At 67.0% G+C, this 46531-nt stretch carries 44 protein-coding genes, 1 tRNA gene and 1 pseudogene (1 of these 46 running past the window's edge); 10 read left to right on the top strand and 36 right to left on the bottom strand.

Annotated elements, in window-relative coordinates; all coding sequences use genetic code 11:
- Positions 1–208 precede the first annotated feature (208 nt).
- Entirely contained in the window at positions 209–1102 is an 894-nt protein-coding gene (locus AC50YM_RS13015) for a Bax inhibitor-1/YccA family protein (RefSeq protein WP_494957364.1), read from the bottom strand.
- 508 nt (positions 1103–1610) lie between these two features.
- On the opposite strand from AC50YM_RS13015, the gene AC50YM_RS13010 reads away from it, so the two are divergent.
- The 4 genes from AC50YM_RS13010 to AC50YM_RS12995 are packed head-to-tail and all read left to right on the top strand — an operon-like array spanning position 1611 to position 5733.
- A complete protein-coding gene (locus AC50YM_RS13010) occupies positions 1611–2894 on the top strand; it encodes a branched-chain amino acid ABC transporter permease (protein WP_494957363.1) in 1284 nt (427 codons plus the stop codon).
- 9 nt (positions 2895–2903) lie between these two features.
- Entirely contained in the window at positions 2904–3872 is a 969-nt protein-coding gene (locus AC50YM_RS13005; RefSeq protein WP_494957362.1) for a branched-chain amino acid ABC transporter permease, read from the top strand.
- Entirely contained in the window at positions 3869–4963 is a 1095-nt protein-coding gene (locus tag AC50YM_RS13000; protein WP_494957361.1) for an ABC transporter ATP-binding protein, read from the top strand. Before AC50YM_RS13005 ends, AC50YM_RS13000 begins: the two co-directional genes overlap by 4 nt.
- On the top strand, positions 4960–5733 hold the full coding sequence (locus AC50YM_RS12995) for an ABC transporter ATP-binding protein (protein ID WP_494957360.1): 774 nt from the start codon (positions 4960–4962) through the stop codon (positions 5731–5733). The genes AC50YM_RS13000 and AC50YM_RS12995 overlap by 4 nt, the downstream gene beginning before the upstream one ends.
- Positions 5734–5850: 117 nt before the next feature.
- Here the strand turns inward: AC50YM_RS12995 and AC50YM_RS12990 are convergent, their stop codons facing one another.
- The 4 genes from AC50YM_RS12990 to AC50YM_RS12975 are packed head-to-tail and all read right to left on the bottom strand — an operon-like array spanning position 5851 to position 9094.
- A complete protein-coding gene (locus tag AC50YM_RS12990; RefSeq protein ID WP_494957359.1) occupies positions 5851–6846 on the bottom strand; it encodes a sensor histidine kinase in 996 nt (331 codons plus the stop codon).
- Positions 6847–6860: 14 nt separating this feature from the next.
- The gene (locus AC50YM_RS12985) at positions 6861–7535 is read right to left on the bottom strand and encodes a response regulator transcription factor (RefSeq protein WP_494957358.1); all 675 of its coding nucleotides are present in this window, start codon (positions 7533–7535) and stop codon (positions 6861–6863) included.
- Position 7536: 1 nt separating this feature from the next.
- Positions 7537–8277, bottom strand: a complete 741-nt coding sequence (locus AC50YM_RS12980) for a DedA family protein (protein WP_494957357.1) — start codon at positions 8275–8277, stop codon at positions 7537–7539.
- A gap of 10 nt (positions 8278–8287) precedes the next feature.
- Complete coding sequence (locus AC50YM_RS12975; RefSeq protein WP_494957356.1) at positions 8288–9094, bottom strand: phosphatase PAP2 family protein; 807 nt, start codon at positions 9092–9094, stop codon at positions 8288–8290.
- Between the two features lie 118 nt (positions 9095–9212).
- Here AC50YM_RS12975 and AC50YM_RS12970 point away from each other — a divergent pair, with 118 nt between their 5' ends.
- A complete protein-coding gene (locus AC50YM_RS12970) occupies positions 9213–9614 on the top strand; it encodes a VOC family protein (RefSeq protein ID WP_494957355.1) in 402 nt (133 codons plus the stop codon).
- Positions 9615–9780: 166 nt separating this feature from the next.
- Here AC50YM_RS12970 and AC50YM_RS12965 read toward each other — a convergent pair whose 3' ends face one another.
- The 24 genes and pseudogenes from AC50YM_RS12965 to AC50YM_RS12850 all read right to left on the bottom strand — a co-directional run bounded on the left by AC50YM_RS12965 (position 9781) and on the right by AC50YM_RS12850 (position 36195).
- Complete coding sequence (locus AC50YM_RS12965; protein WP_494957354.1) at positions 9781–11136, bottom strand: ABC transporter substrate-binding protein; 1356 nt, start codon at positions 11134–11136, stop codon at positions 9781–9783.
- 178 nt (positions 11137–11314) lie between these two features.
- A tRNA-Leu gene (locus AC50YM_RS12960) sits at positions 11315–11388 on the bottom strand.
- Between the two features lie 32 nt (positions 11389–11420).
- Complete coding sequence (locus AC50YM_RS12955) at positions 11421–12368, bottom strand: N-acetyltransferase (RefSeq protein WP_494957353.1); 948 nt, start codon at positions 12366–12368, stop codon at positions 11421–11423.
- Between the two features lie 103 nt (positions 12369–12471).
- Positions 12472–13959: an NAD(P)/FAD-dependent oxidoreductase gene (locus AC50YM_RS12950; RefSeq protein WP_494957352.1), complete on the bottom strand. Its 1488-nt coding sequence runs from the start codon at positions 13957–13959 to the stop codon at positions 12472–12474.
- 38 nt (positions 13960–13997) lie between these two features.
- Complete coding sequence (locus AC50YM_RS12945; RefSeq protein WP_494957351.1) at positions 13998–15404, bottom strand: S8 family serine peptidase; 1407 nt, start codon at positions 15402–15404, stop codon at positions 13998–14000.
- Positions 15405–15540: 136 nt separating this feature from the next.
- A complete protein-coding gene (locus AC50YM_RS12940) occupies positions 15541–16488 on the bottom strand; it encodes a Ppx/GppA phosphatase family protein (protein WP_494957350.1) in 948 nt (315 codons plus the stop codon).
- A complete protein-coding gene (locus AC50YM_RS12935; protein ID WP_494957372.1) occupies positions 16485–17258 on the bottom strand; it encodes a DUF501 domain-containing protein in 774 nt (257 codons plus the stop codon). Before AC50YM_RS12935 ends, AC50YM_RS12940 begins: the two co-directional genes overlap by 4 nt.
- Before the next feature lie 161 nt (positions 17259–17419).
- Positions 17420–18169, bottom strand: a complete 750-nt coding sequence (locus tag AC50YM_RS12930; RefSeq protein WP_494957349.1) for an FtsB family cell division protein — start codon at positions 18167–18169, stop codon at positions 17420–17422.
- 178 nt (positions 18170–18347) lie between these two features.
- Positions 18348–19628: a phosphopyruvate hydratase gene (eno, locus tag AC50YM_RS12925; protein ID WP_494890697.1), complete on the bottom strand. Its 1281-nt coding sequence runs from the start codon at positions 19626–19628 to the stop codon at positions 18348–18350.
- A gap of 157 nt (positions 19629–19785) precedes the next feature.
- On the bottom strand, positions 19786–20433 hold the full coding sequence (locus AC50YM_RS12920; RefSeq protein WP_494957371.1) for a MazG nucleotide pyrophosphohydrolase domain-containing protein: 648 nt from the start codon (positions 20431–20433) through the stop codon (positions 19786–19788).
- Positions 20434–20509: 76 nt separating this feature from the next.
- A complete protein-coding gene (locus AC50YM_RS12915; RefSeq protein WP_494957348.1) occupies positions 20510–21661 on the bottom strand; it encodes an adenosine deaminase in 1152 nt (383 codons plus the stop codon).
- 438 nt (positions 21662–22099) lie between these two features.
- Positions 22100–22687: pseudogene (locus AC50YM_RS12910) on the bottom strand (DedA family protein); the annotation flags it as partial.
- Positions 22688–22753: 66 nt separating this feature from the next.
- Positions 22754–23425 (bottom strand): DedA family protein, encoded by a 672-nt coding sequence (locus tag AC50YM_RS12905; RefSeq protein WP_494957347.1) that lies wholly within the window; start codon positions 23423–23425, stop codon positions 22754–22756.
- Positions 23426–23543: 118 nt separating this feature from the next.
- A complete protein-coding gene (locus AC50YM_RS12900; RefSeq protein ID WP_494957346.1) occupies positions 23544–24875 on the bottom strand; it encodes a thymidine phosphorylase in 1332 nt (443 codons plus the stop codon).
- Positions 24872–25276, bottom strand: a complete 405-nt coding sequence (locus AC50YM_RS12895; RefSeq protein ID WP_494957345.1) for a cytidine deaminase — start codon at positions 25274–25276, stop codon at positions 24872–24874. Before AC50YM_RS12895 ends, AC50YM_RS12900 begins: the two co-directional genes overlap by 4 nt.
- A 2-nt stretch (positions 25277–25278) precedes the next feature.
- Positions 25279–26619 (bottom strand): ABC transporter permease, encoded by a 1341-nt coding sequence (locus AC50YM_RS12890; protein WP_494957344.1) that lies wholly within the window; start codon positions 26617–26619, stop codon positions 25279–25281.
- A complete protein-coding gene (locus tag AC50YM_RS12885) occupies positions 26616–28034 on the bottom strand; it encodes an ABC transporter permease (protein ID WP_494957343.1) in 1419 nt (472 codons plus the stop codon). Before AC50YM_RS12885 ends, AC50YM_RS12890 begins: the two co-directional genes overlap by 4 nt.
- Positions 28027–29721, bottom strand: coding sequence for an ABC transporter ATP-binding protein (locus AC50YM_RS12880; protein WP_494957342.1), 1695 nt, complete (start codon positions 29719–29721; stop codon positions 28027–28029). Before AC50YM_RS12880 ends, AC50YM_RS12885 begins: the two co-directional genes overlap by 8 nt.
- Positions 29722–29892: 171 nt before the next feature.
- Positions 29893–31002 carry a BMP family lipoprotein gene (locus AC50YM_RS12875; RefSeq protein WP_494957341.1) on the bottom strand — a complete coding sequence of 370 codons (1110 nt, stop codon included), beginning with the start codon at positions 31000–31002 and terminating at the stop codon, positions 29893–29895.
- 281 nt (positions 31003–31283) lie between these two features.
- The gene (locus AC50YM_RS12870) at positions 31284–32315 is read right to left on the bottom strand and encodes an NADP-dependent oxidoreductase (protein WP_494957340.1); all 1032 of its coding nucleotides are present in this window, start codon (positions 32313–32315) and stop codon (positions 31284–31286) included.
- Positions 32312–32743, bottom strand: coding sequence for an organic hydroperoxide resistance protein (locus AC50YM_RS12865; protein WP_494957370.1), 432 nt, complete (start codon positions 32741–32743; stop codon positions 32312–32314). The genes AC50YM_RS12870 and AC50YM_RS12865 overlap by 4 nt, the downstream gene beginning before the upstream one ends.
- Positions 32744–32893: 150 nt before the next feature.
- Entirely contained in the window at positions 32894–33328 is a 435-nt protein-coding gene (locus tag AC50YM_RS12860; protein ID WP_494957339.1) for a MarR family winged helix-turn-helix transcriptional regulator, read from the bottom strand.
- A 376-nt stretch (positions 33329–33704) separates the two neighbouring features.
- On the bottom strand, positions 33705–34904 hold the full coding sequence (locus tag AC50YM_RS12855) for an amidohydrolase (RefSeq protein ID WP_494957338.1): 1200 nt from the start codon (positions 34902–34904) through the stop codon (positions 33705–33707).
- Between the two features lie 145 nt (positions 34905–35049).
- Complete coding sequence (locus AC50YM_RS12850) at positions 35050–36195, bottom strand: mannose-1-phosphate guanylyltransferase (protein ID WP_494957337.1); 1146 nt, start codon at positions 36193–36195, stop codon at positions 35050–35052.
- 346 nt (positions 36196–36541) lie between these two features.
- On the opposite strand from AC50YM_RS12850, the gene sdhC reads away from it, so the two are divergent.
- From sdhC to AC50YM_RS12825, 5 genes are all read left to right on the top strand, one after another.
- Positions 36542–36922, top strand: coding sequence for a succinate dehydrogenase, cytochrome b556 subunit (gene sdhC / locus AC50YM_RS12845; protein ID WP_214840006.1), 381 nt, complete (start codon positions 36542–36544; stop codon positions 36920–36922).
- A 2-nt stretch (positions 36923–36924) separates the two neighbouring features.
- Positions 36925–37413: a succinate dehydrogenase hydrophobic membrane anchor subunit gene (locus tag AC50YM_RS12840; RefSeq protein ID WP_494957336.1), complete on the top strand. Its 489-nt coding sequence runs from the start codon at positions 36925–36927 to the stop codon at positions 37411–37413.
- 125 nt (positions 37414–37538) lie between these two features.
- A complete protein-coding gene (sdhA, locus tag AC50YM_RS12835; RefSeq protein WP_494957335.1) occupies positions 37539–39338 on the top strand; it encodes a succinate dehydrogenase flavoprotein subunit in 1800 nt (599 codons plus the stop codon).
- A gap of 1 nt (position 39339) precedes the next feature.
- Positions 39340–40122 carry a succinate dehydrogenase iron-sulfur subunit gene (locus tag AC50YM_RS12830; protein WP_494957334.1) on the top strand — a complete coding sequence of 261 codons (783 nt, stop codon included), beginning with the start codon at positions 39340–39342 and terminating at the stop codon, positions 40120–40122.
- Positions 40123–40250: 128 nt separating this feature from the next.
- The gene (locus tag AC50YM_RS12825) at positions 40251–41021 is read left to right on the top strand and encodes an alpha/beta hydrolase family protein (RefSeq protein ID WP_494957333.1); all 771 of its coding nucleotides are present in this window, start codon (positions 40251–40253) and stop codon (positions 41019–41021) included.
- On the opposite strand, the gene AC50YM_RS12820 is transcribed toward AC50YM_RS12825, so the two are convergent.
- The 7 genes from AC50YM_RS12820 to AC50YM_RS12790 all read right to left on the bottom strand — a co-directional run.
- Entirely contained in the window at positions 40978–41976 is a 999-nt protein-coding gene (locus AC50YM_RS12820; protein WP_494957369.1) for a YihY/virulence factor BrkB family protein, read from the bottom strand. The two genes, AC50YM_RS12825 and AC50YM_RS12820, sit on opposite strands and share 44 nt — an antisense overlap.
- A 109-nt stretch (positions 41977–42085) precedes the next feature.
- Complete coding sequence (locus AC50YM_RS12815; RefSeq protein ID WP_494957332.1) at positions 42086–42745, bottom strand: 2'-5' RNA ligase family protein; 660 nt, start codon at positions 42743–42745, stop codon at positions 42086–42088.
- Between the two features lie 4 nt (positions 42746–42749).
- Positions 42750–43877: a tryptophan--tRNA ligase gene (gene trpS / locus AC50YM_RS12810; RefSeq protein WP_494957331.1), complete on the bottom strand. Its 1128-nt coding sequence runs from the start codon at positions 43875–43877 to the stop codon at positions 42750–42752.
- Positions 43878–43894: 17 nt separating this feature from the next.
- Complete coding sequence (locus AC50YM_RS12805) at positions 43895–44728, bottom strand: exodeoxyribonuclease III (RefSeq protein WP_494957330.1); 834 nt, start codon at positions 44726–44728, stop codon at positions 43895–43897.
- 10 nt (positions 44729–44738) lie between these two features.
- Entirely contained in the window at positions 44739–45314 is a 576-nt protein-coding gene (locus AC50YM_RS12800) for a hypothetical protein (RefSeq protein WP_494957329.1), read from the bottom strand.
- Between the two features lie 95 nt (positions 45315–45409).
- Positions 45410–46243, bottom strand: coding sequence for an ABC transporter permease (locus AC50YM_RS12795; protein WP_494957328.1), 834 nt, complete (start codon positions 46241–46243; stop codon positions 45410–45412).
- Positions 46240–46531, bottom strand: the end of a protein-coding gene (locus AC50YM_RS12790) for an ABC transporter permease (RefSeq protein WP_494957327.1). It continues 611 nt past the right edge of the window; only the last 292 of its 903 coding nucleotides appear in the window; the start codon falls outside the window, past its right edge — the gene reads right to left on this strand; it ends in the stop codon at positions 46240–46242. The genes AC50YM_RS12795 and AC50YM_RS12790 overlap by 4 nt, the downstream gene beginning before the upstream one ends.

Here is a 46531-nt window from a genome sequence, read left to right as displayed (position 1 = left end):
GAGGATTTGTTGGGTGGGGGGGGGAGGGGGGGGGGGGGGGTGTGGGGGGTACCTGGGCGACCCCCCCCCAGCACCCAGACAGAGTTCCGGCCGCGCCGCCGGGCGTCCACAAGAGTTGCGGCTGCGCCGCAGGGCTAGACAAAAGGAGCCCCGCCTTTCGGCGGGGCTCCTGCTGTTTTGTTCCAGCTACCGGCGGTTAACCGTGGTGCTAGTCGTTGCCGCGGAGGATGGACAGCAGCCGGATGATCTCGACGTAGAGCCACACCAGTGTCACGGTGAGGCCGAACGCCGCGGTCCAGGAGAAGCGCTGCGGGGCGCCCGCCCGGACACCGGCTTCGATGCTGGTGAAGTCCATGATCAGGGAAAAGGCGGCGAGGCCGATCGCGAGCAGGCCGATGAAGACGCCCAGCGGGATGCCGAAGATCTCCACGCTCGTGCGCAGGCCGAACGGGGAGTCAACAGCGCCGGTCCACATCATGACCATGTTGATCAGCGCGAACACGGCGTAGCCGATGATCGCGATCATAAAGAAGCGCATGGCCTTGGGCGTTGCCCGGACCTTGCCGCTCTTGAAGAGCACGAGGGTCACGGCGAAGACGGAGAGCGTGCCGATCACGGCCTGCAGGCCAACGCCCGGGTACATGCCGTCAAGGATCCGCGTCAGTCCGCCGAGGAAAAGGCCCTCGAGCGCTGCGTAGGCAAGGATCAGCGCCGGGGAGGGCTGCTTTTTGAAAGTGTTGACCAGGGCGAGGACAAATCCGCCCAGGGCGCCGACGAGCATCAGCAGGTTGGACAGGCCAGGTGCCACCAGGAGGGTGACGGCGGCACCGGCGACGACGGCGGCCAGGCAGGCCGCGGTCTTCATGATGACATCGTCAAAGGTCATACGTCCCGTGTCAGCGGGTCCGGCGGCGGGCCGGTTGTACATGTCCTGCAGCTGGTCCTGGGTCATTCCCTGCTGGGCAGGGTTCCAGCCGGTCTGCGTCTGGCCGTACTGGGGCTGGCCGTAGGTGTTCTGGCCGTACGCCTGCGGGGCAGGCGGTGCCTTGGTTGCTCCACGGAAATTCTTTCCGTTGAAGACGGGGTTTCCGCCAAGTGCCATTGCTGGTGTCCTCCAAATTAAAGGGCGTGAGTGATGAACTGTCCGTGTCTGTGACAACACGCTACCAATTTCAACACCGGACGGGCAGGGTTAGTTCCCGGCCGGCGCCCGCCGCAACCCAACCGTGACCTCCTCAGCGTGTTCGTGCGGCCCGTCCGACGCGGGCGGGACCGACTGTTTAGGCATACTCCGAAACAACAAAAGTTTTCTTTAGCGCAGGTAAAGAACCGCGCCATCCGGGCTTCACGGTCGTTATCCGATCGCGACGTTCTCCCTGCTCGCGACGGCATTCATTGACCCTGACGGGCTGTAACATGGGCCAAACAGGGTGACGGATATCACAAGCACTACTGCTCCACCGCACCGCACGAGGCACCAGTTTTCGTCACCCTGACCGTTCGCAGTGGTTGCAAGGGCGCACCCACACCACCCCCATGTGGAGGTTTTCATTTTGAGAAGCACACCGAGAGGCCTGTCGCAGAGACGGCGCGGCAGACTGCTGAAAGCTGTGGGGGCCGTTTTCGCCGCCGTGGCCGCGCTCCTGCTCATCGTCGCGCCGGCATCACAGGCCACGAGCCCCTCGCCGACACCATCCCCGTCGGCAACCACCTTCCAGAACAGCATCAGCGGCTTCCTGCGCGGCGACGACCGCGCGCCAATCGTTGACGTCACCATCACGGCCAAGGGCGGCGACTTCACCGGAACCGCCAAGTCCGGCGCCAATGGCGCCTGGACCATCGGGGTCCCTACCCAGGGCACCTACGAGGTCGAGCTGGATGAATCCACGCTTCCGGAGGGCATCAAGCTCGCCGACGGCCAGGAAAATCCCCGCAAGGTCACGTTCAGCCAGACCTCCAACCTTTCAGTAATCTTCGCCTTCGGTAAAGGCATCGTCGTCCAGCAACAGGATTTCGGCCAGAACCTGATCAACCGGCTCGTCGCCGGCCTCAGCTTCGGCCTCCTGCTTGCCCTCGCCTCCGTCGGCCTGTCGCTGATCTTCGGAACCACCGGCCTGACCAACTTCGCCCACGGCGAGATGGTCACCCTCGGCGCCGTCCTGGTTTTTGCCTTCAACGCCATGCACCTCCCGTTCTGGCTGGCCATCGTGCTCGCCCTGCTCGGCGGAGGATTATTCGGCTACGTCCAGGACGCCGGCCTGTGGAAGCCGCTGCGGCGCCGCGGAACCGGCCTGGTGCCGATGATGATCGTCAGCATCGGCCTCGCACTGGCCGTCCGCTACGTCATCCAGTTCTTCTTCGGCGGCGCCACCCAGCAACTGCCGTTCGCACAAAGCGCGGAAATCCAGCTCGGCCCGATCTCGATCTCCCCCAACAACCTGTGGTCCCTGGTGATCAGCGCCGTCGTCATCGCAATCCTCGGTGTGGTCCTGCTCAAGACCCGGCTCGGAAAAGCCACCCGCGCGGTCGCCGACAACCCGGCACTGGCCGCGGCCTCGGGCATCGACGTCGACGGCGTCATCCGGATTGTCTGGGTGACCGGCGGCATGCTCGCCTCCCTCGGCGGCATCCTCTGGGCGTACTACCGGCCCGGCGTCACGTTCGACATGGGTTCGCAGATCCTGCTGCTCATCTTCGCGGGCGTCACCCTGGGTGGCCTCGGCACGGTCTGGGGTGCCCTGATCGGATCCATCATCGTCGGCATCTTCGTGGAGCTGACCACCGTGTTCGGCCTCGCCGCCGACCTTAAGTACGTGGGAGCACTGTTCATCATGATTATTGTCCTTCTGATCCGGCCCCAGGGCATCCTGGGCCGTCGCGAGCGCGTGGGTTAGGAGACAGCCATGGACTTCGGATTCATATTTTCCAGCGCTGCCGGCGAACTGTTCAGCCCGACGACGGCGGCTTACGCCCTCGCCGCGCTCGGCCTGGCGGTTCACTTCGGCTACTCGGGCCTGCTCAACTTCGGCCAGGCCGGCTTCATGGCGGTGGGAGCCTACGGCTTCGCCATCTCCACCCTCACCTTCGGCGTGCCGTTCTTTGTCGGCCTGCTGATCGCCGTGATTGCCTCGGCCATCTTCGCCCTGCTGCTCGGCATACCCACCCTCCGGCTGCGGGCCGACTATCTGGCCATCGTGACCATTGCCGCGGCGGAAATCGTCCGCTACATCGTCACGACGAACCAGCTCACCGCGGTCACCGGCTCGGCCAACGGCCTGGCCGCTTTCGAGGGCGGGTTCTACTCGATGAACCCGTTCCCTGAGGGTTCCTACCTGGGCATGAACAACCGCGACTTCTTCATCCGCGTGGTCGGCTGGAGCCTGGTCGCCGTCTGCTGCCTCCTGGTGTGGCTGCTGATGCGCAGCCCGTGGGGCCGCGTGCTGAAGGGCATCCGCGAGGACGAAAACGCTGTCCGCTCGCTGGGCAAGAATGTGTACGCCTACAAGATGCAGGCGCTCGTCATCGGCGGTGTGCTCGGCGCCCTCGCGGGCATGATCTTCACCCTCCCCCGCGGCGCGGTGCAGCCGGCCAACTACGGCACGGAACTGACGTTCTTCCTCTACACCTGCCTGCTGCTCGGCGGTTTGGGCACCGTGCTGGGACCCGTCGTCGGCGCCATGATCTTCTGGGTCGTGCTGTCCCTCACGCAGGGAATCCTGTACGGACTCATTGAATCCGGCACCATCACCTGGCTGAACACGGTCCAGGCCGGTCAGTTGCGTTACATCCTGGTGGGCGTCGCACTGATGCTGCTGATGATCTTCAGGCCCCAGGGCGTCTTCGGAAACAAGAAGGAGCTGGCGTTCGCATGAGCACGCAGAGCGAAGAACCCCGCACGTCGGAAGAAATTGACTACATGACGGACGCGCGTCCGATCGCCGTCGGTGAGGCCGTTCCCGGCTGCAAGAAGCGCGATCCAATCGTGGTGGCGGAGAACGTCACCCGCAGCTTCGGCGGCATCAACGCCGTCGACGTCGAGTACCTCGAAATCCCGCGGCACAAGATCACGGCGCTGATCGGCCCCAACGGCGCCGGCAAGACGACCCTGTTCAATCTGCTCACCGGCTTCGATACCCCGAACTCGGGCAAATGGCAGTTTGAAGGCAACAGCCTGGCCGGGGTCTCCTCGTACAAAGTCGCCCGGATGGGCATGGTCCGCACCTTCCAGCTGACCAAGGTCATGGGCAAGCTCACCGTGATGGAGAACATGCGCCTCGGCGCCTCCCAGCAGTCCGGGGAGCGGTTGTCCAAGGCCCTGTTCAAGGGCATCTGGGGCGGCCAGGAAAAGAAGATCACGGCGGAAGCGGACGTGCTGCTGGCGAAGTTCAAGCTGGACGCCAAGAAGGACGACTATGCGGCGTCCCTGTCCGGTGGCCAGCGCAAGCTGCTGGAGATGGCCCGCTCCCTGATGGTCCGGCCCAAGCTGGTCATGCTCGACGAGCCGATGGCCGGCGTGAACCCGGCCCTGACGCAATCCCTCCTGGACCACATCAAGAACCTCAAGGCCGAGGGCATGACCGTGCTGTTCGTCGAACACGACATGCACATGGTCCGGCACATCGCCGATTGGGTCGTGGTGATGGCCGAGGGCAAGATCGTGGCCGAAGGCCCGCCTGCCGAGGTCATGAAGAACCCGGCCGTGATTGACGCCTACCTGGGCGCCCACCACGACGTGGACCTGGGTGACTCGGAAGGCATCAAGGAGCTCGCCGCCGAACTGGTCGCCGACGAGGAATCGATTGTCGGGACCGAAAACGCCGGCATCATCTCGCTCGACGTCGTCGCCGCGGAAGCGCAGGAGCCCACGGGCCCGGACAGCACCGGTCCCGCGCGCGGCCGGCGCAGCGCCGAGGAGCCGACCCGCGGCGAGCAGCCGCACAGCCCAGAGAAGGACACAGAATGAGCGCCACCAGCGCGGCCGCAGCCGCAAAGCCCGTCCACGACGAGGATTCGGTCGTCAAGGTCACTGATCTGGTGGCCGGCTATATCCCGGGCGTCAACATCCTCAACGGCTGCAGCATCGAGGCCCGCAAGGGTGAGCTCATCGGCATCATCGGTCCCAACGGCGCCGGCAAATCCACGCTGCTGAAGGCGATGTTCGGGCTGGTCAAGGTCCACTCCGGCTCGGTCGTGGTCCGCGGCCAGGACATCACCGGGCTCAAGGCCAACAAGCTGGTCAGCAAGGGTGTGGGCTTCGTCCCGCAGAACAACAATGTGTTCGCGGCGCTGACCATCGAGGAAAACCTCCAGATGGGCATGTTCCAGCGGCCGAAGGACTTCGCCGAACGGTTCGACTTCGTGACGGGCCTGTTCCCCGAGCTCGGCAAGCGGCGCGCCCAGCGGGCGGGGTCGCTCTCCGGCGGCGAACGCCAGATGGTCGCGATGGGACGGGCCCTGATGATGGATCCGGCCGTGCTGCTGCTCGATGAGCCCTCCGCGGGCCTCTCCCCTGTCAAGCAGGACGAGACCTTCCTCCGGGTTCACGAGATCAACCGCGCCGGTGTCTCGGTCATCATGGTCGAGCAGAACGCCCGCCGCTGCCTGCAGATCTGTGACCGCGGCTATGTCCTGGACCAGGGCAAGGACGCGTACACCGGCACGGGCCGGGAGCTCATGAAGGACCCCAAGGTCATCCAGCTCTACCTGGGCACCCTCGCCGACACTGTCGACTAGTCCCCCGGCGGGCCAGCTGCGGCAGAAGGGCCGTCACCAGCCGGTGGCGGCCCTTTTGCGTGTCCCGGGCCCGTCTGCGTGCCCCGCTCTCAGTGCCGGGCCAGTGGCAGCGTGCTCTCAGTGCCGGGCCAGTGGCAGCGTGAGCTTTATGGTCGTGCCTTCCGGCCCGGTCCGGGCCACCTCGACGGTGCCGCCGGCTGCCGTGGCGATTTCGCGGACCAGCGCCAGGCCGATGCCGAAGCTTCGCCGGCTCCGGGTTCCATCCGGACTGGGGGTCCGGACGAAGCGGTCAAAGATCCGTGCCTCGTCGACGCCGGTGATTCCCGACCCGGTGTCTGCCACGCGGAGCACCGCCTGGTTGCCTTCGGCCGCCGTACTGATAGTGATGCTCCCGCCGGGCGGCGTATGGGCCAGTGCGTTATCCGCCAGGGCGAGAACGGCCCGCCGCAGCGGGCTCCGGTCGATGCGCGCCAGCGGACTGCCGGCGTCGGACCGTCCGCCGTCGGAAAAGACGAGGCGGATGCCCCGCCGCGCCGCAAGTTCCTGCAGGCTCTCGGTGACGGACCCGGCGACGTCGGCCAGCCCGACGGGTTCCGCCGAGGGATCCGGCGCGGCGCCGGTTGCCGCCAAAAGCAGTTCGTTGACGATTCCGGTCAGAGTGGCCGCATCGTCCCGGATCCTGGCGAGGGCCAGGCCGGGTTTGGAATCTGCGACGGCGTCGCGCTGGGCGAGTTGGATCCTCGCATCGAGGATGGCCAGCGGCGTACGCAGTTCATGGCTGGCATCCTGGACGAACCGCCGCTGCAGGGCCAGCGCTTCCCCAAGCGGCCGGATGGCGCTGCGCGCGCTGAGCCACCCGACGACGCCGGCCAGCACGATGCCCAGCACCCCGGCAAGGATCATCGCCTCGATCAGGTCCTTGGAATCGAGGTACGTGTACGCCTTCCCGGCCGCCGCGGAGGCGGGCAGATCCGGGTGCGCCAGCTTGTTCATCAGGTAAGCGGTCGCGGCGGCGAGGAGGCAAAGGACCAACACTGCGCAGGCGGCGCTGATCCGCAGGGCCACCTTAAGCGAGGCCCTGCGGAGGGTGTCCCGGTCCGGTTCACCCGCCACGGGTCCCGTCCCGGTCACGGGGCATCGCCGATCTGGTAGCCGACGCCGTGGACCGTGCGGACCACGGCCTTGGAAATCTTCCGTCTAAGGTGGTGGACATACGTGTCGATCAGGCCGGGCTGGTCGGTGGCCTGGAAATGTTCGCTGAGCAGTTCTTCCCGGGTGAAGACCCTACCGGGTTCGGCGGCCAGGGCGGCCAGCAGTTCGGACTCCTTTGCCGTGAGGTACACCCTTGGCCCGTAAACCGAGCGCATGGAACGCGACGCCGGATCGAGTTCCCAGTCGCCGATGCTCACGGGCACGGGGGCCGGCGTGAAGGTGCGCGTCAGGGCGCGCAGGCGGGCCGCGAGTTCACCGGCGTCGAACGGTTTAGTCATGTAGTCATTGGCGCCCGCATCGAGTCCCCTGACCTTCTCATCCGTGGCCCCGAGGGCAGTCAGGATCAGGATCGGCGTCGAATCCCCCTTGGACCTCAACGCGTGGATCAGGGCGATGCCGTCCATCAGGGGCAGGCCGCGGTCGATCACCATAACGTCCCAGGCCTGGGACAGCGCCAGGTGCAGGCCGGCCTGGCCGTTGGTGGCCAGCCTGATCCGGTAGTCGGGTTCCAGCAGTTCGGCGATCAGCGGTCCCAGGACGACAGCGTCCTCCACCAGCAGCAGGGACGGCCGGCCGTCAGCGGTTGTCATGTCAGCTATTCTCCCGCGCCATGCCTTCTGCCGGCAGATTGCCTGCTGTGTCGTCGTTGAGGTCGGCTGCGGGTTCGGCAGCCGCGCCGCGGTTCTGGCGGCGGCGTTTGAGGAGTTGTATGCCCCAGGGCAGGACGGAGACGAGGACCATGACGACGGCGATGACGTCGATGTTCTTGGCCACGATCTCGTAGTGGCCCAGCCACGTCCCCAGCAGTGTCACGGACGAGCCCCAGGCCAGGGCCCCGGCGATGTTCCAGAGCGTGAAGGACTTGTACTCATAGCGGGCGATGCCGGCACTCAGGGGTGCGAAAGTCCGGACCATGGGCACGAAACGGGCCAGCACGACGGCGGCACCGCCGTGGCGGCGGAAGAAATCCTCCGTGGTGGTCAGGTGCGCTGTCTTGAGGATCCGTGCGTCGTCCTTGAACCATCGGCGGCCGAACTTGCGTCCGATCATGTAGCCGACCTGGTCGCCGGCCACCGCAGCGGCGGTGACGACGCCGATCAGCACCGGCAGCGTCAGCTGGAGTTGCTCATGCAGGAGACCCGCGGTGAAGAGCAGCGAATCCCCGGGCAGGAAGGGGAACAGCACGCCGGATTCAATGAACACCATCAGGGAGATAACGCCAAGCGCCGCCGGGCCGAGGCCCTCGAGCAGGCTCGCCGGGTCAAGGAGCGACGGGGCTCCGGCCGCGGCGGACAGTGCCGGAACGATTCCTGCAGCGTAAATGCCGTGCATGGTCACTTCCTTAGGGTCGGGTGGAACGGATTGAACCGGTTGAACCGGTTGAACCGGTTGAACCGGTGGTTCGGGGCGAGGCTGCGGCTGGCAGACGGTCCAGGATGCGCGGCGCGAAACGGTTCCACAGCCCGGAAAGCAGCAAGACCGCGGCACCCGCCGCGAGGAAGGAGGCTGCCACATCGGTGGGGTAATGGACCCCGATATACAGCCGCGACCACGCCACCACCGAGGCCAGCACGACGGCGGCGACGGCTGTGAGTTTTGCCCAGCGGGTTCCGCGGGCCAGGAAGTAGAGCGCAAATCCCAGCGCGACGGCAAAGCAGACGTGCCCGCTTGGGAAGCTGTTCGAGCCCGTCTCGGGCATGAGCGGATCGAAGAGCATAGCCGGGCTGGGCCGCTGGCGGGCGATGATGAGCTTGAAGAACTCACTGGCCACCCAGCCGGAGCAGGCGACCAGGCCGAACGCGACAGCCTTCACCAAGGAGCGGCGGACCATCCAGAGGTAGAGCGCCACGGCGGCAACGAGGACCACGCCGGCCACCGGGCCGAACACCACGTTCAGGACCATCGCCACCCCGGTCAGGAGCGCGGCATGGTGCTGGCTGAGATCCTGGTCCACGACGAGTTCGGCCGTGCCCCCGCCGGGCACCAGCTGTGCTGTCAGGCCGAGCGCCAGGATGGCCGCGGACAGCAGTGCGCCCCACCGCAGCCAGTGGCGGACCTGCGGGAGGGCCCAGAACCGCTGGCCGGCGGCTGGGTGTGCGCCGGCGGGGTTCGGGGGCGCTGTAACGCGGTCAGGGGCGGGTCCAGGCATGGAGTCCTCCGGTTCGGGGCAGGGGCGCTGCCCGGCGCATGCTTCAACTCTCCCGCGCGGTCTTTAAGAAGTGCTTAAGAACTGCCCGTCCCGTTCCTCGGGCTGTACTGTAAACCGCATGGAGATGCGCCTTGAAGTTGTGCAAGTACCGGTAGCGGATGTCGACCGGTCGAAGTCCTTCTATACAGACAAGCTGGGATTTGTCCTTGACCACGATGTGGAGCACATCCCGGGCATGAGGGTCGTGCAGCTCACGCCGCCCGGATCGGCTGCTTCGATCGTCATAGGTACCGGAATGACGCGCATGACGCCGGGCAGCCTCGAAGGGCTGCAGCTCGTCGTCCCTGATATCGGCGAAGCGCGCGCCGAGCTCCTGGGCCGGGGCGCCGAGATCAGCGAGGTCCAGGACATGGGTGGCGTGCAGTTTGCCTTCTTCGCTGACCCGGATGGCAACCGCTGGGTCCTCCAGGGCGCCACGCCTGCTGACGTCAGGGACGCGCTGCTGGACGGTTCCGCCTAGCCACGCTGGCAGCCAGGGGCACGGCGCAACAGCGTTCTGGCGTCCTGGCGTCCTGCTGGCACCCAAGGGCACGGCGCCTGCCGCACAGAGCACCCCAGTCGCCACCACACAGAAGACCCCCGTCCGGAGCGGACGGGGGTCTTCGGCTGGCTAGGGAAGGGCGGGCTTAGAGCTTGCCGAACTCTTCCTTGGATGCCTTGTAGGTGTTGTCATCCTGGAACTCGTAGATGCCGATGTAGGCCTCGGTCGGGTCCCCGGCGTCGGAGAACGTTACGGGGCCGGACTGGCCGTCGTAGTCGATGTCCTTGCCGTTGCGGAGCAGGGTGACGCAGGACGGGAAGTCGCTGCACTTTTCGCCGGCCTCGGAGACTGCCTTGAGCTGCGCCGCGATGTCGGTACCCTTGGTGCTCTTGGCTGCTTCGGACGCCAGGGCGATAAGGTTCACGGCGTCATAGGACTCGCCTGCGTAGGAGTAGTCCTTCAGCGCGGGATCGATGGCCAGCAGCTTCTTCTTGAAGTCATCCTTGGCGAAGGTGCCCGGGATGGTGCCCTGGGCACCCTTCAGGGTGCCTGCCTGGAAGTCCTTGCTGTAGTCGGACATGTTGCCGTCCACGAGGAACATCTGGGTGGCCTTGACGCCCTTACCCGTCATCAGCGGAACGATGCTCTTGGCCTGGTCGAAGGTGATCAGGGCGATGGCATCCGGCTTCGCTGCGATGACCTTGTCAACCTGGCTGCTGAACTGCGAATCGCCCTCGTTGAAGAGCTCCTCCGCCACGACCTTGCCGCCTGCTGCCTCAAACGCAGCCTTCACGTTCTTCGCAAGGCCGGTTCCGTAGGCGTCGTTCAGTACGATCATGCCAACAGTCTGGGCGCCACAGGTGGCCATGTAGTTGCCGAGGACCTTACCCTGGAGAACGTCCGAGGGGGCGGTCCGCCAGTAGAGGCCCTTGTCATCCCAGGCGGTGAAGTCCGGCGAGGTGTTGGCCGGGGAGAACTGGATAACGCCCGCACCGGTGATCTGGTTGATCACGGTCTTGGAAACACCGGAGGAAGCTGCGCCAATAACGGCGCTGACGCCCTGGCCCAGCAGTGCGGTGGTGGACTGCGTGGCGATGTCGGTCTTGGTGTCGCCGGAGTCGCGGTGGATGACCTCGACCGGCTTGCCGAGCACGCCGCCGGCGTCGTTGATTTCCTTGATGCCAAGGTTGACACCGGCGATTTCGGGCGGGCCGAGGAAGGCCAGCGACCCGGTGGTCGGCAGCAGCGAGCCGATCTTCAGCGCGGCGTCGGTGGTGGTGGCGGACGCCGGGATCGGACCCTTGTTCGTTGCGGCCGATGTGCCAGCGCCAGCTCCGGCGCTCGGTGCCGGGCAGGCGATGCCTGCGGCGTTGGCTGTGGCGGATCCGGATGTCGCCGTCGGTGTGGACGAGCCACCACAAGCCGTAGCCAGAAGGGCGACGCCGATGCTAAGCGCGGTTAGCTTAGCGATGCGGGGTGCCACCTGGGGGAGTGAAGTCATTTACAATCTCCTCGATCTAAAGGTGCGAACGGCCTTTGATGCGAAAGATCAGGTGTTCCTGATTTACCCTTCAAGCTAGTGCACTTCCAGCCCGATCCAAAGTGACTACGGTCACATCCTTATAACACTCGTTGCATAGAGGAAATCTGCCCGCCTGACCGGCGGACGCCAAAAAGTGTGCCCCAGGTGGGACTCGAACCCACAACACGCGGATTTTAAGTCCGCTGCCTCTGCCAATTGGGCTACTGGGGCGCCCGGTCCATGGTATCCCGCCGGGCGCCGGGCTACGCGCCGCCGAACGGCCCGGCGTAGCGGAAGGTTCCGCTCACGCCGCCGGGCCAGACGGCCAGTGGAAGCAGCTGGAAGTGCGCGCCCCAGGCCGGGTCGGGGGCCTCCACGCCCAGGGACGTCGATGCCACGAAGCCGAAGCGTGAGTAGTACTCCGGGTCGCCCAGCAGCGCGATGCCGCGCTCCCCCTCGGCGTTGGCCCGGGCGATCGTTTCCTTCATCAGCGCACTGCCGATGCCGTGGCGCTGCAGGCGTGGCACGACTCCGATCGGGCCCAGGCCCAGGAGCTCCAGCTCCCCCGCCCGTCCGCGGGTGCTGATCACGTGCCCGACGATCTCCCCGCCGAGTTCCGCGACGATGCTGAACTCCGGCAGGTATTCCTCACAGTCGAAGAGCGCAGCCAGCAGCGGCACCTCTTCGGACTCGCCTTCGACGGGTTGGCCGGTGACCGGGGAGACGGCGAAGGCCGCGGCGGTGAGGGCGAGGATGGCGGGCCGGTCCGCGGGATGTTCGCTGCGCAGCACCAGCTCCGGGGCGGGCTTGTGTTCCCCGTGTGCGGCGACCAGTTCGTGCAGCACCTCGAGGGCCCGGTCAGCGTCCGCGACCGGGACGAGCAGGTGGTCATGATGGAAGCCGGCGAGGACGTTGCAGCTGATCTTGGCTTCGGCCAGGGCGGCGCTGACGGCCGCGGTCAGGCCGACGGCTTCAAGCGGGGACTGTACCTGGAGGGTGATCCAGGCGCCGACAAAGTCGTAGCCCAGTCCCAGGGTGTCGGCTTCCGCCCGGGGCAGCACGACGGTCAGCCCTTCGGCTTCGCGGACGGCGGCGGCGATGGCACCGGGGAGGGGCCGGCCGTCCGGCCAGGGCACGTAAACGAACTCGCCGGCGCGGATTTCCGGGTGCATGGTGGCCAGCAGGGTGTGGAGGTCCTTTTCAGCGGTCATCCTGCCAGTCTAGGTCCGGACCCAGCCGGGCCGGGGACGCCGGCTTAACGCGGACGGCGGCCGCTCCCCCCGCAGGGGAACGGCCGCCGTCTGCTACTGCAGGCTACTTGGCGTCAGCCGGCACGGCTTGCTTGCCGGCCGCCGGGCTGGGCTCCGCTGCCGGTTTCCCGGCCGCGGGGGCGTCGGGAGCCGCGGGCGCAGCGGGTGCCGCCGCCGGCTTCGGGGCCGGCGTCGCGGCGGCCACGAAGGCACCGCGGGGGTCGTCCAGGTCGATCAGCTGCGTGGTGTCGCGGCCCATAAAGAAGGACAGGATCCAGCCGAAGATGACCCGGATCTTGCGCTCTACGGTCGGCATGGCCAGACCGTGGTAGCCGCGGTGCGCCAGCCAGGCCAGTGGGCCCTTGAGGCCGATGCGGCCCACAAGGCTGATGTTGGCAACACCCTTCCACTCGCCGAAACCGGCGACGGCACCCAGGTTCTTGTGCTTGTAATCCTTCAGCGGCTTCTCCCAGCGGGAGGCCCAGAGGTTCTTGGCGAGCCGCTTGGCCTGGCGCAGCGCATGCTGGGCGTTCGGGACACAGGTTCCGTCCGGCAGGCCGCTGCCTGTGAGGTCAGGCACGGCCGCAACGTCGCCGGCAGCCCAGGCGTTCTCGATGATGCCTTCGTCGCCGGCGATGCGCAGGTCGGCATGGACCCGGACGCGGCCGCGCGGTTCGATCGGGAAATCAGTGGAACGGACCATCGGGTTGGCCTGCACACCGGCAGTCCAGACCAGGGTGTCGGCCTCGAATTCCTGGGCCGGGGTCTTGTCCGGGAGGTTGATGAGCTTCAGGGAGCCCTCGGCGCTGTCCAGTGAGGTGTTGAGCAGAACCTCGATACCGCGGCTGCGCAGGTGCTCGACGACCCACTCGGCCTGGCTGGCGGTGACCTCGGGCATGATGCGGCCCATCGCCTCGACCAGGACGAAGCGGACTTCCTCCTGCTGGACGCGGGGGTTGTTCCTGACCGCGGCGCGGGCGAGGTCTTCCATTTCGGTGATGCACTCGATGCCGGCGAAGCCGCCGCCGACGACCACGAAGGTCAGGGCGCGGGCGCGTTCTGCCGGATCCGTCATCAGCGAGCCGAGTTCGATCCGGTCGAGGACCTTGTTGCGCAGGGCAACGGCTTCCTCGATGGTCTTGAGTCCGATGCCCTTGTCCGCGAGTCCCTTGATCGGGAAGGTCCGGGTGATCGCGCCTGCGGCCACCACGACGTCGAAGTAGGGAACCTCGAAGTTGGCTCCGCCGTCGGCGGGGGCAACCACGGCGGTGCGGTTTTCGTGGTCGATCGAGGTGACGCGGCCCTGGATCAGTTCGGTCTGCTTGAGGTGCTGGCGGTGCGAGACGACGGCGTGGCGTGCCTCGATGTTGCCGCCGGCAACTTCGGGAAGGAAGGGCTGGTAGGTCATGTAGGGCAGGGGATCAACGACCGTGACGATGCCGCCGGCCTTCGCGATCTTCTTCTGCAGTTTGAGGGCTACGTACAGGCCGACGTAGCCGCCGCCGACGACGAGTACCCTGGGACGGTCCTGGAGCTGAGGGGAGGATGCCATTCCCCAAGAATACCGTAGTTTGTGAAAAACTTCACTAACTATGGTTTCCAGGTGGAAGCCACCGAATCCAGCACTCCGGAGTCCGGGTTTGCGGGTCCGTCGGGGCCGTCCGGCGAAGTCGTCCGCGCGGCGCGGCGGAGCTGGAAAAGAGCGGCGCCCAGAATGCAGAGGAACAGCCCGCCGAAGCCCAGCACCACCAAGGCCGGAACGGCGCCGTCGAGCTCGGAGGGCGCCACCGCAACCGGAACGGTGGCTTCCGGAAGAGTCGGCACCGCGCTGGAAGGCGTTGCGGCGACGGCGGCGGGAGACGTGGCCAGGCTGCCTCGCCGGTGGACCCTGATCCAGTCGGAAATGGAGCCCAGCGGATTGATCCGGGTTTCGGCCACGTCGGCCTTAAGGGCGGCTTCGGCGTCGAGCATCCCGAAACCGTAGAGCGGGTCCTTCCCGGGTGCGCCGGCGTCCTTTGCGGTACTGACGATTCTGTTGATGACCTGGCTGGCAGTCATTTCGGGCCATTTGGAGCGGATCAGTGCCGCCACGCCGGCGACGATCGGAGTGGCGCCCGAGGTGCCGGCCCAGTCGGCGTAGCCGCCGCCGGGCAACCCGCCGATCAGGTTCTCTGCCGGGGCCGCGACCCCGATGCTGATGCCCTGGGAGGAGGAGTCGATGCTGGCGGTTCCCTTGCGGTCCAGCCCGGCGACTGTCAGCACGCCGGGGATGGTCGCCGGAGCCCCGACCTGGACGTTGCCTCCCCCGCGGTTGCCCGCGGCGGCGACGATCACAACGTCCTTCTGTTCGGCGTAAAGGAAGGCAGCGTCCCAGCTCTGCGGCCATTCCGGCGAGGTGCTGCCCAGCGAGATGTTGATGACGCGGGCTCCATTGTCGACGGCCCAGCGGACGGCCTGCGGTATCTGGTCCTGGTCGGTTTTGCCGCCGGGGTTTGCCGATCCGAGCCAGGTGGAGACGGACAGCAGTTGCGCTTCGGGTGCCACCCCGATGATCCCGTCCGGCGCAACAGACGGCACCGCGGACGGACCGGCGCTTGGGGTGGGCGTGGGCGGCGCCGTCGCATCGGCCGGCTGGTGGCCGCGCCCTGCCAGCATGGTGGCAACGAGGGTACCGTGCTCGGGCTTCGCCCCGATGCTCTTCTGGCCGTCCGGGGTCCCGGCGCCGGAGACGTCGACTCCGCCGGCCAGCACTCCGGCCAGGTCGGGGTGCTTGCCGTCCACACCGCTGTCGATGACCGCGACCTTGACGTTGGCGCCCTTCGATACCTCCCAGGCCTTGGTGATGCCGGATTCGGCAAGCCAGTATTGCTTGTCCCGCCATTCGTCGGCGTGCGCTGCCGGGGCGACGGTCAGGCCGGCCGCCAGGGTGCCGCCTGCCAGGGCCAAGGCCATCAACGCGGAGGCGGTCCGGCGGTGCCGGGCTGTTGCTCTGGTCATTCGGGTCCTATCGGCGGGGCACCAGGGTGCTGCGGAAACGGGGCGCTGCGGAACGCGGAGGGATCCGGACGGGGATTTCCGGGAACGCGTGCCGTCCGGCGGGTCTGACGGACACCCGGTCCAGGCGGCCTGCGGCCTAGCTGATACTCAGGGCTATTCCGTCAAGAATATCGTGTTCGCTGGTGACTGCCGTCGTGATCCTGCCGCCGGTGGCCCCGGCGAGCCGCTCCAGGACCCGCCGCCAGACGAGGGCGCCCGCCCCGATCACATCCACCCGGCCGGGGTGCATGTACGGAAGGGCGGCGCGTTCCGCGTGGGACATCGCAAGCAGCTCGGAGCAGGCACGGCGCACGGTCTCAAGCGACAATTCGGTGCCGTGGATCGCTGCGGCGGAATACTCGGGCAAGCGAAGCGCGTGGGCTGTGATGGTGGTGATGGAACCGGCCACCCCGACGACGGCGGCGCTGCGGTCCAGCGGGACGGTGGCGGCCGCCGTGTCGATGGCCGCATCGACGTCGGCTTCCGCGGCGGCGATTTGTTCGGCCGTCGGCGGGTCGCTGACGAGGTGGCGTTCGGTCATCCGGACGCAGCCAATGTCGACGGATCTGGCCGCGATGACGCCGTCGGCGTTGCCCAGCACGAACTCGGTGCTGCCACCGCCGAGGTCGACCACCAAAACCGGGTCCTCGCCGCGGGAGGGCAGCACGCTACTGGCGCCGGCGAAGGACAGTGCGGCTTCTTCGTCCCCGCTGATGACTTCGGGTTCGACGCCGAGGAGCTCGCGGATGCCGTCGACAAAGACCTGCCGGTTGCGGGCGTCGCGGGTGGCGGAGGTCGCGACGAAGCGAACCTTGGTGGCGCCGTGCTGGCGGATCTGGCCGGCATAGTCCGCGGCGGCTGCGAAGGTCCGGTCCAGCGCCTCCCGGGAGAGTTCGCCGGTGGCGTCCACACCCTGGCCGAGCCGGACCACCCGCATTTCGCGCACGACGTCGCTCAGCCGGGGGGCATCGCCGTCCACGTCCGCATCGGCGATGAGCAGGCGGATCGAGTTGGTGCCGCAGTCGACGGCGGCCACGCGGGTCACTGGCCGGCCCCGCTGGTGGGGCCGGTTCCGCCGGGTTCAACGGTGCCGCCGGATGCGGTGGTGCTGCCGGCCTCAACTGTGCCGCCGGGTTCAACCGAGGTTACGGTGCCTTCGGTGCGTGTCTTCCGGACCGGGGCCGGCCGGCCCACGATCTCGGGTAGTCCCTGCGGGCCGTGCCGGCTGAGGTCCTGTGACGGGGTTTCCCCGCCGGTGTCCCAGGCGCCGTCGCAGTAGCAGCGGTCGGTGGTCCACCATTCGCCGATGGCCGTGATGGCCTCGTCGCCGAGCGGGTTCACGCCGGGGCCGGCGGCGAGCGAGTGGCCTACCAGGACGTGTAGGCATTTGACGCGGGTGGGCATGCCGCCGGCGGAGATGCCGTCGATTTCGGGCACCGCGCCGATCCCGGACCGGGCCCCAATTTCCGCACGGGAGGCCAGGTACGCCTCGTGGGCGCCGCGGTAGGCGGCCGCCAGCGCCGGGTCTGCTCCGAGCCGCTCGTTCATCTCGTTCATCAGGCCGGCGGCTTCAAGCCGCGACACGGCCGAGGTGATGACCGGGTGCGTCAGGTAAAAGGTCGTGGGGAACGGCGTGCCGTTGCTCAGCCGCGGGGACGTGGCCGCCACCAGCGGGTTGCCGCAGACGCAGCGGGCGGGGATTTCGACGACGTCGCGCACCGGGCGTCCCAGTTGACGGCTCAGCACATCGAGGTCGCGGGGTGAGGGCCGGCGGGAGATCTCGGCGGCGGCCGTCTCCGGTGTTCCCGGGTTCAGTGCGGCCGGGTCCGCTGCCGGGGCGTTCACTGCGGTCGCGTCAACGACGCTCGCCTTCACTGCCGTGGGCGTCTTGTCCACTCGGTTCTCGTCCACGGGGGCGGCACCTTCCTGCCCTGTCTGGTTTGTCCGGCGGACAATCCTGCGGCGGGCGCCGCGTCCTAGTCTGTTGCCGAGCGCCGGATGGAGTCCCAGAGGGAGTCCACCCAGGGCAGGTCGGCGGGGTCTTGTGGTGATCCTGCACCGGCCGCGCCACTGGATGTTCCGGCCGGCAGATCGCTGCCGAAGACCCAGTAGCCCGTCTCTCCGGGCATAACCATGTTAATGCGGTCGCGGGCCTGCTGCTTCACGTAGTTGGGATCCTGCCAGCGCGAGACCTGGCGCCTCAGCTCGTTTTGCTGGTCCTGTTTGGCCGAGATGTCCGCCTCAAGCGCGGCAATTTCGGCGCGCTTTTCGAAGAAGATTTTGACCGTGGGCGCCAGCATGATGGTGATGGCAATCATGACGACGAACAGCGCCAGTGTGCGGCCGGAGAACGCCTTGGCGGGAACCGGGTCGAGGTTTTCGTCCCCCGCTGGGGTGCTGGCGCCGCCCGGTGTGGCGGTGCCTGACTTCGCGGTGCCCGACTTGGCTGTGCCTGGCTTCAGTGAACCTGTTTTGGCCGGGCTGGGCTTCGAAGTGCCCGGATTCGCAGTGCCTGGCTTCGCGGACCCGGGATTCACCGACCCGGGCTTCGAAGCGCCCGGCCGCGCGCCCGGCCGGGATGCGCCGGCGTGGGAAAGGTCCGCAGCGTGCGGGGCCTGGCGGGATCCGCCGAAATCAGCCTGGATGACATCGCCGCCGTCGCCGGTTTCCGGAGACTTCGGGGCCGCAGGCGTGGCCCGGGGAACCTTGGGTCGGCGGGTGGCCATCTCACTCCTGTAATGCCAGGTTCTTACCCGGCTGGCTTGCTGCGTTCAGTGCTGATTCCCGTGGCCAGGGCCGGGCACCGGCACGGAGCCGGCTGTGCGGCGCCGCAGGGGGTGCCAAAAAGGAACCGGTGGCCATGGTCTTTCAACCATAGCCACCGGTTCGCGGTTCCTGCGGTTACTAGCCCTTGAAACGCGGGAAAGCGCTCCGGCCGGCGTAGCGTGCGGCGTCGTCGAGTTCCTCTTCGATGCGCAGCAGCTGGTTGTACTTGGCAACGCGTTCGGAGCGGGCCGGGGCGCCGGTCTTAATCTGGCCGGCGTTGGTGGCCACGGCGATGTCAGCGATCGTGGTGTCCTCGGTCTCGCCGGAGCGGTGCGAGGTGATGGTGGTGTAACCCGCGCGCTGGGCGAGGGAGACGGCATCCAGGGTTTCGGTCAGCGAACCGATCTGGTTGACCTTTACGAGCAGCGAGTTGGCGGTCTTCGAATCGATGCCGGTCTGCAGGCGCTCCGGGTTCGTGACGAAGAGATCGTCACCGACGATCTGGACCTTGTCGCCGATGGCGTCGGTGAGGGTCTTCCAGCCTTCCCAGTCGTTTTCGTCCAGCGGGTCCTCGATGGACACCAGCGGGTAGTCGGCGACGAGCTCGGCGTAGTAGGCGCTCATCTCGGCGGAGCTGAGCGACTTGCCTTCGAACTGGTAGCCGCCGTCCTTGAAGAACTCGGAGGAGGCGACGTCCAGGGCGAGGGCGATGTCCTTGCCCGGGGTGTAGCCGGCGTTCCGGATGGCTTCCTGGATGAGGTCCAGGGCCGCGCGGTTGGAGGGCAGGTTCGGCGCGAAGCCGCCTTCGTCGCCGAGGCCGGTGGAGAGGCCCTTGGCCTGCAGCACTGCCTTGAGTGCGTGGTAGACCTCGACGCCCCAGCGCAGGCCTTCGGAGAACGTCTCTGCTCCCAGCGGGACAACCATGAATTCCTGGATGTCGACGTCGGAGTCGGCGTGCGAGCCGCCGTTGAGGATGTTCATCAGCGGCACGGGCAGGACGTGGGCGTTCGGTCCGCCCAGGTACTTGTACAGCGGCAGGTCCGCGGAGGCAGCGGCCGCGTTGGCGACGGCCAGGGACACGCCCAGGATCGCGTTGGCGCCGAGCTTGCTCTTGTTGGCGGTGCCGTCCAGGTCGATCATCGCCTGGTCGATACTGCGCTGGTCCGTGGCGTCGAAACCGATCAGGGCCGGGGCGATCTGGTCGATGACCGCGTCGACGGCCTTCTGGACGCCTTTGCCCAGGTAACGGCCCTTGTCGCCGTCGCGGAGTTCCACGGCTTCGTGCTCGCCGGTGGAGGCGCCGGAGGGAACTGCTGCGCGGCCGATCTGGCCGTCCGAGAGCAGGACTTCAACTTCTACGGTGGGGTTGCCACGGGAATCGAGGATCTCGCGGGCGTGGATGGCATCGATGAGCGCCATGGGTAGGCTCCTTTGGGTGAAGCGATTTGCTGGGAATCTGATGGGAAATCAGGCTGGGATCATGCTGACAAACCGACGTCCCCGTCGCGACCCAGCCTAGTCCAGAGTGGGATAAGTTACAGAAATCCATCCAATACCCGGACGTCATTTTGGCGGATCACGGGGACGACGTCGGCTGCTGGCCCGTCTGGAAGCGGCGGTTGGCGCCGCGCAGGGCCCGTTCGGCGTCGAGCCCCCGGGCCCTTGCGGCGGCGGCGACAGCGAAGAGCAAGTCGCCGAGGTCCTGTTCCGAGGCCGGGATGTCGACCGGCTCCACGGACGCCGGAAGACCAGCGCGTTCCGCGCGGTCCAGGAGCTTTTGGGCCCGGGCCAACGCGGGAAGGGCTGCGGGGACACCGCCGAGGGCTCCCAGCCGGGAAGGATCAGCGCGGGAGGGTTCAGCGCCGGCGCTGATCCTTCCCGGCTGGGAGCCGGAATGCAGGACCTGCTCCGAGCGCTTGACCGCGTCCCATTTCTGCACGATTTCCTCCACCGTCGCCGGAAAGGACTCCTGCAGGGACCCGTCGGGGCGGAACACGTGCGGGTTGCGCCGGATCATCTTGGCGTTGAGGCCGCGGGCCACGTCGTCGAGGTCGAAGGCGCTGCGCTCCTGGGCGAGCTGGGCGTGCAGGACCACCTGCAGCAGGACATCGCCCAGTTCGGCCTTCAGCTCGGCGTCGCCGCCGTCCGTCTCGATGGTCTCCGCGACTTCAAAGGCCTCCTCAAGGAGGTACTCCACGAGGGATTCGTGCGTGAGGGCAGCCATCCAGGGGCAGTGGGCGCGCAGGTCGGCAATGGTACCGACCAGCGCGCCCAGCGCGCCCGCCGGATTGGAGTCCTCGTTAGCCAAGGTCGGCGTAAGCCTCGTTGATGTATTCGACGAGGGCTTCCTTCTCCTCGAGCGGGAGGAAGGCGGCTTCCGCGGCGTTCAGCGTCAGCTCCAGCAGGTCGTCGAGGTCGTAGTCGAAGGTCTCGACCAGCAGTTCGAACTCGTCTGTGAGGGTCACGCCGCTCATCAGCCGGTTGTCCGTGTTGATGGTGACGTTGAAGCCGAGCTGGTAGAGCATGTCCAGCGGGTGGTCTTCGATTCCCTCGCCGAAGCCTGCGACGGCGCCGGTCTGCAGGTTGGAGGAGGGGCAGATTTCCAGGGCGATGCCGCGGTCGCGGACCCAGCTGGCGAGCTCGCCGAGCGTGACCATGCCGATGTTGTCGTTGTCCTCGCCGCCGTCGGCGTCGTCGTCATCCTCGAATTCGACGGTGACGTCCTCGGCGATCCGGACGCCGTGGCCCAGCCGCAGGGCGCGGCCGTCGACCAGGGCCGACTGGATGCTTTCGAGGCCGGCGGCTTCCCCGGCGTGGACCGTGGCCGGGAAGTTGTGCTGGGCCAGGTAGGTGAAGGCGTCCTTGAAACGGGACGGCAGGAAGCCGTCCTCGGCGCCGGCGATGTCGAAGCCGACGGCGCCGTTGTTGCGGTGCCGGACTGCCAGCTCGGCGATCTCCTGGCCGCGGTCGGCGTGGCGCATGGCGGTGATCAGCTGGCCGACCTGGATCTCGCGGCCGGTCTCGGCGACGGCGTCGACGCCGGCTTCGAGGCCCGCCTGGACTGCCTCGACGGTTTCGTCCAGGCTCAGGCCCTGCTGGAGGTGCTGTTCGGGGGCCCAGCGGACTTCGCCGTAGACCACGCCGTCGTCGGCAAGGTCTTCGACGAATTCCTTGGCGACGCGGAAGAGGCTTTCCTTGGTCTGCATCACGGCGATGGTGTGGTCGAAGGTTTCGAGGTAGCGGACCAGCGAGCCGGAGTCGGCGGATTCGCGGAACCACTCCCCCAGCGCGACGGGGTCCGTGGAGGGCAGGGTGTGTCCGGCGGCCTCCGCGAGTTCAATGATGGTGGCCGGACGGAGTCCGCCGTCCAGGTGGTCGTGAAGGGAAACCTTGGGGAGGCCCTTCAGGTCGAATTCGAGGTCAGGGGCAGCGTCAAGAATTATCTCAGTCACGTTCCCACCTTAGGGTCGGGGGCCCTGCAATGCCAGCCGGTCAGCCGGCGGACGCGGCGGGCGGCGCAGGGTGTGGAACCTGGCGTGGAATGCTGCGGTCCGGGCGGTGCAATCCCGCCGGCGGGATCAGGCTTCGGCGTCGGCCGGCGCGACCAAAGGTCCCTGCAGCGCTGCCGCGCCGGAGACCTGAAAATGCGTGGTACCGCCCCCGGTTGGAGCGGCTTTGGTGGGCGCCGCGGTGGCGGGCGGGGTCTTGGTGAACGAGAGCCTGCCGGAGCCGGCTGTGGCGGCAAAGGACGTGGTGGGCCCGGTTTCGGTCGGTTCGGTTGTGGTGGGCGCCCCCTTGGCCTCGGCGGCCATCGTTGCAGCCCGGCTCGCCGCGGCGGCCATCGTTTCGGCCCGGGTGGCCGCAGCGGCGGCACCCCTGGTGTCGCGCCAGCGGTGCAGCCAGGTCAGCAGGTGGTCGATCACAATGCCCAGCACGATGGCGAAGGCGATCGCGATGCCGACCCCGAGCAGCGGGTGTTCGTGCACCCAGTTGCCGGCGATGATGCCGACTCCGGCCGAATAGGCGACCCAGGTGACGGAGGCGAAGATGTCCAGGATGATGAAGCGGCGGCGCGGGTAGGCGGTGGTCCCGGCGATCCAGTTGACAGCCACGCGTCCCACCGGGATGTAGCGCGCCGTGAAGATCAGCATGGCGCCGCGCTTGTCGAGTTCATAGCGCGCCCAGTTCAGGGCACGCTGGACCTTGGGTTTGCGCATCCAGCGGAAGCGTTCGACGCCGACATGACGTCCCAGCAGATAGGCCATGTTGTCACCGGCGATAGCACCGACAGCGGCCGCAGCCATCACGAACCACATGTTCGGCTGGCCGGAAGTGACGGACAGCGCACCGAGGGCAACGATCAGGGTTTCGCTGGGCAGAATCGGCACAAACCCGTCGATGAAGCAGAAGATCGTGAGGATCGGATAAATCCACCACTGACCCGCGGCATGGAGTATAGCCTCATTGATAAATTCCACGCGGGGGATGCTCCTAGGAGAAGTGACGAAAGCGCTCTTCAGTGTCCCACGGCCGGTGGGGTTGCGCTATGTCCCATCGGGATAATTCTCTCGTTTACGGTCCGCGTCGTTCCGGGGCTCCACAGGAGGTCCGGCGTCCTCGGGAAGCGGCCCGCGCAGCCTGCTGATGATCAGGTCCACCAGGATGCCCAGGCCGATCGCACAGATGACAGCGACGATCACACCCACGAGGTGGTTCTCTTCAAACCATTGTCCGAAGAACAGGCCGATCGCGACGGAATAGGCCCCCCACAGCACTGCCGAGAGCACCGTCAGCCCGACGAAACGTGACCGCGGGAAGTGCGTGGCGCCGGCCGTCAGGTTAACCGCCACCCGGCCGATCGGCACGAACCGCGCCACGAGGATCAGCGAGGCCGGACGTTTCCGGAGCTCCGTGCCGGCCCAGCGGAAAGCCCGCTGCATCCGCGCGCCGCGCATCCAGGCCCAGCGCTGCGTTCCGGCGCCGCGGCCGATGAGGAAGGCGATGTTGTCGCCGAGAAATGCGCCCGCTGCGGCTACTGCGGCCAGGAGCGCCGGGTTGGGGACGTCAGCGGTGGCGGCCACCGCCGCGAGTCCCACGACGACCGATTCGCTTGGAATCGGCGGGAAGAATCCATCGATCACGCAGCACGCGAACACGAGGATAAGCACCCAGGGTTGCCCCGCGGCGGCCAGGATGAAGTCGTTGATTGCCTGCACGGTTTCCTAACAAACAACGGGAGTTCGGCTGTCGTGCCAGTGTACTGTGGGGCCGCCTGCTCCGGGACCGCGTTCTATTGTGGGGCCGCCCTCACTCTGGGGCCGCCCCACTCTGGGGCTAGGCGATCCGGTCGATGATGAGCTGCTGCGCCGGGCGGGAGCCTTCCGGGGCAATCAGCACGGCGTGTTCGAGGGCTTCCTTCGCCCGTTCGAACTTCTCCGGGGTGTCCGTCAGGAGCGTCATGAGGGGCTCGCCGGCCCTGACCAGGGCACCGGGCTTGGCGTGCATACGCACCCCGGCGCCGGCCTGGACCTGGTCCTCCTTGCGCGCGCGTCCGGCGCCGAGGCGCCAGGCCGCGACGCCAACGGCCATCGCGTCGAGTTCCACCAGCACACCGTCAGCCGGGGCGTAGATCACTTCGGATTCCCGGGCGACCGGCAGCTTGGCGCGCGGGTCGCCGCCCTGAGCCTCGATCATCCGGTTCCAGACGTCCATGGCCCGCCCGTCGCGGAGCGCGGCCCGGGGGTCGGCGTCGTGGACGCCCGCGCAGGCGAGCATTTCCTCCGCGAGCCGGACGGTGAGTTCGACGACGTCGTCCGGGCCGCCGCCGGCGAGCACCTCCACCGATTCCTCGACCTCGATCGCGTTGCCGGCAGTGAGGCCCAGCGGCGTGTTCATGTTGGTCAGCAGGGCCACCGTGTTGACGCCCGCGTCCTTGCCGAGGGCGACCATGGTCTCGGCCAGTTCGCGGGCGCGTGCCTCGTCCTTCATAAACGCGCCGCTGCCGACCTTGACGTCCAGCACCAGCGAACCGGTGCCTTCGGCGATCTTTTTGCTCATGATCGAGGAGGCGATCAGCGGGATGGCCTCGACCGTGCCGGTGACATCCCGCAGGGCGTAGAGCTTCTTGTCGGCCGGAGCCAGTCCGGCGCCGGCGGCGCAGATGACCGCGCCGACGTCCTGGAGCTGGGCCAGCATTTCCTCGTTGCTCAGCGCGGCGCGCCAGCCCGGGATCGATTCGAGTTTGTCCAGGGTGCCGCCGGTGTGGCCGAGGCCGCGGCCGGAGAGCTGCGGCACGGCGACGCCGAAGACCGCCACCAGCGGTGCCAGCGGCAGCGTGATCTTGTCCCCGACGCCGCCGGTGGAGTGCTTGTCGGACGTGGGCTTCACGCTGCCGTCGGGCCTGCGCAGGCTGGAGAAGTCCATCCGCTCGCCGGAGGCGATCATCGCCGCAGTCCAGCGTGAGATTTCGGCCCGGTCCATGCCGTTGAGCAGGATCGCCATGTTCAGGGCGGCCATTTGCTCGTCGGCGATCGCGCCGCGGGTGTAAGCGTCGATGGTCCAGTCGATCTGGGCGGGGCTGAGCACGCCTTTGTCCCGTTTGATGCGGATGATGTCGACGGCGTCGAACGCTTCGGTTTTGCTGGTGTTCTGTGTCGGCTGTGTCACCGGGTTTCCTCCAGGTTTTGGGGGCCAAAGGCATCGGGAAGGACCTGGTCCATGGTCCTGATTCCCTGGGTGGTCATGAGCTCCATGTCGGGAGCCCGGAATTCGTAGAGCAGTTGCCGGCAGCGGCCGCAGGGCATCGCGACGTTGCCGCCGGCGTCAACGCAGTAGAAGGCGCGGAGCTGGCCGCCGCCGGTCATGTGCAGGTTGCCGATCAGGGCGCATTCGGCGCACAGGGTCAGCCCGTAGCTGGCGTTCTCGACGTTGCAGCCGCTGACGATCCGGCCGTCCGCGGTGAGGGCTGCCGCCCCCACCGCGAACTTCGAATACGGCGCGTAGGCGTGGGCCAGGGCGGCGACCGCGGCGGCCTCGAGGGCGGACCAGTCGACGTCGGTGCTGCCCACGGTCAACCCTTCACATACGGTATGCCGCTGGCGGCCGGCGGCCGGGAACGGCCGACGAGGCCGGCGACGGCGAGCACGGTGACGAGGTAGGGCAGCATGGCCATGAACTGGCTCGGCACCGGGGTGCCGATGATGGTGACGATGCTCTGCAGGTTGTCGGCGAAACCAAACAGCAGCGCCGCGAAGAAGGCGCCGATCGGGTTCCACCGGCCGAAGATCAGCGCGGCCAGGGCGATGAAGCCGCGTCCGCCCGAGATCTCCTTGGTGAAGCTGTCGATCGCGACGAGGGTGAAGAAGGAGCCGCCGATCCCGGCGATGGCTCCGCCGAGCGTGACGTTCCAGAAGCGGGTGGCATTGACCTTGATGCCCATGGTGTCGGCTGCCTGCGGGTGCTCGCCGACGGCCCGGACCCGGAGGCCCCACTTGGTTTTGAACAGCCCTACCCAGACCACGATCACGGCGATGTACATCAGGTAGCCGATCAGCGACTGCTTGAACAGGATCGGTCCGATCAGCGGGATGTCGCCCAGGATCGGGATCGTGATCGGGTCCAGGTGGGCCGGGGAGTTGAACTTTGCCTTGTCCGCCTGCATGACGGTGCTGAACAGGAAGCCGGTGAGGCCGGAGACCAGGACATTGAGCACGACGCCGACGATGATCTGGTTGACCACGTACTTGATGCTGAACAGGGCCAGGACCATGGACACCAGCGCTCCGGCGACTGCCGCGGCGAGCAGCCCCAGGAAGGGGTTGTGTGTCAGCGTGGCGATGATGGCGGCGGTGAAGGCGCCGCCGAGGAGCTGGCCTTCGATGGCGATGTTCACGACGCCGACCCGTTCGCAGAGAACACCGGAAAGGGAGCCGAACACCAGGGGCACGGCCAGCGTCACCGACCCTGCAATCAGCCCGGCCAGGGAGATGTTGGTGGTGCGGGCCCCGCCGACCACCCAGATCAGGAACGCGGCGACGAACAGCACGATGAAGACGATCGGAACCCAGCCCGGAGCCTTGCGGTCCCGGGTCTTCAGGAACACGGCATAGCCGGCCAGCGCCAGCATGAGCACCGACAGGACGATTCCGCCGAGGAACGCCGGAACCTCCAGTGCCGGCAGCTGGAAGAAGTCACTGCTGGTGGAAATCCCGAACTCGGCGGTCTGGTGGGGGCCCAGGAGCCCGAAGAAGATGAACGCCACAACGGCGAGGACCAGCAGGGTGGCCGGGATCTTCCAGGTCACGGGCTTGGCGGTCACCGTCCTTTTGTGGTTCCCGGACGACGGCGGTTTCTCCGCGCCCGCGTCGGGCTGCGGATTTCCCGGCTGGGGCGACGTTGCCGTTGTGCTCATGCTGCTGCTCCGGTGGTTGCTGCCGTCTTGGACTTGGCGGCCTTCGCGGCCTTTTTCTTGCGCGGGTTCAGGCCGAAGACCGCCCGGACCAACGGAGGCGCGGCGATGAACAGCACGATCAGCGACTGGACCACCAGCACGATGTCGATCGGGGTTCCAGTCTGGATCTGCATCTGCACGGCGCCGGCCCGGAAAGCGCCGAACAGCAGGCCCGCGGCGAAGGTGCCCCACGGCGTCGAGCGCCCAAGCAGCGCCACCGTGATGGCGTCAAACCCGTAGGTGGCGGCGACGCCGTCGGTGAGGACTTTTTCGGTGCCGGCCACCTGGGCCACGCCCGAGAGTCCGGCGAGGCCGCCGGCGATTGCCATCACCAGGATGGTGGCGCGTGAAACGTTGATGCCGGCAGTCATCGCGGCCTTGGGGTTGGCGCCGACGGCCCGGAATTCGAAGCCGATGGTTGAGCGGTTCAGTATCCACCAGACGAACACGGTGGCGCCGATCGCCAGGAGGAAGCCCAGGTGCAGCCGGTACTGGGTGCCCAGGATCTGGGGATAGATCGCGCTGGGGTCCAGGATTGGGGAAATCGGGTTGGTCTCCCCCGGCCGCTGGAAGGCGGGGGTGTTGAGCAGGTACCTCAGGAAGTACAGCGCGATGTAGTTGAACATGATGGTCAGGATCACCTCGTGGGCGCCGGTGCGCGCCTTGAGGAGCCCGACCAGGCCGGCCCAGAGAGCGCCTCCGACGATGCCGGCCACGAGGACCAGCAACAGGTGCAGCCCCATCGGCAGGTGCAGGGCGAAGCCGACCCATGAAGCGAGGATGCCGGCCACGATGATCTGGCCCTGGGCGCCGATGTTGAACAGGCCCGCACGGAACGCCAGGGCTACGCCCAGGCCCGCGGTGATCAGCGGGGTGGCGATGGTGAGGGTTTCCATCAGCGGGGCGAATTGTCCGGCCACGCCGCTGCCGCGCGGGTTGAAGACCGAGCCTTGGAAGAGTGCAACGTAGGAGCGGGTGGCGGCGGACCAGACGGCGGCAAGGAAGTCAGTCGGGCGGGCAAACAGGTAGCTCGAGGTGGCTGCGACTGCCTTGTCCGTGCTGGCAATGAGCAGGCCGCCCAGGATCAAGGCGAGCAGCACAGCCAGCACCGAGACCATGCCGCTGCCGGTGAAGATCTTGCGCAGCACCGAATCCGAGTCACCCGGGAGGGAGCCGCTCTGGGCCGAAACGGGAACAGCTGACGGCCGCATGGCCCCGCCGGCAGTGTCCAGAGCGGTGACCAGGCCGGGGTCGTTCACGTGGGCCTCGGGCCCCACGTCGGGCTCCTGCGTTGGCTGCGGCCGGGGGCGCAGCGTTTCCGGAGTCCGCTCCGGATCCGGTCCAGCCGAGGGTCGCGGCTCGTTGTGCTCACTCATGGTCGTCTCCTACTGCGGCGGAGCTGCGCTCCGGCGCGGGCGGGGCGGCGGGCGCCTGGTTTGTTGCCAGCGTTGTTGCCGGGTTAGTTGCCGGGTTCGTTGCCTGGGGTGGTGCGGGATTCTCCGCAGGGTCGTTGGCCGAGGGGCTGTGGGCCGCGTGCTTGCCCGTGGTGTCGGCGTGGGCGTCCTCCGGGGACAGCCCGGCCATCATCAGGCCAAGGACGTCGCGACGGGTGCCGGCCGGAACGATGCCAACGAGTTTTCCCTTGTAGAGCACGGCGATCCGGTCGGCGAGCTCGATCACCTCGTCCAGTTCGGTGGAGACAATCATGACGGGGGTGCCGTGGTCGCGTTCGGCCACAATGCGTTTGTGCAGGAACTCGATGGATCCGACATCCACGCCGCGGGTGGGCTGGGAAGCGATGAAGAGCCGCAGCGGCCGGGAAAGCTCCCGGGCCATGACCAGTTTCTGCTGGTTGCCGCCGGACAGCGTGCCGGCCGCAAGCGACCCTGACGGGGTGCGCACGTCGAACTCGTCGATCCGGGTCTTGGCGTTCTCGAGGACCTTGGCCGGGCTCATGCTGATGCCCTTGGCGAATGGCGCCTGGTCATAGCGGTCCAGGATCAGGTTTTCGGCGATCGAGAAGGTGCCGATCAGGCCGTCGACGGAGCGGTCTTCCGGCACGAAGCCGACGCCGGCGTTGAGGACCTCTTTGACGCTGCAGCCCAGGAGTTCCTCGCCGTCGAGCAGGATGGAGCCGTGGACGCGGTCCTGGAGGCCCAGGATGGCCTCGGTCAGTTCCGTCTGGCCGTTGCCCTGGACGCCGGCGATGGCGACGATCTCGCCGCGGGCGATGTCGAAGCTGATGCCGTCCACCACGTGCTGGCCGCTGGGCGCGATGACGGTGAGGTCCTTGACCTGGAACGTGGTCTCCTGCGGCTGGGCCGGGGCCTTGTCCAGGGTCAGGTTCACGGCGCGGCCCACCATCATGGAGGCCAGTTCCGTTGTCGTGGCGCCGGGATCGGCGGTGCCGACCACTTTGCCGCGCCGGATCACGGTGATGGTGTCCGAGACGGCTTTGACCTCGCGCAGTTTGTGCGAGATGAAAACGATCGAGGTGCCGTGGCTCTTGAGCTGGCGCATGATGTCCAGCAGTTCATCGGTGTCCTGCGGCGTGAGGACTGCGGTGGGCTCATCGAGGATCAGCACCTTGGCGTCACGGACGAGTGCCTTGATGATTTCGACCCGCTGCTGCACACCGACCGGGAGGTCCTCGATCAGCGCGTCGGGATCGACGTCGAAGCCATACCGGTCCGAGATCTCCTGGATCTTCCTTCGGGTGTCATCCAGGTTCAGGAATCCCCCGGCTTTCGTGGCTTCCGCCCCGAGCGCAACGTTTTCGGCCACGGTAAAGACCGGGACGAGCATAAAGTGCTGGTGCACCATGCCGATGCCCGCGGCCATGGCGTCACCCGGGCCGCGGAAGGTGACGGGTTTGTCGTCGATGAGGATCTGGCCCTCAGTGGGCTCATACAGTCCGTACAGGACATTCATCAGCGTGGACTTGCCCGCGCCGTTTTCGCCAAGCAGACAGTGAATCTGCCCGGGTTCAACCACCACATCAATGTGGTCGTTGGCTACCAGGGAGCCGAAGCGTTTGGTGATCCCCTTGAGTTCAAGTTTCAAAACTCTGACCAATCTCGAAGTGTCCCGGCAGGCGCTGCCCGGACGGATGATGTGGCTGCAGGATCAGCCTAGTGCCTGCCTGCAGCCGGAAGCCGGTCTAACCGCTCAACGAAAAGCGCCACAGCCCGTGCGGTGGATGACCGGACGGGCCGTGGCGCTTGGCGGAGGGAGTTAGACCTTCGGGCTGGCTGCGGATTCAACCTTCAACTTGCCGTCGGCGATGTCCTTCTTGATCTGCTCCAGCTGGGTCTTCAGTTCGGCGGGAACCGCGGAGTCCAGGTCGTGGAACGGAGCCAGCTGCACGCCGTCGTTCGCGAGGGTGCCAACGTACGGCGTGTTGGTGAACTTGCCGTCCTTGTCTTCCTTCACAACGGTCTCGACGGCCTCGCCCATCTGCTTCATGACGGAGGAGAGCATGATGTCCTTGTAGTCCGGTGCCGTGAGGAAGCCGTCGGAGTCAACCCAGATGAGCTTGACGTCCTTGCCTGCTGCCTTGGCTTCCTTCAGTGCTGCGCCCGCGCCCTTGCCCACCGGACCGGCGACGGGCATCACGATGTCCGCGCCCTGGTCCAGGAAGTTCTGGGTGAACTGCTTGCCCTTGTCCTGCTTCTCGAAGTCACCGGTGAAGGAACCGTCCTGCTTGGCCTTGTCCCAGCCAAGAACCTTGACGTCCTTGCCGTTCTTCTCGTTGTAGTACTTGACGCCGTCAGCGTAGCCGTCCATGAAGATGGTGACCGTGGGGATCTTGATGCCGCCGAAGGTGGCGACCGTTCCGGTCTTGGTGGTGCCGGCGGCGAGGTAGCCCGCCAGGAAAGCGGCCTGGGCGGTGTCGTAGATGATCGGCTTGACGTTGCTGATCGGGGTGTCGTAGCCGAAGTCGATGATGGCGAAGTGCTTGTCCGGGTTCGACGTGGCCTGGGCCTTGGTGGCGTCGCCGAGCAGGAAGCCGACCGTGACGGTCAGGTTGCAGCCGGCGGTGACCATGGCGCGCAGGTTGGGCTCGAAGTCGTTGTTGGTCTTGGACTCGACCTGCTTGACCTTGATGCCGAGGTCCTTTTCGGACTTTTTCAGACCTTCATAGGAGGACTGGTTGAAGGACTGGTCGTCGAATCCACCGGAGTCGGACACGATGCAGCCCGTGTAGTCGCTGGCCGTGGCGGTAGCCGTGCTGCTGGCGGTCGGGGCAGCCCCGCAGCCGGTCAGCAGAAGTGCAGCCGCACCGGCGGTGGCGACTCCTGCAATCGAACCGCGCTTGAAGGTTGCACGCAGAGAGTTCTTCAATTTTCCTCCAGGAAGAAAGAGTAGGCGCTACGACGGATGCTCAATGAGTGTCTGTTGGCGGGGTTGCCGCTTGAACGCTGTTTTCACTGATGGATTTCGCAGCACTGCGCCGAGGCGCACTGATGGAAGCAACATTAGTGTCCTGTGACACGTCGAAATAGCACAGTTCACAGCGTTTCCACAGATCGTTGAGAACTTGTTACCAAGCGGTAGCGACAGCAAGCCCCGCACGGTTTCTCCCGTGCGGGGCTTTCGGCTGTCAGGCTGCTCGGAAGTCGCGCCTAGATCCGGACCAGCATCTTGCCGGTGTTGGCGCCGTCCAGGAGGTCCATGAAGGCCTGCGGTGCGTTTTGAAGCCCGTCCACAATGGTCTCGTCGTAGCGCACGGTGCCGTCGGCGAGCCAGCCGGACATGGCCGCCACGAACTCGGCCCGGTACTGCCCGTATCCGCTGACCAGGAAGCCCTTAAGTGTCAGTTGTTTGCCGATGGCCAGTGCCAGGTTCCGCGGCGCCGCTGCGGGGGCGGTGGCGTTGTACTGGGAGATGGCGCCGCACATGGCCACCCGGCCTCCGACGGTGAGCGCCGACAGCGCAGCCTCGAGGTGTTCCCCGCCGACGTTGTCGAAGTAGACGTCAATCCCGCGTTCACCGGCGGCTTCGGCGAGCTGCCGGGCGACAGGGCCATCGTGGTAGTTGAACGCTGCGTCGAAACCGAGCTCCAGCAACCGCGCCACCTTTTCCGGCGAGCCCGCGCTGCCGATGACGCGGGACGCGCCCATGGCCTTGGCGATTTGTCCGACAAGCGAGCCGACGGCGCCTGCGGCGGCGGAGACGAAGACGACTTCTCCGGCCTGGAAGCCTGCCACCTTGAGCAGTCCGGCATAGGCTGTCAGCCCGGTCATGCCCAGTGCACCCAGGAATGCCCGCGCAGGGGCAAGGTCGGTCCGGGCGGGGGTGGTGGCACCGGCGTCGAGCACGGCATAATCGCGCCAGCCCAGGGCGTGGACGACGGCGTCGCCCACCTTGCGGTCGGCGGAACGGGACGCGATGACCTCGCCGACTGCACCGCCGTCGAGCGCGGCGTCCAGGGCGAACGGCGCCGAATAGGACTTCACGTCGTTCATCCGGCCGCGCATGTAGGGGTCCACCGAGATGAACTGGTTACGGACCAGGACCTGGCCGTCCTTGAGCTCAGGCAGAACCGTCTCGGCGAAGCGGAAGTTTTCCGGCACGGGGCGGCCGTTCGGACGGGACGCCAGCTGGATCTCGTGGCCGGTGGTGGGCAGCTTGGGCGTTTCGGTGGTGGGGCTCATGCGGCGACCTCCACGATGCTGATGTCGACGGTGATGTTGCCGCGGGTGGCGTTGGAGTAGGGGCAGACTTCGTGCGCCTTGGCTACGAGGGTCTCGGCCGTTTGCCGGTCAAGGGCGGGCAGGGCGATCTCAAGTTCCGCGGCGATGCCGAAGCCCGGCCCGCTGCTGAGGGAGCCAAGGTGGATCTTCGCGGCGACGGCGGAATCCGTCAGGTCCGCCTTCGCCTGACGGCCGACGAGCCGCAGGGCGGAGTGGAAGCAGGCCGCGTAGCCGGCCGCGAAGAGTTGCTCGGGGTTGGTGCCTTCGCCGTTGCCGCCCAGTTCCACGGGGCTGGCCAGGGCCACGTTGAGCTTGCCGTCCTTGGTGACCGCGGTGCCGTCGCGGCCATCGCCCGAGGCCAGCGCTTCAGCAGTGTAAAGGGTCTTCATGGGGAATCCGATCTGTTGTGGTTCGGTGGAAATCTGGTGACTGGCGGCGAACTCGCCGGAAGCCTGCGCAGGCGCTGTAACCTTCCGGCGCGCCGGGGCGCCTCCCTCGAGTTCGACGTCGGCGGTGTCCGCCACGGCGGCGCGCGGGCCTCAGCGGGGGCTGGACAGGGCGGCGGACAGCCGGCTCAGGGTCTCGCGGAGCTGGTCGAGCTCGGCGGGTGCGAGGCCGGCGGCGTCGGCGAGCCGCTGTGGGATGGCTGAGGCTTTGGCGCTCAGCGTGCTGCCCTCGTCGGTCAGGAAGATCTCGACCCGGCGTTCATCCTCGGCCGACCGCCGGCGTTCGACCAGGCCGAGGTGCTCGAGCCGCTTGAGCAGCGGGGAGAGCGTGCCGGAGTCGAGCCCCAGCTCCTCCCCCAGCTCGCGGACACTGCGCGGTTCCTCTTCCCAGAGCACCAGCATGACGAGGTACTGCGGGTAGGTCAGGCCGAGCTCGTCGAGCAACGGCCGGTACGCCTTGGTCGCGGCACGCGAGGCCGAGTACATCGCGAAGCACAGCTGCCGGTTCAGGCGGGGAGCATTGGTCATTCAAATACGATAGCCCACAATTAGATTGTGCACAACTCAATTGCTGCCAGGGGCTCCGCTGAGGTCCGAGTCTGCGCACCCGGGGCCCGGTGGTGCCGGGCGCCGGGCGCCGGGCACCCGGCGCCGAGGTCAGAGTTCGCGCCCATGTTGCACCCCGGGATGGGCACCAAGTCTCACCTCGGCGGTTCTGGGTGCGGGTGGGGGTGCGGGTGGGGGTGCGGGTGCGGGTGCACCTGGCACCGGGTGCCGGGTGCCGGGCGCCGAGCGCCGAGCGCCGAGTTCGCGCCCATGTTGCACCCCGGGATGGGCACCAATTCTCACCTCGGCGGTTCTGGGTGCGGGTGCGGGTGCGGGTGGGGGTGCGGGCGCCGGGTGCTTAGAGGTCGCGGAGGGTGCGCAGGGCTGCCGCGGTGAGAACCTTGACGCCCAGGCCCAGGGCGCGTTCGTCCAGGATGTAGTCGCCGCGGTGCAGGTCGTATTCCTCGCCGCCGGGCGTCTTGGTGCCGAGGCGCATCATGGCGCCCGGGAGGTCCGCGAGGAACCAGGCGAAGTCCTCGCCGCCCATGGACTGCGGCGTCAGGACCACGGCGCCTTCGCCGATCTCGGCGCGGGCCGCGGCTTCGATCAAGGCGGTCTCGTGCTCGGAGTTCACCACGGGAGGCACGCCGCGGGTGTGTTCGAGGTGGACATCGACGCCGTACGGGGCCGCGATCTGCTGCACGACCTCGTCAAGGATTTCGCCGGCGTCGTGCCAGGCGTCGCGGTCCAGGCAGCGCATGGTGCCGGCCATGTAGCCGCTGGCGGGGATCGCGTTGGGGGCGGAGCCGGCGGAGATCTGGCCCCAGACCACGGAGACGCCGCTGCGGACGTCAACGCGGCGGGAGAGCACGGCCGGAACATTGATGGCGATCTGGGCCAGGGCAAAGACGAGCTCTTCGGTCAGGTGCGGGCGGGAGGTGTGCCCGCCGCGGCCGGTCAGTTCGACCTTGATCGTGTCGGAGGCGGAGGTGATGGCGCCGATCCGGGTGCCGATCTTGCCGACCTCGATCCGGGGGTCGCAGTGCAGGGCGAAGATCCGCGGAACGCCGTCGAGGACGCCCTGTTCGATGCAGCTTTGCGCTCCGCCGGGCATGGTTTCCTCAGCCGGCTGGAAGATGATCCGCACGGTGCCGCCGAGCGGTGCCTCCGCATGCATCCGTTGCAGGATCAGGGCGGCGCCGAGCATGGTCACGGTGTGCACGTCGTGGCCGCAGGCGTGGGTGACGCCGTGGTTCTTCGAGGCGAAGGAGAGGCCCGTCTCCTCGATGATGGGCAGGGCGTCGATGTCGCCGCGCAGGGCGGTGGCGATCGGGCCCTCGCCGATGTCCACCGTGAGGCCGGTGCCTTCGAGGAGCCGGGGCTGGAGCCCTGCTTCCTCGAGGCGCTTGGCGAGCTTGTCCGTGGTGCGGAACTCCTTGAAGGACAGCTCCGGGTGTGCGTGCAGGTCCCGGCGGAAGGCGATCAGTTCCGGGAGCAGAGGCTCGAGCCACGGCCCCACCAAAGTGGTGGGCTCAGCTTCAGTAGAGTAATTGCGCACGGCCTAACTCTAGCGAGCGAACAAAGAATAGCGGCATCGCGTCCGGCGCGTTACGGCTTGGGAAACACTCGTGCCCGCCCGTGCGCGCGGCGGGATCGCCGCCGCCGATGGCCTCCCGCTGCCGCCGCCCGGAGCCACGGCGGGACTAGAGGACGTCCGTGTCGCCGCTGGCTTTGAGCGCGTCGACGGCCTGCTTCACGCGCTGCGAGTGTTCCTTGTGCATCACCAGCAAGGCATCCGGGGTGTCCACCACCACGACGTCCTTGATGCCGATCAGCGCGATCACCCGCTTGGTGTCGGAGACCACGACGCCGCTGGCATCTTCGGTGAAGACGCGGGCGCCCTCTCCGATCACGGTGACGTCCTTGACTTCCTTCGCGCTGTTGAGCCGGCCGACCGAGGCAAAGTCCCCGACGTCGTCCCAGCGGAAGGTTCCGGGTACGACGGCGACGTCGCCGGCGGCCGCGGCCGGTTCGGCCACAGCGTAGTCAATGGCAATCTTGGGCAGGGTGGGCCAGACGCGCGCCTTGACCTCTTCGCGCTGCGGGGTGTCCCAGGCCTTGGCGATTTCCTGCACTCCGGCGAAAAGCTCGGGCTGGTTGGCTTCGAGGTGCTTGAGCATCAGCGAGACGGGAGCCACGAACATCCCGGCATTCCAGACATATTCGCCGCTGTCGAGATACTCCTGGGCGACCTCTTCGCTGGGCTTCTCCACGAACTCGACGACGGTCTGTGCACTGGGGGCCCCGGCCACGCCGAGGTTCTTCCCGGACCGGATGTAGCCAAAACCGGTGGAGGGGTGCGTGGGCTTGATGCCGATCGTCACGATCTTCCCGGTCGCGGCAGCGTGGATGGCCTCCCGGACGGCCGCATGGAACAGTTCGTCAGGGCTGATCACCTGGTCCGCCGCGAAGGATCCCATGATGGTGTCCGGGTCGCGTTCGTGCAGGATCGCCGCGGCCAGGCCGATGGCGGCGCCGGAGTCCTTGGGCTCGCTCTCCAGCACCAGGTCGGCGTCGTCAATCTCCGGAAGCTGGCGGCAGACCGCGTCGCGGTGGGCCATTCCGGTCACCACCAGCATGTGCTTGCCGGCGAGCGGCTCGAGCCGGTCGTAGGTGGATCGCAGCAGGGTACTGCCCGAACCGGTGAGGTCGTGCAGGAACTTGGGGGCGGCAGCCCGCGACAGGGGCCAGAGGCGGGTCCCCACCCCGCCGGCCGGAATCACGGCAATAAATCGGCTCAGGGCCGAGTCTTGTAGTGAGTCCTGGCTTGTCGCTTCGTCGGTATTCATCACGGCCACTTTAGCTGAACGCGGTGCAAGGGGCCGTAATCCCGCAGTGGACACGGCACGGCACAGCCATCTGGGGCTCACTCCGGAGCTACCGGTAAGCAGTGCCGGGGGCCGCCCCGAGGCCACCCCGGTGCCGCGCCCCGCACCCCGGTACCCGCGAGAAATGTGGCGTTCGTCTCAAAACCGGCCTGAAACCGCGCCCGCGCCGTCACCAACGGGCGGCTAAATTGAATAAGCTGTGAGCGAAGCCTAGATTTAGGCTTGAGTTTATGAGTGCTCTCGCAGCAGGCGTTCCCCCCGCGTGGATCCCATGCCAGCGCCGCTGTGTTGCAGGGAGGTTTATTCAGTGCCGACAAAACCAGCTGGCACCTTGTACCGCGGCCGTGAAGGCATGTGGTCCTGGGTTGGACACCGCATTACCGGTGTAGTGATCTTTTTCTTCTTGTTGGTCCATGTGCTGGACACCTCACTGGTGCGTGTGTCCCCCGAGGCCTACACCGCCGTGATTGGTGCCTACAAGAATCCCCTGATGGCCCTGGGTGAAACGGGCCTTGTTGCAGCGATCGTGTTCCACGCCTTCAACGGCCTGCGGATCATCGCCGTCGACTTCTGGAAGAAGGGCGCGAAGTACCAGCGCCAGATGCTGTGGACGGTGCTCGTTCTCTGGGTAATCGTCATGGTGGGCTTCTCCATCCGCCACCTTTCCCTCGCCCTTGGAGGTCACTAGCCATGAGTGCAACTGAGATTCAGAGCCCGCGCAGTGCCGGCCCGAAGATCGGCAGCAACCGGATTGCCCCGCAGTACCGCCGCAACGGCAGTTCCAAGGGAAACTTCGAAATGCTCGCGTGGCTCTTCATGCGGCTTTCCGGCGTGGTCCTGGTTGTCCTGATCTTTGGACACCTGTTCGTCAACCTGCTGGTCGGCGAGGGCATCCACGCGATTGACTTCGGCTTCGTGGCCGGCAAGTGGGCCGACCCGTTCTGGCAGATCTGGGATCTGGCCATGCTGTGGCTCGCGATGCTGCACGGCACCAACGGTGTGCGCACCATCATCAACGACTACGCCGAAAAGGACGCGACGCGCCTGTGGCTGAAGATCGTGCTCTACGCAGCCACCACCGTCATCATCGTCCTCGGCACCCTGGTTATCTTCACCTTTGACCCGTGCCCCATCGTCAACGGTGTCCAGCTGGCCGGCGGCTTCTGCCCCGCGCCGTAGCGGCGCAGCCCCAGCGGCACCCGATCAGTGCCTGCCAGCGCAGGCACGGGATTTCCACGAGGTTTCACCGCGCCGGCTCCGCCGGCCGGTGTTGTTAGCGAATTTTGAGAGAAAGAGCGTCTGGTATGCAGGTCCATAAGTACGACGTCGTGATCGTCGGTGCCGGTGGCGCCGGGATGCGCGCGGCGATCGAATCAGGTCAGCGCGCCAAAACAGCAGTACTGACCAAGCTCTACCCCACCCGCTCCCACACCGGCGCGGCGCAGGGCGGCATGTGCGCAGCGCTGGCCAACGTCGAAGAGGACAACTGGGAGTGGCACACCTTCGACACCATCAAGGGCGGCGACTACCTGGTTGACCAGGACGCCGCCGAGGTCATGGCAAAGGAAGCGATCGACGCCGTCCTGGACCTGGAAAAGATGGGCCTGCCGTTCAACCGCACGCCCGAGGGCCGGATTGACCAGCGCCGCTTCGGTGGCCACACCCGCGACCACGGCAAGGCCCCGGTCCGCCGTGCGTGCTACGCCGCCGACCGCACCGGCCACATGATCCTCCAGACGCTGTACCAAAACTGCGTCAAGCACAACGTTGAGTTCTACAACGAGTACTACGTGCTGGACCTGCTGACCGTCGAGGAGGACGCTGTCCGCGAGGACGGCACGCCGTACAAGCAGAAGCGGGTTGCCGGTGTTGTGTCCTACGACCTCGCGTCCGGCGAGCTGCACGTCTTCCAGGCCAAGTCCGTGATCTTCGCCTCCGGCGGCGCCGGCAAGGTCTTCAAGACCACCTCCAACGCCCACACCCTCACCGGTGACGGCATGGGCATCGCGTTCCGCCGCGGCATCCCGCTGGAGGACATGGAATTCTTCCAGTTCCACCCGACAGGCCTCGCCGGCCTGGGCATCCTGCTCTCCGAGGCGGCCCGCGGCGAAGGCGCGATCCTGCGCAACTCCGAGGGTGAGCGCTTCATGGAGCGCTACGCCCCGACCATCAAGGACCTCGCCCCCCGCGACATCGTGGCCCGCTCGATGGCCAACGAAGTCCGTGAGGGACGCGGCTGCGGCCCGAACAAGGACTACGTCCTGCTGGACCTCACGCACCTTGAGCCGGCGCACATCGACGCCAAGCTGCCGGACATCACCGAGTTTGCCCGCACCTACCTGGGTGTCGAGCCGTACACGGAGCCGGTTCCGGTCTTCCCGACGGCGCACTACGCCATGGGCGGCATCCCCACCAACATCAGCGCCGAAGTGCTCCAGGACAACGACACCGTCATCCCGGGCCTCTACGCCGCCGGTGAGGTCGCCTGCGTTTCCGTGCACGGTTCCAACCGGTTGGGCACCAACTCGCTGCTGGACATCAACGTCTTCGGCAAGCGCGCCGGCATTGCCGCCGCGGAATACGCCAAGACCGCCGACTTCGTGGACCTCCCGGGCGACCCGGAGGCCTACACCCTGGACCTGCTGGACCACGTCCGCACCTCTGACGGCACCGAGAAGGTTGCTGCGATCCGCAAGGAACTGCAGGACACCATGGATGCCAACATGCAGGTGTTCCGCACCGCCGGCACGCTGAACCAGGTCCTGACGGACATCGCGTCCTTCGAGGAGCGGTACCAGCGGATCAGCGTCCAGGACAAGGGCAAGCGCTTCAACCTGGACCTGCTCGAGGCCGTGGAACTGGGCTTCCTGCTGGAGCTCGCCAAGGTCATGACCGTGGCGGCCCTGCACCGCGAGGAATCCCGCGGCGGGCACTTCCGCGAGGACTTCCCCGAGCGCGACGACGAAAAATTCATGAAGCACTCCATGGCGTACAAGGATGAGCATGCCCCGGCGGATGGTTCCGCGGAGGCCATTGCGGGCATCCGGCTTTCCACCAAACCGGTGGTCTTTACGCGTTACGAGCCGATGGTGAGGAAGTACTAAGATGACCGCCGAACTTGCTGAGCCAGCCTCCAAGATCGAACTGCCCGCCCACATCGGGGGCGGCGGGGAGATCCCGTCCTTCGACGTCCACCTGAAGGTGCGCCGCTACAACCCGGAGGTCTCCGACGAGTCCACCTGGGATGACTTCCACGTGACCATGTACGGCACCGACCGTGTCCTGGACGCCCTGCACAAGATCAAGTGGGAGATCGACGGCAGCGTCTCCTTCCGCCGGTCCTGCGCGCACGGCGTCTGTGGTTCCGATGCCATGCGCATCAACGGCCGCAACCGCCTCGCCTGCAAGACCCTGCTGAAGGACCTGGACACGTCCAAGCCCATCACGGTCGAGCCGATCAAGGGCCTTCCGGTGGAGAAGGACCTGATCGTGGACATGGAACCGTTCTTCCAGTCCTTCCGCGAAGTCATGCCGTTCCTGATCAACCGCGGCCACGAGCCCACCAAGGAACGCCTGCAGTCCGCCGAGGACCGCGAGCGGTTCGACGACACCACCAAGTGCATCCTCTGCGCCGCGTGCACCTCGTCCTGCCCGGTGTTCTGGACCGACGGCCAGTACTTCGGCCCGGCGGCCATCGTCAACGCGCACCGCTTCATCTTCGATTCCCGCGATGATGCAGGCGACATGCGCCTGGAAATCCTCAACGACAAGGAAGGCGTGTGGCGCTGCCGCACCACCTTCAACTGCACCGAGGCCTGCCCGCGCGGCATCCAGGTCACGCAGGCCATCGCCGAGGTCAAGCAGGCCATCCTGTCCCGCAAGATCTAGCGACAGGTTCACCGGAAAATTTGAGCCGGAACCTAAAGAGTTAGACCACAAAGAACGACGACGACGGCGCCTCTCACCTTTGGGTGGGGGCGCCGTCGTCGTCGGCCAAGAACAGCGAAGAGGTCCACGTGTCCCGCTCCGAAAAAGTCTCTTTCCAGGGTTCCACCGGCGAGATCCTCTCCGGCATCGTCGATGTCCCGGAGGGGCCCGTGAAGGGCTGGGGTGTGTTCTCGCACGGCTTCACGCTGGGCAAGGACAGCCCCTCGGCGTCGAGGATGTGCAAGGCGCTGGCGGACAGCGGCGTCGGCATGCTCCGCTTCGACAACCTGGGCCTGGGCGAATCCGCCGGGCACTGGTCGGAGGGCTCCTTCAGCCACAAGGTGGCGGACACCGTCAGGGCGGCCGAATTCATGCGCGAGTCCGGCCGGCCGGTCTCGCTGCTGGTGGGTCATTCCTTTGGCGGCGCCGCGGTGCTGGCGGCAGCACGGGAGATCCCGGAACTCGACGCCGTCGCCACCGTCGGCGCCCCGTTCTCGCCCAAGCATGTGGCGCACGTCTTTGACGCGGCACTGGACCGCATCCTCAGCGAGGGCAGCGCCGAAGTGGACCTGGGCGGCAAGCGCGTGGAGATCCGCCGGCATTTCGTGGAAGACCTGGAGAACGCCGACCTCACGGACTGCATCCGGCGGCTGGGCAAGCCGCTCCTGGTCCTCCACTCCCCCACCGACAACACCGTCGGAATCGAGAACGCCAGCACCATCTTTCAGACCGCACGGCATCCGCGCAGCTTCGTCTCCCTGGAGGGCAGCGACCATCTGCTGACCGCCAAGGGCCAGGCGGCGCGTGCCGCGAAGATTATTTCGGCGTGGGCCGACCAGTACCTCGACGCCACCGGGTAACCCCGGCCGCGCGGCCGCTCTCGCCCGCGTCCACCGGCGTCTTTCCCGGCTGGACCTGGCGGGGGCCCCAGCCGGTCTTCCTGGCCGCCGGCCCGTGCTTGAGGTCCTCCTCCCGGACCGCCGCCCAGGCGGCGCAGACCAGGTAGACCTGGCTGACCAGGTTGAACCAGATGAGCAAGCCGATGATGATTGCGAAGGGTGCCAGGATGGGGTTCTTTCCGGCGCTGGCCAGCAGTTGGGTGCTGAAAATCTGCAGCACCGTGGTGCCCACCGCGGCGAGCACGGTACCTTCCAGCAGTGAGCGCCGCGCCAGCTTCAGCCCGGCGGCGAACCGGAACATGATCACGGCGGTACCCCAGCCCAGCAGCAGCGGCACCAGGATCGTGACCGACGTGGTCAGCGGCCCGGCCAGCAGCGGATCAAGTTTCAGCAGGCCGGCCACCCAGTCAGCCGCGGTGCCGAACACCAGGGACGCTGCGGCACTGAGCACCAGGGCCGCTCCGAGGAGCAGCAGCGTGCCGGCATCGCGCAGGGTCTGCAGGATGGGATTTATGCCCCGCGGGCCGAGCCGCATCATGCCCCGTACACCGTCGCGGATGCCGCTGATCCAGCCCAGGGATGTCACCACCGTCACCACCGCGGCGATCAGGGCGGTCCAGCCGAGGCCGGTGGGGTTCAGCAGGTCCTGCGGATCGACCAGGCCCTCGCCGCCGTCGACCTTCAGGAGGCCGGGCGCCGTCGTGGCCACGCTCGTGATGATCTGGTCCAGCAGGGCAGGCTGCCCGCGCAGGATCAGGCCGGCCAGGGAGAATCCGGTGGCCAGCAGGCCCGTGACGGAGAAGAACATCCGGAACCCGATGCCGGCACTCAGCAGCGGGCCGTGCTGGCGCCCGTAGTGCTGGAACGCGCGCAACGGCCGGACGGTGTTGAGCCGGGCCAGCAGCCACTGCACCATCGCGAGCAGCGATGCCAGTCCCCCGCCCGAACGGCGGGACTTGCCCCAGTCAACCCGTTTCCGGATGACTTCCAGCTTCAGCCGGGCCAGTTCGGTGGGCAGCGGCGGCTCAGCGGGCGCCTGCTGCACCGTCCTCGCCTCGGTCGTGGTCAGGTTCGGTCCCAAAGTCCAGTTCTTCCCGTAGCTGCCAGATGCCATTGTCGTCGTGCTCGTAAAGACCCATGCTAGCCACCGGGAACGTGGCCCGGTAATCCTTGAGCACCGTTTCGGCCTCGTCGAGGCTTTCCGGAGCGACGTCGTGCGCGACGGTGACGTGCGGATGGTAGGCGAACGGCAGGTCCCGCTCCAGCGGCCCGGTCTGGAGCTGCCGGTGCAGGCTGACGCAGTCCCCGAAGCCGTCCTCCACGTTGAGGAACACCACCGGGGAGACCGGCCGGAAGGACCCGGTCCCGGCGATGGTCACATTGAAGGGCTCCTGCTTGCTGGCGATGTCACGCACGTGGTTGCGGGTCGCTTCCCAGTCCTGGGTCATCGTGGTGGTCACCAGCGTGATGTGGGCCGGGATGACGGAAGCCATGGGATCGCCGAACGAGGCACGCCAGCGCTGGAGCTCCTCGGCGACCTCCGCCGGGAACCCCAGGATCACGCCGATGCTGATGCCGTCGGTGCGCTGTCCGTTGCCCGGATCGGAGTCCGGAGCGGCGCTGACGACGGCACGCGCGGGGGCGCGTTTCGGCTTCTTCGCGGTGACTTTGCTGACGGCGGACATCGCGCTAACGGACTCCGTGGGTTCCGGCGTAGGGCAGGAAACCCACTTTGGCGTAGACGTCGCGCAGGGTGACCGAGGCGATCTCGCGGGCCTTGTCCGCGCCGAGTGCCAGCAGCCGGTCAAGCTCCGCGGGGTCGTTCAGCAGTTCGTTGGCCCGGTCCCGGATAGGGGTGAGACGATCCGCCACAACCTCGGCCAGGTCGACTTTGAGGTGGCCGTACATCTTGCCCTGGTACGCCGCGACGAGCGCCTCCACGCTCTGTCCGGTGATGGCCGAGTAGATGGTCAGCAGGTTGGAGACGCCGGGCTTGGCCTCCCGGTCGAAGCGGATCTCGGTCTCCGCGTCCGTCACGGCGGATTTGATCCGCTTGGCGATGACCTTCGGGTCGTCCAGGAGGTTGATCAGGCCCGCCGGTGATTCCGCCGACTTGGACATCTTGGCGGTGGGGTTCTGCAGGTCGTAGATCTTCGCGGATTCCTTCTGGATGAAGGGCGCCGGAACGTTGAAGGTCTCACCGAAGCGGGTGTTAAAGCGGTGGGCCAGATCGCGGCTGAGTTCCACGTGCTGGCGCTGGTCCTCGCCCACCGGCACGCCGTGCGGCTGGTAGAGGAGGATGTCCGCGGCCTGCAGCACCGGGTACGTGAAGAGGCCGACACTGGCCTGCTCCGATCCGTGCCTCGATGCCTTGTCCTTGAACTGGGTCATGCGGGAGGCCTCACCGAAGCCGGTGATGCAGTTCAGGACCCAGGCCAGCTGGGCGTGCTCGGGCACCTGGGACTGGACAAAGAGGGTGCACTTGTCCACGTCCACGCCGCCGGCGATGTACTGGGCGGCCGTGACGCGGGTGCGGTGGGCCAGCTCGGCCGGGTCCTGCGGGACGGTGATCGCGTGCAGGTCCGGGATGAAGAAGATCGCGTCGAACTCGTCCTGCATCTTGACCCAGTTCACCAGGGCGCCGAGGTAGTTTCCCAGGTGCAGGGAATCCGCGGAGGGCTGCATGCCGGAGAGGATGCGCTGCCGGACCCCGGATGCGGGGGCGACGAAGTCAGCGGCAGCGGTGGCGGTGCCGGCGGCTGCAACGGTTTCGGCGGCAGCGCCGTTGACGGGGGTCACAGTGGAAGGAGAGGTCATTCGTGGGAGCCTTAAGACTAGAGCTGGTAGTCCACTACCAGCGGGGCATGGTCGGAGAAGCGGGTGTCCCAGGACGGCGCCCGGTCAACAACGGCTGACACTGCGGAGGCAGCGAGAGCGGGCGTGGCCATGTGATAGTCAATGCGCCAGCCGGTGTCGTTGTCGAAGGCCTGTCCCCGTTGCGACCACCAAGTGTAGGGGCCGTCGACGGTACCCGCCAGGCCCCTGTGAACATCCTTCCAGCCGATCTCCTCGCCAAAGAAGCGGTCAAAGTACGCGCGCTCCTCCGGCAGGAAGCCGGCACGTTTGACGTTGCCCTTCCAGTTCCGAATGTCCAGCTCGGTGTGGCCGACGTTGAGGTCGCCCACCACCAGGGCGTGGTCGCTGTGCTTGGCCAGCCCGGGGAGCCGGTCGACCATCACGTCGAGGAACCGGAACTTGTCGTCCTGCTTCGGGGTGCCCGCCTCGCCGGAGTGCACGTAGGCGCTGGCCACGGTCAGCTGGGAAGCCTCGCCGGCGGCGTTGCGCACGATGTAGTCGGCCTCGACCCAGCGGCCCGCGGTCGCGAAATAGTCATCGCCAATGCCCACCCGGGTCTGCTGGGGTTCGGTGCGGGAGGCGATGGCAACTCCGGCCCGGCCCTTGGCCTCGGCTTCGGCGTGCAGGATGAACCAGCCTTCGCCGAGCAGCTGATGCACAATCGCGTCGGGCGCCCGGACTTCCTGCAGGCAGAGGATATCCACTTCGCGCGGCTCAAGCCATTCCGCCATACCGTTCCGGTAGGCGGCGCGCAGGCCGTTGACGTTGACTGATGCGATGCGAAGGTTGTCCTTCTTCAATGCCGAACTCACCCGATCCACTCTAGTCGACAATGGTTCCGGAGACCGGCTCGTCGCTGCCGCCGGAGGGCCTGATCATGTCCCGGGCGTTCGTGGCGGTAATCTCGATGGTCTCCAGCGCCCGGCGGATCGTTTCCTGGTCCGACGCGGCGCCCTTCGCCCGCTCCTGCTCGACGACGCGGACCTGCACCTGCACAATTTTGAACGAGTGGTCCAGTTTCAGGTCCCGGACCTCGTCCGCTTCGCGGCGGACCTCCCTGAGGCGGGTGCTGCCGTGGTCCACGCTGCCCGACGACGGAGCGCGGCCGGCCGCCGCGTTGAACGCGTTCTGCGCTTCGGTGAGCTTGGCGCCGGCCTTCTTGGCCGCCTTCTGGATGCTGAACACCACGAACGAGGCCAGGGCGAGCCAGAAGCCGGCAATGATCGCCACGACCCAGCCCACGACGTCGTTCTGGTTCGCGGCAAAGATGACCGCAACCACGAAGGCGACGATGAACACCATCATCCCGGGCCCGCTGATGCGGAGCATCGAGAACTTGCCCGTGGCGGCGTTGTACGCGGACGGCTTGGAAGACGCGGAGTTGCCCAGAGGTTGCATGAGCCTATTATCGCAAACCCGCGCAGCGCCCCCGCACGCTTCCACCCCCGGCGAACGCCCGGCACCCGGAGGACGCACGGGGGTGCGCTTGCGCCCTACTTGAGGAACAGCCGGCGCAGCCGCCCGGTGGTCAGCAGCACCCCGAGCGCGATCATCACGAGGTAGTAGCCGATGTGCACCGCAGTGGCCGGGGTGAAGACGCCGACGCTGATCTGCCGCAGCAGTTCCACACCGTGCCAGAGCGGCATTGCCTGGATGAGCCACTGGATGTACTGCGGGTACACACTCAGCGGGTAGAAGGTGGCGCTGAACAGGAACATCGGCAGCATCACGAAGTTGATCCAGTCCATCTGCTGGAAGGTCTTCATGAAGCTGGTGATGCCCATGCCGAAGCTCGCGAAGCCGAACGCGATAAGTACCGCTGCCGGGATCATCAGGATGGCCCACGGCGTGGTGATCAGCCCCATCACCCCCATCACGGCGGTGAACCCGGTGGCATACATCAGGCCGCGCAGCAGGGCCAGGAAGATCTCGCCGATGGCAACGTCGAGCGGGCCCAGCGAGGTGTAGAGCATGCCCTGATACAGCTTGGCGAAGTTCATCTTGAAGAACACGTTCCAGGTGGAGTCGTAGACCGCGCCGTTCATCGCGGACACGGCCAGCAGCGCCGGGGCGATGTAGGCGGCATAGGAAATCTCCCCGCCGCCCGGGCCCTGGACCGAGCCGACGATCGCGCCCAGCCCGACCCCCATCGAGATCAGGTACAGCACGGGCTCGAAGAAGCCGGAGAGCATCACCATCCAGTTGCTGCTCTTGGTGGCCATCAGCCCGCGGGCGACGACGGCGCGGACGTTGCGTGAGTACAGCGGCCCGAACTTCCGGTTGCGGGCGGCCTCGGTGGCGCTGTGGCTGGTGCTGATCGCGCTCATCCGCCCAACCTTTTAATGAACTGGCGCTTGGTCAGGACCCAGCCGAGCACCGTGAGGGCGAGCAGGAAGAGAAGGTGCGCGATGGTCAGCAGGGGTGCCTCCTGGTAGCCGTAGCTGAAGACCCGGCCCAGCTCGGTGCCGTGCCAGATCGGTGAGATCCAGCCGATCCAGCGCACGGCCAGCGGCAGCGTGTCCAGCGGGAAGAAGGTGCCGGAAAACAGGAAGAGCGGCATCACGATGAACCGCATGACCATGGCGAACTGGCCTTTGTCCTGCTTGATCGAGGCG

It is taken from the genome of Pseudarthrobacter sp. RHLT1-30-1, from assembly GCF_059383415.1.
The sequence above is the reverse complement of the archived record's forward strand: the minus strand, read 5'-3'. Positions and strand labels throughout refer to the sequence as shown.

Bases quoted from the DNA above. Each gene is read 5' to 3' on its own strand.
- AC50YM_RS12950 (WP_494957352.1), bottom strand. From the start codon at position 13,959: ATGGCATCCTCCCCTCAGCTCCAGGACCGTCCCAGGGTACTCGTCGTC.
- AC50YM_RS12840 (WP_494957336.1), top strand. From the start codon at position 36,925: ATGAGTGCAACTGAGATTCAGAGCCCGCGCAGTGCCGGCCCGAAGATC.
- AC50YM_RS13005 (WP_494957362.1), top strand. From the start codon at position 2,904: ATGGACTTCGGATTCATATTTTCCAGCGCTGCCGGCGAACTGTTCAGC.
- eno (WP_494890697.1), bottom strand. From the start codon at position 19,628: ATGGCGCTCATCGATGCCATCCACGCCCGCGAGATCCTCGATTCCCGT.
- AC50YM_RS12980 (WP_494957357.1), bottom strand. From the start codon at position 8,277: ATGCACGGCATTTACGCTGCAGGAATCGTTCCGGCACTGTCCGCCGCG.
- AC50YM_RS12965 (WP_494957354.1), bottom strand. From the start codon at position 11,136: ATGACTTCACTCCCCCAGGTGGCACCCCGCATCGCTAAGCTAACCGCG.
- AC50YM_RS12815 (WP_494957332.1), bottom strand. From the start codon at position 42,745: ATGTCCGCCGTCAGCAAAGTCACCGCGAAGAAGCCGAAACGCGCCCCC.
- AC50YM_RS12970 (WP_494957355.1), top strand. From the start codon at position 9,213: ATGGAGATGCGCCTTGAAGTTGTGCAAGTACCGGTAGCGGATGTCGAC.
- AC50YM_RS12850 (WP_494957337.1), bottom strand. From the start codon at position 36,195: ATGAATACCGACGAAGCGACAAGCCAGGACTCACTACAAGACTCGGCC.
- AC50YM_RS12870 (WP_494957340.1), bottom strand. From the start codon at position 32,315: ATGAGCCCCACCACCGAAACGCCCAAGCTGCCCACCACCGGCCACGAG.
- AC50YM_RS12920 (WP_494957371.1), bottom strand. From the start codon at position 20,433: ATGGCTGCCCTCACGCACGAATCCCTCGTGGAGTACCTCCTTGAGGAG.
- AC50YM_RS12865 (WP_494957370.1), bottom strand. From the start codon at position 32,743: ATGAAGACCCTTTACACTGCTGAAGCGCTGGCCTCGGGCGATGGCCGC.
- AC50YM_RS12795 (WP_494957328.1), bottom strand. From the start codon at position 46,243: ATGAGCGCGATCAGCACCAGCCACAGCGCCACCGAGGCCGCCCGCAAC.
- AC50YM_RS12885 (WP_494957343.1), bottom strand. From the start codon at position 28,034: ATGAGTGAGCACAACGAGCCGCGACCCTCGGCTGGACCGGATCCGGAG.
- AC50YM_RS12800 (WP_494957329.1), bottom strand. From the start codon at position 45,314: ATGCAACCTCTGGGCAACTCCGCGTCTTCCAAGCCGTCCGCGTACAAC.
- AC50YM_RS12890 (WP_494957344.1), bottom strand. From the start codon at position 26,619: ATGAGCACAACGGCAACGTCGCCCCAGCCGGGAAATCCGCAGCCCGAC.
- AC50YM_RS13000 (WP_494957361.1), top strand. From the start codon at position 3,869: ATGAGCACGCAGAGCGAAGAACCCCGCACGTCGGAAGAAATTGACTAC.
- AC50YM_RS12945 (WP_494957351.1), bottom strand. From the start codon at position 15,404: ATGACCAGAGCAACAGCCCGGCACCGCCGGACCGCCTCCGCGTTGATG.
- AC50YM_RS12830 (WP_494957334.1), top strand. From the start codon at position 39,340: ATGACCGCCGAACTTGCTGAGCCAGCCTCCAAGATCGAACTGCCCGCC.
- AC50YM_RS12995 (WP_494957360.1), top strand. From the start codon at position 4,960: ATGAGCGCCACCAGCGCGGCCGCAGCCGCAAAGCCCGTCCACGACGAG.
- AC50YM_RS12955 (WP_494957353.1), bottom strand. From the start codon at position 12,368: ATGACCGCTGAAAAGGACCTCCACACCCTGCTGGCCACCATGCACCCG.
- AC50YM_RS12930 (WP_494957349.1), bottom strand. From the start codon at position 18,169: ATGGCCACCCGCCGACCCAAGGTTCCCCGGGCCACGCCTGCGGCCCCG.
- sdhA (WP_494957335.1), top strand. From the start codon at position 37,539: ATGCAGGTCCATAAGTACGACGTCGTGATCGTCGGTGCCGGTGGCGCC.
- AC50YM_RS12860 (WP_494957339.1), bottom strand. From the start codon at position 33,328: ATGACCAATGCTCCCCGCCTGAACCGGCAGCTGTGCTTCGCGATGTAC.
- AC50YM_RS12985 (WP_494957358.1), bottom strand. From the start codon at position 7,535: ATGACAACCGCTGACGGCCGGCCGTCCCTGCTGCTGGTGGAGGACGCT.
- AC50YM_RS12975 (WP_494957356.1), bottom strand. From the start codon at position 9,094: ATGCCTGGACCCGCCCCTGACCGCGTTACAGCGCCCCCGAACCCCGCC.
- AC50YM_RS12820 (WP_494957369.1), bottom strand. From the start codon at position 41,976: ATGGTGCAGTGGCTGCTGGCCCGGCTCAACACCGTCCGGCCGTTGCGC.
- AC50YM_RS13015 (WP_494957364.1), bottom strand. From the start codon at position 1,102: ATGGCACTTGGCGGAAACCCCGTCTTCAACGGAAAGAATTTCCGTGGA.
- trpS (WP_494957331.1), bottom strand. From the start codon at position 43,877: ATGACCTCTCCTTCCACTGTGACCCCCGTCAACGGCGCTGCCGCCGAA.